Source organism: Bradyrhizobium sp. Ec3.3, from assembly GCF_000472925.1.
Taxonomy (GTDB): domain Bacteria; phylum Pseudomonadota; class Alphaproteobacteria; order Rhizobiales; family Xanthobacteraceae; genus Bradyrhizobium.
This window is the reverse complement of sequence record NZ_AXAS01000017.1, coordinates 56,769-114,439: the sequence shown is the minus strand read 5'-3', so window position 1 is coordinate 114,439 and position 57,671 is coordinate 56,769. Positions and strand designations below refer to the sequence as shown.

The following is a 57,671-nucleotide window of genomic DNA, read 5'->3' as shown; positions in this document are numbered from 1 at the left end:
CCCCGGGACAATGTCGTCAATCACCCTCGTCGCGGACCGCGCCCGTCTACACCGCGATGGCGCCGCTGGTCCTGATGAGCTCGGCGCTGGGACGAAGTGTAGCAAAATTGCTGATCACGTTCACCACCGACTGCTTGTAGTCGGCTGCATCGCCATGGCCCGGATGGCGGCAGGCGACGGCGTCGGTGACAACCTGGTAGCGATGGCTCCTGTGAAAACCGTCGACCACTGTCGCCAAAATCGTCTCGTCGAGCGAGAAACCAAGCAGTACGCAGCGGATGTTCCGGATGTTCGCGCTGTAGTCGGCAAACCGCGCGGAACTGTAGGCCGACGGCAGCGGATGCTCGAACGTGATCTCGCCCGGTCGCGGCTTCAGCTCGACAATCCAATCGGTCAGCTTGGATGCCGGATTGAACCAGGCGGCCTGCGCAATGCGCTTGAGGTGCATCACCGGCCAGAGATTGTCGCGCCACAGCGTCAACAACTCCAGGCAGCGCGAGGTCGTGGCGTCGCCGTCGAGAATGACATGGCGACGCCCGGGGGTCAGATATTCGACCTGCAGATCGGCGCAAACCAGGATCGGCGGATCGTCGTGAATGAAGTCCGGCATCTTCTTGTTCGTAGCTGCACCAATTTCAGCGGGCCATCGAGAGGTTACGCAGCGGCGATGTCACCGCCCGTCCAGCTGAGGCATCGAGCACCCCCGGCCGATCCCAATCGCCCTCGGGGCGGATGATCACGTAAGGATCACTGTCCAGCGTGATCGCGTCCGGCCCCGGCTCGATCTCGAGCACCATCTCGGTATAGGAAAAATCCGAGAAGGTGATCTTGCGATTGTGGCCGAGCGGCTTGGCGCCGAAATGGGCCCAGAAGTCGACCAGCCGGTCCTGCGCCTGCCCATAAATCTTGCGGAAGCCCTTGCGCTTCACATATTCGACGCTCGCCTGCACGAGCTTGAACGACACGCGCGAGCGCCGGTACTGGTGCCGCACCGCGAGCCGCTCGACCTTGGCGAACTCGCCGAAGAAGCGAACCCGCAGGCAGCCGGCGGGCTCATTGCCGATGAAGCCGATGAAATGCGCGGCGACCAAATCGTTGCCGTCGAACTCTTCCTCGAAAGGACAGTCCTGCTCGGCGAGATAGACCGCCGAGCGGATGGCCGTGACCAGCATGAGGTCGCTGGGATCGCGCGCGATGCGGATCGTGATGGCACGCGAGTCGGGTTTGGCTAAAGGAATTCTAGTGCCGTGCATCTGCAAAACTCCCTGCTTCGATCTTAGCCCCCGGCCTGCGCATAGGCAGTCGATTCCATGGCCGCTCGTAGCACCAGAGGTCAGGCTGGAAGCTCGCGATAGGCTCGAAACCCGTCGCTTTCATGATGTCGCGTCCGGCCGCCGTCGATGGCTGCGCGAAACAATCGGCGCTTCGTAACCGCGGCTGCCGCAGATGCGCGGCCGCCTTGCCGAGTCCAGCGATGCCGCGGCCGGTGGCTGCGATGGCCCAGATGTAGGTGGCCGAGACCTCCTCGTTGCCGGATGCGAGATGCCGGATGTCGGGCTCGGTCAGACAGATCTCGTCGAGCAGCAACGCGTCATGGCCGCGCTCATTGAGAAACAGGAAGGCCATGCCACCGACCAGCGCACCGTTACGGGTGAAGGTCAGAAGGCATTGGGAATCGAAGGTGAAATAGCGCGCGAGTTCCTGCTCGCCGATCCGCACGCCGGGGACTAACCGGTGCGCCATGTCGGCAAGCGCGGCAATTTCGGAAAATTGCGCACAATGGACATCGATGTCTGGACTGAGCGGCAGCGCGTCAAATTCATGCCTTGCGGCAAACGAGCCCCTTTCCATAGCCATCTTGCCCCTCTATCGTTTCGCCCCATCCCGTTAGGATGATGGAGCTTACCGGGTAAGGAACAGGTGTATGCAGCAACTATTGCACCGGGGTGCTGCGATGACGCAGCACCGCAGCGATGAGTCCCTCGATGCATCCTGGGACGATTTGAAGCTGTTTTTAGCTTGCGCAAAATATAAAAGTTTCCGCAACGCCGCCGAGGAGCTCGGCCTCACCTCGACGACGCTGATGCGCCGGATCGACCGGCTCGAAGAGAGCATCGGCTGCAAGCTGTTTCTGCGCGACCAGAGTGGATTGACGCTGAGCGACGAAGGCACGGCGATGATCTCCGACGTTACGTTGATGGAGCGTCACGCCTTCAATGTGTTTCGCCGCGCCTCGCGCAGTTCGAGCGATGCGACGGGCACCGTGCGCGTCGCAGTCACTGAAGGGCCCGGCAATTTCTGGATCCTGCCGCGGCTGATCGACTTCCAGAAGACCTATCGCAAGATCACCGTCGACCTGCGCTGCGCGATGGAGCAGGCCGATGTTGCGCGCCTGGAATCCGATATCGCGATCCAGCTGGAGCCGCCGACCAATCCAGATCTGATCGTGGCCAAGCTTGGCCGGCTGCACATCTATCCCTTCGTCTCGAAGGATTACGAGAACCTGCACGGCGTGCCCCGCACGCTTGCCGAGTTGCAGAACCACCGGATCATCAAGCAGAGCGCACCGCAAGTCGACGACACCGCCTATGCCCGCATCCTGGGGCTCAAGTCGCTCGAGGGCATCGTCGGGATCAAGACCAATTCATCGGTCGGCGTGCTCTATGCGGTGGAACGCGGCGCCGGCATCGGCTTTCTTCCGACGGTGTCGATCGCACTCGGCGCGCCGCTCGTCGCGGTCGATCTCGGCGTCAGTCACCACGCCGATCTCTGGCTCACCTATCACAAGGAATTCCGCGCCTCCGAGCGGCACAAGATCGTGGTCGAGTGGCTGAAGAAGATCTTCGATCCGCGTGCCTATCCCTGCTTCCGCGATGAGTTCATCCACCCGAACGCGCTGGTGCCGATGATGGCGTCGGCTCGAGAGAGCTTTGGCCTGACGGGCTATGTCGCGACGACGCCGAGGTGATCGGCAGCGGCTACCATCTGTATTCGAAGCCGACCGTGCCCTGTTGCGAGGTGAACTCGTTGCGGAACTTGCCGTCATAATTGACGTAGAGTCGCGCGGTGTTGGTCAGGCTGAGCGAGGCCGACGCGCCAGCGTCGAGGCCGTAGCGGCTCTCTCCGATGCCGGGCACCACAAGGCTCTGCCTGCCCAGGCTGACCTGGATCGATCCCAGGTCCTGATAGAAATTGTCGACGAACTTGCCGTAGGCGGACAGATCCAGAATCTTCTGGTCGAAGATGAAGTAGCGCCCAACCTCGGCGCCGAGCATCACGCGCGCGCGTGCGAGTGCGGACGAGCCGACGGTCAGGGGAAAGAGGCTGCCCGTCTCCTGGAACGAGGCGCTGGTGGCGCGAACATATTCCAGCGCACCTTTGGGGACGAAGCGGGTCTGGTCCTGGGTCCAGTAGTAGCTGATCTCGGTCAGCGCGCCGTCGATGGTGGCGCGATAGCCCGCGGTCGCCAAACCGAAGCCGCTGTCCCGGCTGGAATGGACATTGCCGAAGCCATGCACGAGCGCAAAGGCCAAGGTCCAGGGCCCCTTGTCGACCGAGCCGTTGATGCCGAGCTGGGTCAGATCCAGCGAGGCCGATTGCAGCGCCAGGGGCACATCGATGTCGGTGTGGCTCTGGTCGACGGAGAAGCCGAGATTGACCCCCGGCGCGAGCCGCGCGCCGAAACCGGCGACCCCGCCAACGGTCTTGCGCTTGTCGCCGACGAAGTCGCCCTGCGCGTCGGTCCGCATCGAAATACCATAGCCCTCGAACCAGGTCCGGTAGCGCGGCCCTTCCGCCGCCTCCGCGGCGCCGCCGCCGCCGGGGTTGGTGCGGAAGGTCCGGTCGAAGCCGTTCGAGGCCTGGTTGCCCAGCCGCTCCAGAAAACTGGAGCCGAGGTTGAGCGTGGTGTTGCCCGTCGACTGGCCGTAGTTCATCGCGGTCGGCGTTGGTGACGGTGTAGGTGTCGGGGTGGGCGTCGGGGTCGCCGTGGGGGTCGGCGTCGGTGTAGGCGACTGCGCATGCGCCGGGGCAGCCATGATCATCAGGAAGAACGCAAAGGCGACCGCCATGACGCTCGCGGCCCGCCGGACAACGCCCGGCCGGCGCGTCCGCCTTGTCCCTGAAGGCTGCGATAGGCAGCGCATAACGACACAATTCCCAAAGCAAATGGCGACACGCAAAAATGCAACACGCATCGCGGCACCTGGAACGATTTGCGCTGAACCGGCGTGAAGGGTCAATCGCTTGGGCGGCGTTGAACGGGGGGATTACCCGCGCTGTGGTACCGCTGCCACAGGTCGCAAACTGTGCCACCGCGATTCGGATCGGGACTTGAATTTTGCACGCTGCTTGCTAGCGCGCGATTTTCATGTTGCAATATCCGGCACAATCGGATTTGGCCGCTCGACTGTGCGTTTCGCGACATTGAGACTCAAGACTCGAACAGACTTCCGGAAGCCCGTTTGTGGCGTGGCACGCGCAAAGACGTGGCCGCGTCTTTTTTATGTCTAAAGGAGGAGACTGGCGATGCAAAAAGGCACCGTCAAATGGTTCAACCCGACAAAGGGCTATGGCTTCATCAAGCCGAACGGCGGCGACAAGGACGTGTTCGTCCACATCTCCGCGGTCGAGCGCGCTGGGCTGACGACCCTTAATGAAAATCAGGTGGTTGAATACGATCTCGTGGAGAACCGCGGCAAGACTTCCGCGGAGAACCTCAGAGTTCACTGACTTTCTGCCAACGATCGACATAGACAAGCATGAATCCCCCCGGCTCCGCCCGGGGGATTTCATTTGTGGCTCAAGCCTGGATGGCGCTTCAGCCCACCACCGGCGAGATCAGGAAATTCTCCGAGCCCCCGCTCCCCACGGTCTTGCAGACGTCACCGTCGATCCGGACCTTGCCGGTTGCAAGCAGGCGCAGTGCTTCGGGATAGATGCGGTGCTCGACTTCGAGGATGCGCTCGGACAGCGTATCCGGCGTGTCGTTGTCACTGACTGGAACCGCGCCCTGCATCACGATCGGGCCGGCATCGGTCGCGGGGATCACGAAGTGCACCGTCGCGCCGGACAGTTTGACGCCGGCGCGCAAGGCCTGGCCGTGCGGGTCGAGGCCGGGGAACGACGGCAGCAGCGAGGGATGGATGTTGAGCATCCGCCCGTACCAGCTTTGCGTGAACTCGGCCGTGAACAGCCGCATGAAGCCGCCCAGACAAATCAGCTCGATGCCATGCTGGTCGAGCGTAGCCTGCAGCGCCGCCTCGAAGCCGGCGCGGTCCTTGCCGAATGGCTTGCTCTCGACCAATAGCGTCTTCACGCCGCTCGCCCTCGCCTTCTCCAGGCCCAGCGCGTCGGCCTTGTTCGAGATGACGAGCGAAATCTCCGCTGGAAAATCCGGCGCGGCGGCGGCCTTGATCAGCGCCGCCATGTTGGAGCCTCGGCCGGAGATCAGGATGGCAACGCGGCGCTTCATGAGTTTTACAGCGACAGGTCGAGGTGGCCGTTATAGACGACGCGATGCTCGCCCTCGGCCGGGATCACAGTGCCGAGCTGCGCCACCGTCTCGCCGGCGTCGGTGAAGACTTGCATCACCTTGTCGGCGGCATCCGGCTCGACGATCGCGATCATGCCGATGCCGCAGTTGAAGGTGCGCAGCATTTCGAGCTCGGCGATACCGCCTTGCGCCGCCAGCCATTTGAACACCGGCAGCACCGGCAGGTTCGCGAGATCGATGCCGACGCCGAGATGCTTTGGCAGCACGCGCGGAATGTTGTCGGTAAAGCCGCCGCCGGTGATGTGGGCAAGGCCCTTCACCGCGCCGGTCTCGCGGATCGCGCGCAGGCAGGATTTGACGTAGAGCCGGGTCGGCGCGAGCAGCGCGCCCCCGAGCGTCATGACGGGCGCAAACGGCGCCTGGGCCTCGAAGCCGAAGCCGGACTGCTCGACGATCTTGCGCACCAGCGAGAAACCGTTGGAATGCACCCCGGAGGACGCCAGGCCGATCACGGCATCGCCCGCGGCGATATCCTTTCGTGGCAGCAGCGTCCCGCGCTCGGCGGCGCCGACCGCGAACCCGGCGAGATCATAGTCGCCGTCCTTGTAGAGGCCCGGCATCTCGGCGGTTTCGCCGCCGATCAATGCGCAGCCGGACTCGCGGCAGCCTTCGGCGACGCCCGCGACGATCGACGCGGCAGCCTCGGGATCGAGCTTCCCGCAGGCGAAATAATCGAGAAAGAACAGCGGCTCGGCGCCCTGCACCACGAGGTCGTTGACGCTCATGGCAACGAGGTCGATGCCGATCCCGCCATGCAGGCCGGTCTCGATGGCGATCTTGACCTTGGTGCCGACACCGTCGGTGGCGGCGACCAGGACCGGGTCCTTGAACCCGGCTGCCTTGAGGTCGAACAGGCCGCCGAAACCGCCGATCTCGGCATCGGCGCCGGCACGCGCGGTGGCGCGCACCATCGGCTTGATCAGGTCGACCAGGCGATTGCCCGCATCGATGTCGACGCCTGAATCGGCGTAGGTAAGGCCGTTTTTGCGGTCGGTCATGCGGATTTCCAGTGGATTTGCGGCTGGTTACGTCGAATTCGAGGGCCGCGCAATGGCTCGCAAGGGGCCTGAGGCTATACTATGTAGACATATCAACCGGTTCAGCCTCCAAAGGGCCGGATTCGGGGTCACACCGGGTGCCGGGAAGCGCCGCGTGAGTATTCCAAACATCATCACCCTGGGCCGCATCATGCTGGTCCCGATCATCGTCTGGGCGATTGTGTCGAGCCAGATGGAGGTGGCGTTCGCCGTCTTCCTGATCGCCGGCATCAGCGACGCTGTCGACGGCTTCCTGGCCAAGCGCTTCAACATGAGGAGCGAGCTCGGAGCCCTGCTCGATCCGCTCGCCGACAAGGCGCTGCTGGTCTCGATCTATCTGGCGCTCGGCATCTGGGGCGACATCCCGCGCTGGATCGTGATTCTGGTGGTCTCGCGCGACATCATGATCGTCGCCGCCGTGATCGTCTCCTGGCTGTTCGACAAGCCGGTCGAGATGAAGCCGTCGAAGGTGTCGAAGCTCAACACTGCAGCCCAGGTGGCCTATGCGGCGCTGGTGCTGGCCTCCCTCGCCTTCGGCTTCAAGCCCGGCCCCTATGATATAATCCTGATGGGCCTCGTCACGGTCTTCACACTCTCTTCCGTGTCGCTCTATCTCGTCGAGTGGCTGCGGCACATGAGCACGATCGAGGCCAAATGAGGGGGATGCGGTCCCGCAAAAGGCCAACTCCCGCTCGATACGTCGAATCTCTTCAAACGAAGCCGGCTCGCCCGGCATGGAGCAAAGCAAGCGTGGCAGGCCGCGTTCATCCCCGACAACTGGCGTTTTCGCTTCCGCATGCGGAAAGCCTGAGCCGGGACAATTTTCTCGAAGGCCCCGCCAACGCCGCCGGTCTCGCCCTGATCAACGGCTGGCCCGAATGGCCAAACCGGGTCATGTGGCTGGCCGGGCCCGAAGGCTCGGGCAAGAGCCACCTCGCCGCCATCTGGGCTGAAGAGGCCGGCGCCCGTTCCACCACCGCCAATGCATTGACCGCGGCCGCCGTGCCCGGAGCGCTCGCCACGGGCGCACTGGTCGTTGAGGACCTGAAATCGAAGGACCTCGACGAGCGCGCGCTCTTCCATCTGTTGAACCTCGCGCGCGAGGACGGGGCCTACGTCCTGCTCACCGGCCGCGAGGTACCGGCGGCGCTGGAGATCGAGCTGCGCGACCTCCGCTCGCGCCTGCGCGCCGTGCCGGTGGTGTCGCTCCTACCCCCCGACGACCAGCTCTTCCGCGGCCTGATCGTCAAGTTCTGCGCCGACCGCCAATTGAACGTCGATGAGAGCGTGGTCGGCTATCTGGCGACCCGCCTGGAGCGCTCCTCCGCCGCGGCGCGGCGGGCCGTGGAGCTGCTCGACAGCGAAGCCCTGCGGCTCGGCCGGCCCGTGACCCGGGCGCTTGCCGTCGAATTGCTGCGCGACGCCTGATCCTTCCAGGCTTGGTCCGCCGCAGCCGCTTGACGGCGCCGGGCGGCGGAACATCAATGTCATCGAAACGTCATCGCACTAACACATGCTCTGCGCCGGTTTTGCGCATAAGTCGCAAGATAAGGCGAAAGAAGATGGATCGACTTCTCATGGACTCCGCGCAAGCTGTTGAAATCAAAGAAAAAGAACCGGAATCGACAGGCCTGCCTGCGATCGCCACGAGCCCGGAGCGATTCATCAATCGCGAGCTTTCCTGGCTGCATTTCAACCGCCGGGTCCTGGAGGAATCGGTCAATCCCCACCATCCGGTGCTGGAGCGGGTGCGATTCCTGTCGATTTCGGCAAATAACCTTGATGAGTTCTTCATGGTCCGCGTCGCCGGCATCAAGGCGCAGGTCCGCGAGGGCATTCCCGAGCGCAGCCCCGACGGCCTGACCCCGTCCGAGCAGCTCGCGCTGATCAACCGCACCGTCTCGCAACTCGCAAGCGATCAGCAGGCGATCTGGCGCGATCTGCGCGGTACGCTCGCCGACGTCGGCATCGTGCTGGTCGACGGCAAGGACGTCACCAAGGCGGAGAAGAACTGGCTCGAGGACCACTTCCTCCACAACGTCTTTCCCTTGCTCACTCCGCTCGCAATCGATCCCGCCCACCCCTTCCCGTTCATTCCGAGCCTGGGCTTCACCATCGCGCTTCAGCTCACGCGCGCCGCTGACGGCAAGCAGATGAACGCGCTGATCCGCATGCCCGGCAAGATCGACCGCTTCGTCCGCTTGCCCGCGGATGGCGTGGTGCGATTGATCTCGCTGGAACAGATGACGGCCCTGTTCATCAACCGCCTGTTCCCCGGCTACAACGTCCACGGCCAGGGCGCCTTCCGCATCATCCGCGACTCCGAAATGGAGATCGAGGAAGAGGCCGAAGACCTCGTGCGCGTGTTCGAGACCGCGCTGAAGCGACGCCGCCGCGGATCGGTGATCCGGCTCGAGGTCGACGCCAAGACGCCTGAACAACTGCGCAGCTTCGTGCAGCACGCGCTCTCTGCGGCCGAAGACGAAGTGTTCCTGGTCGACGGCGTGCTCGCCATGAACGAGCTGTCGCAACTCACCCGCCTCGATCGCCCCGACCTCGAATTCACCCCTTACGTGCCGCGTCATCCCGAGCGCGTGCGCGAGCATGGCGGCGATATCTTCGCCGCGATCCGGCAGAAGGACCTCATCGTCCATCATCCCTACGAATCCTTCGACGTCGTCGTGCAGTTCCTCCAGCAGGCCACGCGCGACCCCGACGTCGTCGCGATCAAGCAGACGCTGTACCGCACCTCCAACAACTCGCCGATCGTGCGTGCGTTGGCCGAGGCCGCCGAGGCGGGCAAGTCCGTCACCGCGCTGATCGAGCTCAAGGCGCGCTTCGACGAGGAGGCCAATATCCGCTGGGCGCGCGACCTCGAGCGCGCCGGCGTGCAGGTCGTCTACGGCTTCCTCGAACTCAAGACGCATGCAAAACTCTCGATGGTCGTGCGCCGCGAGGGCGGCAGCCTCACCACCTATGTTCACACCGGCACAGGCAACTACCATCCGGTGACCGCGCGCATCTACACCGACCTCTCCTACTTCACGTCGGACCCGACTATCGGCCGCGACGCTGCGCGCGTGTTCAACTTCATCACCGGCTATGCCGCGCCGAGCGATCTCGACAAGATGGCGGTGTCGCCGCTGACGCTGCGCAAGCGCATCATCGAGCACATCCAGGGCGAGACCGCGCATGCGCGGCACGGCCGGACCGGCGCGGTCTGGATGAAGATGAATGCCCTGGTCGACCCCGACATCATCGACGCGCTCTACGAGGCATCTCAAGCCGGCGTCCAGGTCGAGCTCGTGGTGCGCGGCATCTGCTGCCTGCGGCCGGGTATCCCCGGCCTGTCGGAGAACATCCGCGTCAAATCGATCATCGGGCGCTTCCTCGAACACGGCCGTATCTACTGTTTCGGCATGGGCCAGGGCCTGCCGAGCGCGAAAGCGGCTGTGTATATCTCGTCAGCCGACATGATGCCGCGCAATCTCGACCGCCGTGTCGAGGTATTGTGCCCGCTGCAAAATCCGACGGTACATCAGCAGGTTCTCGAACAGATCATGGTCGCCAACCTGAAGGACAATGAGCAGAGCTGGCAATTGTTGCCCGACGGATCGTCAACGCGTATGAAGGCCGCGAAGGGCGAGGAGCCCTTCAACGTGCACAACTACTTCATGACAAATCCGAGTCTGTCTGGCCGTGGAAAGTCGCTCAAGGAATCCTCGCCGCGGCGTCTCACGCGCCGGAACGAACGTCATCAGTCCTGATCGGAGATTGTTGCCGTGACACGGCCGCGCAAACGTGGCGCAAGCGTCGCGGTGATTGATATCGGCTCCAATTCGGTGCGTCTCGTCGTCTACGAGGAACTGGCGCGGAGCCTCATTCCGATCTTCAACGAGAAGACGCTCTGCGGTCTCGGCCGCGAGGTGCAGAGCACGGGTCTGCTCGCGCCCGACGCGGTCGACAAGGCGCTGACCTCTCTGAAGCGATTTCGCGCGCTCTGTCGCGTCATGCAGGTCGGCCGCGTCTTTGCGATCGCGACCGCCGCGTGCCGCGACGCCTCGAACGGCCCCGACTTCATCGCCAAGGCCGAGCGCATCTGCGCGGTAAAGATCGAGATCCTGTCGGGCCCGCGCGAGGCGCGACTCTCGGCGCTCGGCGTCGTCTCCGGCATCCATCATCCCGACGGCATCGTCGGCGATCTCGGCGGCGGCTCGCTGGAGCTCGTCGAGGTCCACCGCAACAGCGTGCGCAGCGGCGTGACGCTGCCCCTCGGCGGGCTTGCCCTGCAGGATCTCGCGCATAAATCGCTGAAGCGCGCCGACCACATCGTGCAGGAGGAGCTCGACGCGGTGGAGCAGCTCAAGGCCGGGCGCGGACGCACCTTCTATGCCGTCGGCGGCACGTGGCGCGCACTCGCCCGCATCCACATCATCCAGAGCGGCTATCCGCTCCAGGTGATGCACGGCTATTCGATACCGGCGGCGGACGCACTGGATTTCGCGCGACGCCTGCGGCGCCTGGCTGCGTCCAACATGCTGGCCGACATCGAACTGGTCGCCGATGCGCGGCGGCCTCTCCTCGCCTATGCCGCGCTGGTGCTCGAACACATCATCCGCGTCGCACGGCCGAAGACGATCGTGTTCTCGACCTTCGGCGTGCGAGAAGGCCTGTTGCACGAGAAGCTGTCGGAAGCCGAACGCGCCAAGGACGGATTGATCTGCGCCGCGGAAGAGCTGAACCAGCTGATGTCACGCTCGGCGCGCCATGCCCGCGAGCTGATGGAATGGACCGATCGCTTCGTGCGCGTGGTGAAGCTGCGGGAGACCGAGGAGGACCGCAGGCTGCGCCACACCGCGTGTCTGCTCTCCGACATCGGCTGGCGCGTCCATCCCGACCACCGCGGCGAGCAGACGCTGAGCCTCGTGGTCAACGGCAATTTCGGCGCAGTCAGCCATGAAGGCCGCGCCTTCGTCGGCCTGTCGGTGTTCTATCGTTATGCGGGCTTGAGCGAAGAGAACCAGCCGCCGCTGACGATGCAGGAGCTGCTCACGCCTGCGCATCTCGAGCGCGCCCGGCTCTTGGGCGCCGCGTTCCGCGTCGCACATCTGATCTCGGCGGCCCGGCCCGGCGTGCTGCCGGCCACCCATTTCCGCAGCACGGGCCGTAAGCTGATGCTGGTGTTCGAGCACCGCCTCGGCGATCTCGTCGCCGACCGCGTCGGCGGCCGCTTCAAGCAGCTCGCCCGCCTCGTCGGCCGCTCGGGGTCCATCGTAAGGCGTTAAGGCCAACAGCTTCGAGAGGCGCTACTGCGCGATGAGCGCCGTCCTCGCGGAGACGTGATGGCACGCAATCTTCCAGTCGCCATCCTCGCGGACGATGACCCAGGTGATCTTGACCGAGAGCGGCGGGGCTTCCTCGCCGAGGTCGAACGAAGCGATGGCGGCCATGTTGACCACCTCAGGCGTGACGTGCGCGCAAGCTACGTCCGAAAACGAAACGCTCGGCGCTCGCCAGCGCGGCAGACCTTTGAAATACGCCGCAACGCCGTCGCGGCCGCGATAAAGCTTTGGATTAGAGCCATAGAAGAACGCGTTCCTCGAATACAGCGACGACAGCGCCGCCGCATCCAACCTTGCGAAGCCGGCGGACCATTTCGCGATGATGGCGGAAACGATGGCGTCGGGTTCTTCCTGCATGCGACAGCTCAGCCCTTGTCAGCGCTTTCTCAGCCCTTGGCGACTTCCTTGGCAAAGGTGTCGCGCAATCCGATCGTCCGCGAAAACACCGGCTTGCCCGGCGTCGAATCCTTGTCGCGCACGAAGTAGCCCTGCCGCTCGAACTGCATCGGCTCGGTCGCATTGCTCTCGGCAACCGACACCTCGATCCGCGCGTCGGGAAGGATCTCCAGCGACTGCGGATTGAGATCGGCGGCAAAATTGGCAGCGTTCGGGCTCGGGTTCGAGAACAGCTGGTTGTAGAGGCGGATCTCCGCCGGCACCGACTGCGCCGCCGGCAGCCAGTGCATCGTCGCCTTGACCTTGCGGCCGTCGGGTGCGTTGCCGCCCTTGGTCAGGGGATCATAGGTGCAGCGGAGCTCGACCACCTCGCCGGCGTCGTTCTTGATCACGCCGGTGCACTTGATGAAATAGGCGTAGCGCAGCCGCACCTCGTTGCCCGGCGACAGGCGGAAGAACTTTTTCGGCGGGTTTTCCATGAAGTCGTCGCGCTCGATATAGATCTCGCGAGAGAACGCGATCTTGCGCGTGCCGGCCGATGCATCGTCGGGATGGTTGATCGCCTCGAGCTCCTCGACCTGCCCTTCCGGATAGTTCTCGATCACGACCTTCAGCGGCCGCAACACCGCCATGCGCCGCTGCGACGTGCGGTTCAATTCCTCACGGATGCAGAATTCGAGCATGCCGACATCGACCACGCTGTTGGCTTTCGCCACACCGATGCGCTTGACGAACTCGCGAAGTGCGGCCGGCGGCACGCCACGGCGGCGCAGGCCCGCCATGGTCGGCATGCGCGGATCGTCCCAGCCCGCGACATGGCCGTCGCGCACGAGCTGGGTCAGCACGCGCTTCGACAGCACCGTGTAGGTCAGGTTCAGCCGTGCGAATTCATACTGATGCGGCTCCGAGGGCACCGGCAGATTCTCGATGAACCAGTCGTAGAGTGGACGGTGGTCCTCGAACTCCAGCGTGCAGATCGAATGCGTGATTTCCTCGATCGCATCCGACTGGCCGTGCGCGTAGTCGTAGCTCGGATAGATGCACCACTTGTCGCCGGTCCGCGGATGATGCGCATGCAGGATGCGGTACATCACCGGATCGCGCAGGTTGATGTTGGGCGAGGCCATGTCGATCTTGGCCCGCAGCACACGCGCGCCGTTCGGGAATTCGCCGGCCTTCATGCGGCGGAACAGGTCGAGGTTCTCCTCGACCGTGCGGTCGCGGAACGGCGAGTTCTTGCCCGGCTCCGTCAGCGTGCCGCGGGTAAGCCGGATCTCGTCCTGGGTCTGGTCGTCGACATAAGCGAGCCCGTCGCGGATCAGCTTCTCCGCCCATTCGTAGAGGCGGTCGAAATAGTCCGAGGCGAAGAACAGGTTCTTGCCCCAGTCGAACCCGAGCCAGTGCACGTCGGCCTGGATGGAGTCGATATACTCCTGCTCTTCCTTGACCGGATTGGTGTCGTCGAAGCGCAGGTGGCAGCGGCCGCGAAATTCCTCAGCAATGCCGAAATTGAGCGCAATCGACTTGGCATGGCCGATATGCAGATACCCGTTCGGCTCCGGCGGGAACCGGGTCACGATCTCCTTGAACTTCGCCGCATCGAGATCGGCCTGGACGATGTCACGAATGAAATCGCGCCCCGCCTCAGTCGCTACTGGTTCTGTCGTCATGCCGAAAATCCTGTAGGGAAATCAGCGGTCCTTCTGCCAGTTTCGGAAGGCTGAGCCAAGCCCTCAGCCCGGTCCGATGCGGTCCGCTGGCAGGCTTTAGTTATGCACCGTTCCTGCTATACACCACCGCCTCCAATGCATAGGCCGTTCCACTCATGACCGATTCCGTCGTCACGCGCTTCGCCCCCTCGCCGACCGGCTTCCTCCATATCGGGGGCGCCCGCACGGCGCTGTTCAACTGGCTCTATGCGAAGAAGCATGGCGGCAAGATGCTGCTCCGGATCGAGGACACCGACCGCGAGCGCTCCACCGAGGCGGCGATCGGCGCCATCCTCGACGGGCTGAAATGGCTGGAGCTTTCCTGGGATGGCGACGTCATCTACCAGTTCAGCCGCGCTGCCCGCCACCGCGAGGTGGCCGAGCAGCTGCTCGCCAACGGCAAGGCATATCACTGCTACGCCACCGCCGAGGAGCTCGCCGCGATGCGCGAGAAGGCGCGCGCCGAGGGCCGCACCCGCCTCTATGACGGGATGTGGCGCGATCGCGATCCGGCAACCGCGCCCGGCAACGTCAAGCCGACGATCCGGCTGCGCGCGCCGCAGTCCGGCGAGACCGTGATCGAGGACCAGGTGCAGGGCCGCGTGGTTTGGCAGAACGAGAACCTCGACGACCTCGTCTTGCTGCGCGGCGATGGCACGCCGACCTATATGCTCGCGGTGGTGGTCGACGACCACGACATGGGCGTCACGCATGTGATCCGCGGCGACGATCATCTGATCAACGCCGCGCGCCAGAAGCAGATCTACGATGCGATGGGATGGGCGCTGCCGAGCATGTCGCACATCCCGCTGATCCACGGCCCGGACGGCTCAAAACTCTCCAAGCGGCATGGCGCACTCGGCGTCGATGCCTACCGCGCCATGGGCTATCTGCCGGCCGCGCTACGCAATTACCTCGTCCGCCTCGGCTGGAGCCATGGCGACCAGGAGATCTTCTCGACCGAGGAGATGATCGCCGCGTTCGACCTCGCCAGCGTCGGCCGCGCTGCCGCGCGTTTCGACTTTGCCAAGCTCGAGAACCTCAACGGCCACTACATCCGTAACGCGGACGATCAATCGCTCGTGAGGATGTTCGAGGACGTGCTTGACCACGTTCCGGGACGTGCCGAACTCAAGGCCAAGCTGAACGATGCCACGCGCGCGCAGCTTCTGAAGGCCATGCCGAGCCTCAAGGAGCGCGCCAAGACGCTGATCGAGCTGATCGACGGTGCCTATTTCATCTTCGCCGACCGCCCGCTGGAGCTCGATCCCAAGGCCGCAGCCCTGCTGACGCCGGAAAACCGGGCCCTGATCGGCCGGCTTCATTCCGCGCTGGAGAATGTCGAGAGCTGGAGCGCGGCCACCGCGGAGGCCGCGCTGCGCGCCTATGCCGAGGAAAATAGTCTCAAGCTCGGCGCGGTCGCCCAGCCGCTGCGGGCAGCGCTGACCGGACGAAGCACTTCACCCGGTATATTCGAGGTTTTGGACGTCCTGGGGCGCCAGGAAAGCCTGGGCCGGCTGAAGGATCAATCTACGACCTAAGTCCTGTGCGGTGCCCATCTTGCAGCGCACACAGCAATAATATACCCATCTCACCCGTACCTTCTGGAATATCCGGCTTGCCCCGCCATCTTTTGGGGGACGATCAGGTCCGGCCCGTTTCACAATTCATCGGGGACTTACGATGGACGCAAAATCCACAAAAACAGCAACGCTGACGGTCGGAAACAAGAACTACGATCTTCCGATCCTGAGCGGCAGCGTCGGGCCTGACGTCGTCGACATCGGCAAGCTCTATGGCCAATCCGGCCTCTTCACCTACGATCCGGGCTTTACCTCGACCGCGAGCTGCCAGTCCAAGATTACCTATATCGACGGCGACGCCGGCGTGCTGGAATACCGCGGCTATCCGATCGAACAGCTCGCCGAGCACGGCGACTTCCTGGAGACCTGCTACCTCCTGCTTTACGGGAATTTGCCGACGGCGGCGCAGAAGAAGGATTTCGACTACCGCGTCACGCACCACACAATGGTGCACGAGCAGATGGCCCGCTTCTTCCAGGGCTTCCGCCGCGACGCCCATCCGATGGCGATCATGGTGGCAGCGGTCGGCGCGCTTGCCGCCTTCTATCACGACTCCACCGACATCAATGATCCGAAGCAGCGCATGATTGCCTCCATGCGCATGATCGCGAAGATCCCGACGCTCGCGGCGATGGCCTACAAGTACACCGTCGGCCAGCCCTTCGTGTATCCGAAGAACTCGCTCGGCTTCGCCGAGAACTTCCTCAACATGTGCTTCGCGGTGCCCTGCGAGGAGTACAAGGTCAGCCCGGTGCTCGCTGACGCGCTGGAGAAGATCTTCATCCTGCACGCCGACCACGAGCAGAACGCCTCGACCTCGACGGTGCGCATCGCCGGCTCGTCCGGCGCCAATCCGTTCGCCTGCATCGCGGCCGGCATCGCCTGCCTGTGGGGCCCGGCGCATGGCGGCGCCAACGAAGCCGCGCTGAACATGCTCTACCAGATCGGCACCGTCGACAAGATTCCCGAGTTCATCGCCAAGGTGAAGGACAAGAACAGCGAAGTCCGCCTGATGGGCTTCGGCCACCGCGTCTACAAGAACTACGACCCGCGCGCCAAGATCATGCAGAAGATGTGTCACGCCGTGCTCAAGGAGATGGGCCATGGCGATGATCCGATGCTGAAGGTCGCGCTGGAGCTCGAGAAGATCGCGCTCAGCGACCAGTACTTCATCGACCGCAAGCTTTACCCGAACGTCGACTTCTATTCGGGCATCACGTTGAAGGCGATGGGCTTCCCGGTCTCGATGTTCACCGTGCTGTTCGCGGTCGCGCGCACCGTCGGCTGGATCAGCCAGTGGAGCGAAATGATCGAGGATCCGCAGCAGAAGATCGGCCGCCCGCGCCAGCTCTACACCGGCGTCACCAAGCGCGACTACGTGCCGATCGACCAGCGGAAGTAAGGTCGGCTCCAAGGCCAAACGAAACGGCGCCATCGTGGATGGCGCCGTTTTTGTTTGTGATCGCCGCTAGCCCAGCTTCCCCGCCCGCCCCTTCCGCATCGTCTCCAACACGATGTCCGCCGCCAGCACGCTCGGCGACTTGTTTCCGGTCGACATGATCGTGTCGAGCTGGGCGAAGGCTTCGACTTGCTGCTTGCGCAGCGGCGAGTCCGTCAGCACCTCGGCCAGTGCCTGCGCAAGTTTCTCGGACGTGCAGTCCTCCTGTAAGAACTCGGGGATCGCCTCCCTGCCGATGACGAGGTTGGCGAGGATCACGGAGGAGACGCGGATGGCGCGGCGCAGGATGAAGGCCTCGATCGCGCCGACGCGATAGGCGGTCACCATGGGAATGCCCGACAGCGCAAGCTCCAGCGTCACTGTTCCGGACTTCGCGAGCGCCGCGCGCGCGGTCCGGAACGCGGCCCGCCGCTCGGCTTCGCCGACCACGATCTGCGGCTTGACCGGCCAGCTCGAGATGCCCTCACGCACCGTCGCTTCGAGATGCGACATGGTCGGCAGCACCAATTCGAAATGCTGGCCGCCGGCCTGCAACCGGCCGAGCGCCGCGCCGAACACGCCGAGATGATGCCTGATCTCGCTGCGCCGGCTGCCGGGCAAGACCAGCAGCAGCGGCGGCTCGCCGTCGCGGCGCTTCTGCTCCTCCGCATTCGGTCGCAGCGACGACAATTGCTCGATGAGGGGATGGCCGACATAGCTGCAGGGCGGGCCGCGGAGCTTGCGGTATTCCTCGGGCTCGAACGGCATCAGGCCGAGCACATGATCGACATACGACAGCATGGCCCGCGCCCTGCCCGGCCGCCAGGCCCAGACCGAGGGCGAGACGTAGTCGACGATCGGGATCGCCGGATTGCGCGCGCGGACGCGGCGAGCGACGCGATGGGTGAAGTCAGGACTGTCGATGATGACGAGCGCGTCGGGCGCAGCTTCCGTCACGGCATCTGCGGTCTTGCGGATCAGGCGCAGGATTTTTGGCAGCTGCTGCACGACGGCAGCAAAGCCGACGATCGACAACTCCTCGATCGGAAAGAGTGAGACCAGCCCCTCGCGCGCCATGGTGCGGCCGCCGACGCCTTCGAACTGCACGCCATCGCCGAGCCGCTGGCGCAGCACCTTCATCAGCGCAGAGCCGAGCCGGTCGCCGGATTCCTCCGTGGCGACCAGAAAGATCTTCCGCTTTGGATCGCGCATCACGATTGCAGGCCGATGACAAAGAGATAGTTGGCGTCGGCGCGCTCGATCATCGCCTGCGGCTCGGCGGCGATGGTGTTGCCCGCGATCACGGCGATGCCCGAAAGGCCAGCGCTGGCGACACCTTCAACGGTGCGCGGGCCGATCGTCGGCAGATCGAAGCGCAAATCTTGTCCGCGCTTCGGCGCCTTGACCAGTACGCCGCGCCCGCGCGCCGCGCGGATGCGGCCCTCGCTGCGCAGCCGCGCCACACGCTGGAGCAGCCCGTCGGTGCCCTCGATGTCCTCGACCGCGACCACATGGCCGTCGATCACGACCACGGCCTGGCCGATGTCAAACGGGCTCAGCGCAGCCAGCACCGCGCGGCCGCGCTCGATATCACTCCTGGCGTTGTCTGCCGGCAAGGCTCGGGTGATGCAGCCCTCGGGCATCAACAGATCAGGCGCGACGTCCTTGATCCCGACCATGCGAAAGCCGTCCTGCTCGAGCATGCGACCGACGCCGGAGAGCAGATGGTCGTCGCCCCCGCGAAACGCGCGGACGACGTGCCCGAGAAGCCGGAGTGTCTTGAGATCGAAGCGCACTTCCGACAGCGATGGCCGCATCAAGGTGCCGATGAAGATCAGGTCGCGGCAGCCCTCTTCACGAAACAGGCGCATGGCGCGGCCGAGCTGCCCCACCGAGATCCAGCGATGTCGGAATTTTTCCACCTGGACAGGATCGCAGGCGCCGCGGAGCGGAAACAGCACCGGTGCGATGCCACGTGCGGCGAGCGACTCCGCAACCGCAAACGGCATGGCGCCGCCGCCGGCGATGACGCCGACCGGTGACGAAATCTCTGGAGCCGCCGATGTCATGCTCGCGGCCATCCCCGTGCTTACTGCCCCATCGCGGGAAGACAGAGCGGGCGATGCTTGCCCTTGCCGATGAAATCGAGAATTTCGGCGATCGCGGGATCCTCGGCCGCAAGCGGCTGCACCGAAGCGAGCCGCTCGGCGAAAATCCCGGGGCCATGGAACAGCTTTTGATAGAACGCGCGCACGCTCGCGAGCCGCTGCTTGGTGAACTTGCGCCGCTTCATGCCGATGATATTGAGACCTTCGAGCACCGCATACTGGCCGTTGACGAGCCCGAAGGGGATGATGTCGTCGCGCACGCCACAAACGCCACCGACCATCACCTGCGGACCGATGCGCGTGAACTGGTGCACCGCAGACAACCCGCCGATGAAGACGAAGTCGCCGAGTTCACAGTGACCTCCGAGCGTCGCCGAGGTCGCGAAGATCGCGTCGTTGCCGACGTGGCAGTCGTGCCCGACATGGCTGCAATTCATGAAATAGCCGCGGTCGCCGACCTCTGTGATGCCGCCGCCGGCGACGGTGCCTGCATTCATGGTCACGGATTCGCGGATGGTGCAGCCTGAGCCGATCCGGAGCTTCGTCAGCTCGCCGCGATAGCTGAGCGACTGCGGCGGCGTGCCGAGCGAGGCGAACGGATAGATGGTGCAATCGTCGCCGATGGTGGTCTGCGCCGTGATGTGCACATGCCCGATCAGCTTGCAATTTCTGCCGATCACGACGTTCCGGCCGATGATGCAGTAGGGCCCGATCTCTGTGCCCTCGCCGATCACGGCGCCGTCTTCCACGCGCGCGGTGGGATCAATCTTGCTCATTAAGAAGGTCTGGCTATCCGTTGAAGTCGTTCGGTTTTCCGGTGGTTAGCGCGACTTTGCGTGATCTGTCCAGTGACGTATCATCTCGGCTTGTTTCAAGTTCGGAAGGAGCAAGCCTCCTCGGCTCGTTAACGACTTCACACGGAGCTTGAACAGACCGTGGTCAGGACCATAGCAATCCTGCTCTCGCAGTTGATGGCTGCGCCGATCGTATCTGAAACGGTCGAGATCAGAGGATGCGGCCGCGTCGATCTCGCGGCGTTCGCGTGCCGCGACATCAGCCGCAGCACCGTCCTCCAGCGCGTTTGCTACGACGTCTCGGAGAACGATCTGATCGTCGCCGTCAACGGTACCTATGATCGTTATTGCAGCGTACCAGCCGACACCGTTGCGGCTCTGATGGGCGCGCCGTCGATGGGCCAATTCTTCAACCGGACGATCCGGCGACCAGCCTCTGGCGAGCGCTATGACTGTCCGACGCAAAAGCCAGTGAAATAGCGCCGCGGGCCGGCTGGCCTCAGTCCGTCAGCATCGCGCCGACGTCGGCTTCGGCGACGACCTGACCGTTGACCTTGGCGTCGCCGTGAAACCACCACATCGCCTTGCGCCGACCGATCGAACGCATGTGGTATTCGATGGTGTCGCCGGGCAGCACGGGCTTGCGGAATTTGCACTTGTCGATGGTGAGGAAATACACCGCCCGCGGCTTCTCGGTGCCATCGACCGATGTGATGCCGATCACGCCGGCAGTCTGCGCCATCGCCTCGATCATCATCACGCCGGGATAGACCGGCCGCTCGGGGAAATGCCCCTGGAACGCCGGCTCGTTGAAGGTGACGTTCTTGATGCCGATACCGCTGTAATCGGTGCGGATGTTGATCACCCGATCGATCAGCAGCATCGGGAAGCGGTGCGGGAGCGTGCGCAGAATCGCATTGATGTCCACGAGTTCGAACCTGACCGGCGCTTCCTCCATCACTCCTGTCCCTCGTCCTTATCGGCCTTGCTGTCGCGCACCAGACGCTCCACCGCGATGATCTCCTTGAACCACTGCTTGGTCGGCTTGGCAAAAAAGCCGCCCCAGCGTCCGCCTGCCGGGATGTCGTCCTTGACGCCGCTCATCGCGGTGACCTGCGCCCCATCGCCGATCTTGAGGTGATTGTTGATGCCAACCTTCGCTCCCAGCGCCACGTTGTCGCCGATCGTCAGGCTGCCGGCGAGGCCGATCTGGGCCGCCAGCAGGCAGTTCCGGCCGATGGTCACATTGTGGCCGATCTGGACCTGGTTGTCGATTTTGGTGCCCTCCCCGATCACGGTGTCACGCAAGGACCCGCGATCGATGGTGGTGCCGGCGCCGACCTCGACGTCGTTCTGAATCAACACCCGTCCAGTCTGCGGGACCTTGAGATGGCCCTCGGGACCGAAAAAGACGAAGCCGTAGCCGTCCTGGCCGATTGAGCAGCCGGGGTGGATCAGCACGTTGTTGCCGATCAAGGCGCACTGGATGGCCGTACGGGCGCCGACGTCGCAGTCCCGGCCGATCTTGACGCCGGGGCCGATCACTGCGCCGACGCCGATCACGGTACCGCTGCCGATCTCGACATCGGGGCCGATGACGGCCAGCGGATCGACCACGACGCCGTCCTCCAGACGCGCGGTCGGATCGATGATCGCCGACGACGCGATGCCGTCATTGCCGACCGAGGATTGCGGCCTCAGCGCATCGCCGTGCCATTCCCGGGCGATCCTGACGAAGGCGCGGAACGGCTGCGCCACGCGCAGCGCGGCGACGTGGGCCGGCACCTGCGCCTCGAAGCGCGGGCTGACGAGGCACGCCCCGGCCTTGGTCGCCTTGAGCTGGTCGACATATTTGAGGTTGTCGAAGAACGTCAGATGCATCGGGCCGGCTTCGTCGAGCGAAGCCAGGCCCGTGATGATGTGGCCGGCCCGGGCCGGGTCGACCAGCTGCGCCTTCGTCAGCGTGGCGATATCAGCCAGCGCCGACGCAGGCGGCTTCTTGAAGAAGGACGGCTGCGCCATTCCACCCCGTCGAGGTCCGGCCGGAGATCAGCTTAGAACGACGTACCGCCGCCGAACCGGAACTGCTGCACGCGGTCATACGCGCCCTTGGTGAGCGGCACTGCGTAGTCGAAGCGCAGCGGTCCGAACGGAGACTGCCAGATCAGACCGACACCCACCGAAGAGCGGACGACGTTACCATTGTCATACACCAATCCGGTACAAGTTCCAGGCGTGGCCGGGTTGACGGTCGACGGCGTACAGTTCGAGTTCTTCGTCGTCGTCGTTTCGCCGGTGAGCGCCCAGGTCGTCGGGCCCTGGTAGTCGTAGAGACCGCCGGCGTCGGCATAGACCGCGCCCTTCAGGCCCACTTCCTTGGGCAGGAACCAGAACGGCATCTGCAATTCGAGCGAAGCGCCCCAGTACTTCGTGCCGCCAAGCGCGTCCTGAGTGCCGTAGGGATTGAGGTCGCGCGGACCGATGCCGTTCGGCGCAAAGCCGCGGACGAGGTTCGGGCCCATTTGGAAGTGATCGAGCATGCGGATGTCGTTGTTGCCGATCTTGTTCAGGATGCCGCCCTGCAAGTGGACCAGGCCGACGAGGTCGGAGACCAGCGACTGGTAGTACTTCGCATCAACAGCCGACTTCAGATAGGTGACGTCGCCGCCGACGCCGGCGAAGTCCTGCTTGAAGTCGACCAGGAGGCCGTCGGTCGGGTTCTTGTTGTTGTCGAGCGTGTTGTAGCTCAGCGAGTAGCCGAGCGCCGAGGTCAGCGTCTTGCCACCAGCGAGCTCCTTGCGCACCGGCAGCGAGGCTTCGCCGTTGGCGTAACAACCCAGGCTGTTGGTGGTGCTTGCCAGACTGATGCCATTCGCATTTGCAAACGCCGGGCTCATGAAGTTCGGGTCGCCCAGCGTGTTGTTACAGTCCGTCAGGTAGGACGGCAGCGTGATCTCCTGGCGGTAGATCGAGTAGCGCAGCTGCAAGGCCAGATCTTCGCGCAGGCTGAAGCCGAGCCGCGGGCTGAAGCCCAGCGTCTTGGTGCCGTAGGAGATGAAGCTGTTGGACAGTTGCGTACGCTGATAGAGGTCGAGGCCGAGCGCGACGCGGTAGTCGAGCAGGTACGGTTCGACGAACGACAGCGAATAGCCGCGCGCATACTGGCCGTAGGTGACGGAGGCCTTGGCGAACAGCCCGCGGCCGAGCAGGTTGCGCTCGGAGATCGAGACTTCGGCCAGCGCGCCGTCGGTCGTGGAGTAGCCGCCCGACACTGAGAAGTCGCCGGTGGACTTTTCCTCGAGATCGACGATCAGGACCACGCGGTCGCTGGACGAGCCCGGCTCGGTAGTGATCTTGACGGTCTTGAAGAAGTCGAGGTTCTTCAGGCGGCGCTCGGCGCGATCGACCAGCGCGCGGTTATAGGCGTCGCCCTCGGAGAGGTCGAACTCGCGCCGGATCACGTAGTCGCGCGTGCGGCTGTTGCCGCGAATGTTGATGCGCTCGATATAGGTGCGCGGACCTTCGTCGATGTTGAACACGACCGACACGGTATGCGCATCGAAATTGCGGTCGCCACCGGGCCGAACCACGGCGAAGGCAAAGCCGCGGCGCGAGGCCTCGATCTGCATTTCCTCGACCGACTTCTCGACCGACTCGACGTTGTAGAGCGAGCCGACATTGACGCGCGAATAGGTGCGCAGCACGTTGGGATCGAAGTTGGCGATGCTCGTGCGGAAGTCGACCGAGCCGACGCGGTACTGCTGGCCTTCCTCGATCTTGAAGGTGACGAGGAATCCCTTCCTCTCCGGATCGTATTCGGTGATCGCGGCGACCACCTGCACGTCGGCGAAGCCGTGCTTGAGGTAGAAGCGGCGAATCAGGTCGCGGTCGGCCTCGACCCGGTCCGGATCGTAGACGTCGGCACTGCCGAGGAAGCTCAGGAGATTCGTCTCACGAGTCTTGATGACGTCCCTCAGGCGATAGCTCGAATAGGCCACGTTGCCGACGAAGTCGATCGACTTGACGCCCGTCTTGGCGCCCTCCTCGATCGTGAAGATCAGATCGACGCGGTTGTTCGGCTGCTCGATGATCTCGGGCGTGACGTGCACGTCATAGCGGCCGGAGCGGCGATAGATTTCGGCGATGCGCAGCGTGTCCGACTGCACCACGGCGCGAGAGAACGTGCCGCGCGGCTTGGACTGGACTTCGGCGGTGAGCTGCTCGTCCTTGATCTTCTTGTTGCCCTCGAAGGCGACACGGCCGATCACGGCGTTTTCAACCACCGAAACCACGATCCGGCCGCCGACGCGGTTGATCTTCACGTCCTGGAACAGGCCGGTCTCGATCAGCGCCTTGAGGCCGTCGTCGATGGCCGCCTGGTCAAGGCGCCCACCCGGGCCCGGCTTGAAATAGGAACGGATGGTCTCGACCTCGACACGGCGGTTCCCCTCTACCGCAATCGAATCCACGGTCTGGGCCGCAGCAGGCGAAGACACAAGAGCGGCCCCGACCGGGGCAAGCACCGGCACGCCGAACATGATCAGGGTGGCGAGCAGGCCCCCCCGGACCTTCATACCAAAAATCATGCGCAACGACGCCCTTATCATTCCAGTGCCAGACCCAACCCCAACGCCGGTCTGGGAGATTCCCCAAGTTTCATGCCGCTTGTAGCTAATTTCACCGACGCCGCAAACGGCCGAGCGCGCCGTAATTTCAATTTCAGTCCAGGACGTTGCCTAAGAGCAACGTCACAAAAAAGCCCGCTTCACGATGCCGCCAGATGGAGGATGTCGTTGTAGGTCGCAAACACCATCAACATCAGTACCAAGCCGAGCCCGATTCGGAACCCCATCTCCTGCGCGCGCTCCGACAAAGGCCGGCCCCGTACCGCCTCCACCGCATAGAACAAAAGGTGCCCGCCATCGAGCAGCGGAACGGGAAACAGGTTCAACAGCCCGATCGAGATCGACAGCACTGCGGCCAGATGCACCAGCGCCGCGAGCCCGATCGTCGCGACCTGCCCGGAGATCTGGGCGATTCGCAGGGGACCGCCGACCTGATCGGCGGCCTCGCGGCCCGCAAAGACCCCGCCGATATAGGCCAGCGTCCGGTCGATCACGAACCAGGTTTCCTTCACGCCCAGCCACAGCGCGGTGGCCGGATCGACCCGCTCGGTGACGGTGTCACCAGCGGCTGTCTGCCGGGTGATTCCGAGCACGCCGAGCCGGTGTACGTTGCCGAACGGATCCTTCACCTCGCGCAGTTCCGGCGTCCCGGCCAGATCGACCTGGGAATCGCCCCGCTTCACGGTGAAGGTCAGCTTGTCGCCGGCATGCGTGCCGACGATTCGCTGCATGTCGGAGAAGCTTCCGATCTTGGTTCCGTCGATGGCGGTCACGACGTCGCCGACCTGGAAGCCGGCCGTAGCCGCCGCACTGCCGGCCTCGATCTTGTCGACTCGCGCCGTGGTCGATGGCTTGCCGAAAAAGGTGAAAAGGCAGGTGAAGATCACGATCGCGAGCAGAAAGTTCGCGATCGGTCCGGCCGCGACGATCGCTGCCCTGGGACCGACCTTCTTGTGATGGAAGCTGCCGGCGCGCTCCTCCGCCGACATCGCAGCCAGCGTCTCGGCCGACGGCGTCGAAGCCTCGGTGTCGTCGCCGAAAAATTTGACATAGCCGCCGAGCGGGATCGCCGAGATTTTCCAGCGCGTGCCATAGCGGTCGTTGAATCCGACGAGTTCGGGGCCGAAGCCGAGCGAGAAGGTCAACACTTTCACGCCGGCCCAGCGCGCGACCAGGAAATGGCCGAGCTCATGGAAGAAAACGACGATGGTCAGGACGAATAAAAAGGGGATCGCGTAACCGATGAGCCCATGGCTCAACGTATTGAAGCTATGGAGGAAAAACTCAGTCATTGATTCCTCTTAACCCGGGGCCTCGCGGCCCCGGTTCCGAACCTACTAGGATGCCTTTAAGGCAATTTGAGGCAATAGGGTGGCTGCTTTATTTCGCGCACTATGGTCAACGGCGATGGCATCATCCGCCGAGGACAAGGGCGCCAGATTGCCACCCTTGATCCAGTCTTCGAGCGTTGCTTCGACCAGCCGCGCAATGGCGCCGAATCTGATCTTGCCGGCGGTGAAGGCCGCCACCGCGACCTCGTTCGCAGCATTATATACCGTAGTCGCGCCGCGTCCGGTCCTTAACGAATCGTAAGCAAGCCGCAGTCCCGGGAAGCGTTCGAAGTCCGGCGCCTCGAACGTCAACTGCCCGATCTTGGCGAGGTCGAGCTTGGCGGCCGGTCCCTTGATGCGGTCGGGCCAGCCGAGGCAGTGCGCGATCGGGGTGCGCATGTCGGGCGCGCCGAGCTGGGCAACGACCGAGCAGTCGGAGAATTCGACCATGCCGTGGATGATCGACTGCGGATGCACCAGCACGTCGATCTCGTCCGGCTTCAAGGCGAACAGATAGGACGCCTCGATCACCTCGAGGCCCTTGTTCATCATCGAGGCTGAATCGATCGTGATCTTCTGGCCCATGCTCCAGTTCGGATGCTTGAGCGCCTGGGCCAGCGTCGCCTGCTCGATGTCCGTGCTCTTCCAGGTGCGGAACGGGCCGCCCGAGGCGGTAATGATGACGCGCACGAGTTCGTCACGATTGCCCGAGCTCAGCGCCTGGAACAGCGCGTTGTGCTCGGAATCGGCGGGCAGAATGCACGCACCCGCCTTGGCGGCGCGCTGCATGAAGAAATCGCCGGCGCAGACGAGGCATTCCTTGTTGGCGAGCGCAACATGGGCGCCGCGATCGACCGCGGCGAGCGCGGGCTTCAGTCCGGCCGCACCGCTCACCGCCGCCATCACCCAGTCGGCCGGCCGCGCGCCAGCCTCGATGACCGCGCTCTCGCCGGCGCCGCATTCGGTCTTGGTGCCGGCGAGCGCGTCCTTGAGCTCGGCAAGCTTTGAGGTGTCCGCGATGGCGACGAAGCGCGCGGAAAACTCTTTCGCAAGCTTTGCAAGCGCGCCGACATTGCCATTGGCGGTCAGCGCCTCGACGCGATAGCGCTCGGGCGAAGCGCGAAGCAAATCCATCGTGCTGTCGCCAATCGAGCCGGTGGCACCGAGGACGGTGACGCTGCGCACCGCGGAGGCCGCGGGCTTGTTGTTACGCAAAGGGACTGGGCTCATTGTTTCACCAAACCATAAGACCGCTTCCCGCGCTATGCACACCATGGCGCAGGTAGCCGAAAATCCAGGCCACCAGAATGGCCGCGATGAAGCCGTCCAGGCGGTCCATCAGCCCCCCATGGCCGGGGATTAAGTGACTGGAATCCTTGACGCCGAACCGGCGTTTGACCGCGGATTCGAAGAGATCGCCGGCTTGCGAGACCACCGACAAGATCGCGCCGAGGGCCAGCAGCGGAACCGCCTTGCCGAACCCGGAGGCGGCAAAACCGCCTGCGATCGCCAGGCTCGCGACGAAGCCGCCGAGCGCGCCGGCCCAGGTCTTTTTGGGGCTCACGCGCGGCCACAATTTTGGACCGCCGATGCTCCGGCCCGCAAAATAGCCACCGATGTCGGTCGCCCACACCACCAGCAGCACGAACATCAGAGCGACGAATCCGTTGACCGGATCCTGCCGCACCAGGATCGAGGCGAGCAGCGCAGCCACCGCATAGGCGAAGCCGGTCCCCGCCCAGATGAACTTGTCTTTCGCCAGCAACATGATCACGACGCCGCCGACGACGCCAATCACGACCGCAGCCTTGAGCGCCCCGAAGGCGACACAGAACCCCATGATGGCGAGAACGATCGTCCCGCACGCCGTCAGGACAACCCGCCCTGCCCCGACCACCGTCAGCCATTCCACGAACAACCCGATCGAGGTGAGCGTAACCAGGAACGCCCAGATCCAGCCGCCGGCATAGGCGAGCGCGATCGCCAGCGGCGCCAGCACGAGGGCCGCGAGGACACGCATCATCAGGTTGCTTGAAGCCGGCGTTGAGCCCGCCGGCGCGGCGTCGTTTTCGGTCACGAGGCGGTTTTCGCGACCAGGCCGCCGAAACGGCGCTCGCGCCTGGCAAATTCGGCAATCGCGCCTTCCAGCGCGGCCTTGTCGAAATCCGGCCAATGGATCGGCACGAACACCAGCTCGCTATAGGCGGCCTGCCACATCAGGAAATTGGACAGGCGCTGCTCGCCAGAGGTGCGAATGATGAGATCGGGATCGGGAATCTCGGGTGCGTCGAGATATTGCCCGAGCGTTTCGGCATCGATCGAGGCCGGATCGCGCCTGCCCTCGGCAGCTTCGCGCGCGAGCTTTTGCGCGGCTTTCGCGATCTCCTGCCGTGAGCCGTAGTTGAAGGCGACGACGAGCGTGAGACGCGTGTTGTTGCGCGTCAGCTCCTCGGCCTCGTTCAAAAGGGCGCAGATGTCACCTTCAAGCCCCTCGCGCTCGCCGATGATGCGCACCTTGACGCCATCGCGGTGCAGGCTCGCGAGGTCGTTGCGGATGAAGCGGCGCAACAGGCCAAAGAGATCGCCGATCTCGCTCGCCGGGCGCGACCAGTTCTCGGAGCTGAAGGAGAAGATGGTGAGGTAGCGGATGCCGAGTTCATGCGAGGCGCGGACGACGCGGCGCAACGCTTCGACGCCGCGGCGGTGGCCCTCGGCGCGCGGCAGGCCACGGGCAGCCGCCCAGCGCCCGTTGCCATCCATGATGATGGCGACATGCGCGGGCGCCTCGGACCTTTCCGGTCCTTCCGTGACGGGCGCGGCGGCGTTGGACATGAAGGCTTCTCTAGACCGTCAGAATCTCTTTTTCCTTGGCCGCCAGCAGCTGGTCGATCTCGGTGATCGTGCCATCGGTCGCTTTCTGCACCTCGTCGGCGTGACGCTTCTGGTCGTCCTCCGACATCTCGTGATTCTTCTCGAGCTTCTTGAGCACGTCGAGACCGTCGCGACGGACATGGCGCGCGGCGACTTTGGCCGCTTCGGCGTATTTGTGCGCGACCTTGACCAGCTCCTTGCGGCGCTCCTCGTTGAGCTCGGGGATGCGCAGGCGCAGCACCTGGCCCTCGGTGGCGGGCGACAGGCCGAGGTTGGAATCGACGATCGCCTTCTCTACCGCCTTGACCATGCTCTTGTCCCAGACCTGCACCGAGATCAGGCGCGGCTCCGGCACGCTTACAGTGGCGAGCTGGTTGAGGGGCATGTGACTGCCATAGGCATCGACCTGGACCGGATCGAGCATCGAGGCGGAGGCGCGCCCGGTGCGCAGGCCCCCGAGCTCGTGCTTGAGCGACTGGACGGCGCCCTGCATACGGCGCTTCAATTCGTTGAGGTCGAAATTACCCGTGGTCATCACGCTTCTCCTTCAAAAACCTGGCGCCGCGCCCCGCATCCTCACCGAGGACGCCCGCTAGGCCGTCAGCCAGCGACGATCGTCCCGCGGCCGACGCCACGCAGAATCGCGCCGATTGAACCGGGCTCCGCGATCGAGAATACGATGATAGGCAGCGACGTCTCGCGGGCAAGCGCGAAGGCGGTCGCATCCATCACCTTATAGTCGCCCTCGATCGCCTGCTTGTGCGTCAGCCGGTCGAAGCGCTTGGCGGCCGGATCCTTCTTGGGATCGGCCGAATAGACGCCGTCGACATTGGTCGCCTTGAGGACGGCCTCGGCGCCGATCTCGGCGGCGCGCAGCACCGCCGTGGTGTCGGTCGTGAAGAACGGATTGCCGGTTCCGCCGCCGAGCAGCACGATTCGGCCCTCGGCGAGGTATTTGTGCGCCGCAGCGCGGGTGAACAGCTCGGAAATCTCGGGCATAACGAAAGCCGACAGAGTGCGCGCCGGCGCGCCCTTGCGTTCGATCGCCGCTTCCACCGCGAGGCAGTTCATCACGGTGGCGAGCATGCCCATGGTGTCGCCCGTCGGGCGCGACACGCCGCGGGAGGACACCTCGACGCCGCGAACGATATTGCCGCCGCCGATCACCACCGCGACCTCGGCACCGAGATGGCGGGCGGCGATCAGATCGTCGGCAACCCGGTCAACCGTCGGCTGGTCGATCCCAAATCCCTGCGGTCCCGCGAGATATTCGCCGGACAGCTTGATCACCACGCGACGGTAGACCGGATCAGTCATGAGCACTTTCCTTCTCCGGGCGCCGCTTCCGGCGGCACGCCGGAAGGAAACGTCCCGGCGCTTACTTCTTGCCGCTGGCGGCCGCGACTTCCGCCGCGAAGTCGCTTTCCTGCTTCTCGATTCCCTCACCGAGAGCATAGCGCACAAAGCCGGCGATCTTCACGGGGCCCCCGACCTTGCCCTCAGCTTCCTTCACCGCCTGCGCCACCGACTTGCCGGTGTCGTGGATGAAGGCCTGCTCGAGCAGGCAGACTTCCTTGTAGTAGGTCTTCAGGCCGGACTCGACGATCTTCTCGATCACGTTCTCCGGCTTGCCCTGCTGGCGGTACTTGTCGGCGAGCACGTCCTTCTCGCGCTTCACGATCGCCGGATCGAGACCGGCCGGTTCGAGCGCGAGCGGATTGGCGGCCGCGACATGCATGGCGAGCTGGCGGCCGAGCACAGCGAGTTCGTCGGCCTTGCCGGACGATTCGAGGGCGACGAGAACACCCATCTTGCCGGCCCCATCGATGACGGCGCCATGGACGTAGCTCGACACCACGCCCTGCTTCACTTCGAGGGCAGCGGCGCGGCGCAGCGTCATGTTCTCGCCGATGGTGGCGATCGCATCATTGATCGCAGCCTCGACCGTGACGTCGCCGACCTTGGTGGCCTTGATCTTCTCGACATCGGCGCCGGCGTCGAATGCGACCTGGGCGATCATCTTGACAAGGCCCTGGAACTGGCCGTTGCGCGCGACAAAGTCGGTCTCGGAGTTGACCTCGACCACGACACCCTTGGTGCCCTTGGTGAGCGCGCCGATCAGGCCCTCGGCCGCGACGCGGCCAGACTTCTTCGCGGCCTTCGACAGGCCCTTCTTGCGGAGCCAATCCTGCGCCGCTTCCATGTTGCCGTCGTTTTCGGTGAGCGCGACCTTGCAGTCCATCATGCCTGCGCCGGTCGACTCGCGCAGATCCTTGACCATCGCAGCTGTGATCGTAGCCATCGTTGAAAATCCTTCTTGCCTGCCGGTTGACCCGCGGCGCGGCGCTGTCTCGCCTCACCGCGGTCCATCACAGGACGTCGCGTCAACTGAAATGGCGGCCGGAGCGATCCGGCCACCTCTCGACTGTTATTCCGCTTCCGCGGTGAGCGCCTTGGCCTTGGCCACCCAGGCATCCGCACGGCTGGGCAGGCCGACCTCTTCGCCGATCTTGTGCGCGGTGGCGTGATCGAGTTCGGCGAGCTGCCAGTAATGGAAGATGCCGAGGTCGTTGAACTTCTTCTCGATCGCACCCGACACGCCCGGGAGCTTTTTGAGGTCGTCGGCGGTGCCGCGCGGACCGGCAAGGCCCTGGAAACCGCTGGTCGACGGAAGCTCTTCAGCAGCCGGCTTCACCGAAGCGCCGATATCGATGCCCGCATCGCCCTGGGCGCGCGAGATGCCATCGATCGCCGCACGCGCGATCAGGTCGCAATACAGCGAGATCGCACGGCCCGCGTCGTCATTGCCCGGCACCACATAGGTGATGCCCTTGGGGTCCGAATTGGTGTCGACGATCGCCGCGACCGGGATGTTGAGCCGCTGGGCTTCCTGGATCGCGATGTCTTCCTTGTTGGTGTCGATCACGAAGATCATGTCGGGCAGGCCGCCCATGTCCTTGATGCCACCGAGCGAGCGGTCGAGCTTGTCGCGCTCGCGCTGGAGCGTCAGGCGCTCTTTCTTGGTGTAGGAGTTGGCCTCGCCACCGGACAGCACCTCGTCGAGATGACGCAGGCGCTTGATCGACGCCGAGATCGTCTTCCAGTTGGTAAGCGTGCCGCCGAGCCAGCGCGAATTGACGAAGTACTGCGCGCAGCGCTTGGCAGCATCGGCAACGCCGTCCTGCGCCTGACGCTTGGTGCCGACGAACAGGATGCGGCCGCCCTTCGCAACGGTGTCGCTGACGGCCTGGAGGGCCTGGTGCAGCATCGGCACGGTCTGCGCGAGGTCGACGATGTGGATGTTGTTGCGGGTCCCGAAAATGAACGGCGCCATTTTCGGATTCCAGCGGTGGGACTGGTGACCAAAGTGCACGCCAGCTTCGAGCAGCTGACGCATGGTGAAGTCGGGTAGCGCCATAGTGATAATTCTCCGGTTGGTTCCTCCGGAAACGTGTGAGCAAAACGGAGCGTTCTCGCCCCGGTTGCCACCGGACGGCCTTTTGAGCCATGTTTCCGTGTGAGATGGCGCGCTATATAGCGCGATTTCCGCCAGAAGCAAGGAAATAAGGGCCATGGAGGGGCGTTTTGGCGCCCTGCCCCAAGCCCTTTTTCAAGCCCTTTTTCAGGCCCTTTTTCCGTCGTTTCACGCCCCTCCCTAGCACCTTGGCTGGTTCGGGGGGCATTTCTTCGCGGCGGCCGGTGCCGGGCGCGGTGGCGGCGGTGCGGCTGGACGTGGGGGCGGCGCGACCGCCACTCGCGGTGGCGGGGGTGGGGCCGGCCTCGCGGCTGGCGGCGGCGGTGCCGGCCGGGCCGCAGCAACGGGCGGAGGCGCGGCGTGCGGCGGCGGCGAGGCCACCCGCGGCGGCGGTGCCGAGGGCACCGGTTTCGCAATGGCTTGCGGGCGCGGCGGCGGAGCGGCCGGCTTGGCCGCCTGCGGCAGCGGGGCGATCTGATTCTGAGGCTTCAACGGCTCACGGCCCGTGGGCTGCACCGCAGTGATGGCAGGCTTGCCGCCTGTCCCCGCCCCGGCTGGCGGCGTGGTGCCCTGCTCGCGGATGGCCGACTTCGCGCGGCTATCCGGAGCCGTCCCTGCCGGCGTTCCGGCGATCGGCGGCTTTTGGCCCGGCGCCGTGGCCGCATTTCCGGCAGGCGTGGTGGTGAGCGGAGCCGTTGCAGTCGCGGCATTTGGATGGCCTGCTTGCGTGCCATTGGCCGGCGCCGTCGCAGTTGGCGCGAGCCTGCCATTCGGGGTCTGGGCAGCCGAGGGTGCCGGCGGCGTCCCATGGGTGCCGGGGACGGGCAGCGTATTGGCCTCGGGCAGCCTGCTCGGCGGCGCGGCGGCAGTCGGCGCCACATTCGCGGGCGTCGCGGCCGGTATCCCCGGCCTCGCCGTCGGCGTGATGGTGGCGCTCTGCGGCATCGGCAGCTTGCCCTGCTGGATCAAGGCGGCGCGCTGCGCAACGGCCTGCGGCACGGCAGGTGCCGCCGGCGTGGCGCGGCCGGCGACGGCCGGCGCGAGGCTGCCGGGCGCAAGGCCCGCCGCGGCCGCGGACGGCCGGTTGATGACGGTGTTGATCACCGTGGTGTTGTGGATGTTCTGGTAGATGATGTTGTTCGGCGGCGGCGCGACATAGATCGGCGGCCTGACGAACACCGGGATCGGCACGAACACCGGCTGCGGCAGCACGAACAGTCCGACCACGGGCAGCGGCGGCGGCAGCACGATGAAATCCGGCGGCGGTGGCGGGCAGAAATAGATCGGCGGCGGCGGCGGCGGCACGAAGCCGAACACGGGATCACTGAACAGCAGGACCGGCCGGTCGACATAGACGATCTCTTCCGGCGGCGGCGGCGGCACGTCGTAATCCATCATGGCAAAGCTCGGCGGCGGCTCGAGCGGCGCGGTCAGGATCGCAAGCCTGCGCCGTGCGTCGCCAGCATGCGGCCCGCGCGGATAGCGGCGCAGATAGGACCAGTATGCGTCCGGCGTGTCGGCGCGATAGGTCCGCCGCCAGGTGATCGCCTCGCGGCGCGCCGCGACGATCGCCATTACGCGCTTGGACATAGGATCGCCGGGATAGGCGGCGAGGAATTCCTCATAGGCCGGCAGCGTGTCGCGCTCGAGCGCGGCCGCATAGGCGTCCTGCACGCCGAGATCGCGGATCGGCTTGTTGCGGATCGCAGCGACCTGGTCGGGCGCGGCCTGCGGCGGCGGCGCGTCGGGTCCACGCTCGAAGAACGAGAACTGCGCGCTGATCTTCTGGTCGTCCCAGGGCACTTGCGCGCCCTTGCTGGCGTCGTTGACGCGCAGGCGCACGCGGTCGAAGACCTCCGGCAGCGACAGGCCCCCGGTGCGGATCATCTCGGCGAGCGACTGGGCGTAGATGCCGTAGGGCCCCGGCTCCTCCGGCGCCACGGTGCCGGGCGCGGCGTTGTAGGCGATCAGCATGTTCGCGTCGGGCTCGACCAGCGCGAGCCCGCTTGCGATCGGCTGGCCGCCCTCGATAAAGGGCTGCGCCCGGGCGGCATCGAGCACGACGATGTTCGCCTTCAGCGGCAGCGCCGCGAGCTGGCGGGCGTAGTCGCTGATGCGCAGCGCCTCGGTCGGAACGTCGGTATCGCGCGTGATGTTGGAATCGACCGGGATGAAGTAGTTCTCCCCGGCGAGCTGCACGCCATAGCCGGCGAGATAGATCATCGCGACGGTGCCGGGTCCCGATGTCTGGGCCTTCTGAAGAAAATCGCGAAAGCTCTTGCGCAGCGTGTCGCCGTCGAGGTCGCGGGCGCCGACGACGTCGAAGCCGGCGGCCTGGAGCGTCTGCGCGATCAGGCCGGCATCATTGGCCGTCGTTGCCAGCGGCGACTTCGCATAGGCTCCGTCGCCGACGACGAGCGCGATGCGCTTCTCCTGCTGCTGGGCACAGGCAGGGAATGTCCCGGCCGCGACGAGCAACAGGATCGGCAGCAGGAATGAGATGAACGTTCTTGGTGTCCCACGCATGGCTTGCTAGCCCCGCTGTTGTTGTTGAGCGCGCTTGCGCGCAATTGGGCGCGCGGCTGGCTGAACGGCGCTTGAACGAAAGCGCTTGGATTGAGGCGACGGAATGGCACCAGCGGTCAGGCTCACGTAAGGTACGCGGACGCGCAGGACGAAAGCTCGAGAGGGGCCTCCGGCCGGCCTAGCTGCGATCACCGTCGAGACGCCCCTTCAGATCGCCGATAGCCCCGAAAAACGTGCTCTGATCCTTCAAGGGAACCGCGCGCAACATCGGCGGCATCAGCCAGTGCACGGTTCTCTGCCGTCCGGAATCGGAGAAAGCCTCGGACTGTTGCAATGCCTGGAGCGCAATTCCGACTACCACCACGGCGGTCATGGCCGCACCTTTGAGCCACAGCCGGGTTCGACCGATCTCGCGCAGATGGAAGAAGCAGATGGCTGCAAAGATCAGCCAGATGACCGCATATTCGTAGTTGACGCCGCTCGACGAGGTCCAGGCGAACGCGAGGTACTGGACTAACTCGTGGTAAAGCGTGAAGACGGCGGTGCCGATGAGCGCGATCAGCAGGTTGCGCAGAAAGTGCGATCGCCCCGCAAAGATCCGGCACAGCAGCGCCCATATCCCGACCCAGACAAGAAGACTCGTAATCAGCATCAGCAGCGGCGAGAGATAGGTCGACGCGCGCGGCTCGCCGGTCTGGGTCAGCCAGATCTTGAGCGCATCGATCGCCGGAAGCGACAGGCCGAGAACGACGGCGAGGACGATCGGCAGGACGTGCCGCTCCGGCGATGCCAGCCGCTCGCGCTCGACCGCGTGATTGACGTCGCGAATCCGCAGGTACGTCTGCCCGATGCGGATCGGCTGCTTGCCGTCCACGATGAAGCCCGACAGCCTGGTCCTGTTGCCGTCGATGAACGTACCATTGGCGCTGCCAACGTCCTCGGCGACCAGATGGCCATCGTCATGCCGAAACACCCGCAGATGCTGCGCTGCGACGTAGGGATCATCGACCACGACATCATTGTCATAGCCCCGCCCGATGCGCACCTCCGCAGCGGTGATCCGGAAGCGTGCGGCGACCTCGCGCTGCCGCGACAATATCTCGATCCAGATCATTTGCCGACCTGCACAGCTTCGAGGAAACGCTTGCCGAGCGCGACGGCATCGTCATAACCGACGGCCTGCATGTTCAGCCGCGACACCAGCGCTTCGAGCGCCTGGTCCTGCGTCACCACGATCAGCGACACGTCGTAAAGCCCTTCGAACTGCCTGTAGGCCTGCGCGCACCACACGACCCGCAGCGGCGGATGCTGCGGCTGCGGCGGGACCTGGAGAAAGTCCTCATGGCAGCGTTGCGGCGTGTACCACTTCTTGAACGGACCGCCGACGCTGAGCCGCGGCTGGCTCAGTTGCGTGAGATAGGTCGCAAACTGGAATTGATTGAGATCGATTGTCCTGGCGAAGGAATGATTGATGTTGATCGCGCCGATATTGAGATCCGACGCGACGAATACGCTGGTGTCGCTGCCGCATTCGGTCGAATTGACGCTGGCGCGCGGCTTCGGCGTGGCGCCGGCATTTGTACTGGCCCAGCAGTTGAACCAGAGCACCTGGGTCGCGGGCGCACGATATGGACCGAGCGCATCCGACCTGAAACCCGCCGCACTCAGCGATTTGTAGAGTTCCGAGCGCCAGGCAACCAGTTGCCGCCCGACATCGCCCTTGATGTCCGCAGGCTTCTCGTCGCCGCCGGCCTGCAAAAGGGCCGCCGCAAACCGCGCCGGCACCAGGAAGCTCACGAGCTGACCTCCCCTGCGGGTTGCGACGTTGATGCCGATGACGTCGCCGTCCGCTGTGACCGCCGGACCGCCGCTCATGCCGGGATTGAGCGCGCCCGAGAAATGGATGCGTTCGGTGTAGCTGTGATCGGCAAGCCCGTTATAGGTGCCTTCGATGATGGTGAAGCCGAGGTCGAGCGGATTGCCCATCGAATAGAGCCGTTCGCCCTTGGCCAGCCTGCCCTCGATCGCGGCCCGGTCGAACCTGAAGAACGGCGCGTCCTTCTTGTCGACGCGGACCAGCGCGAGGTCATTCGGCAGATCGACCCGCAACAAGGTGACGTCGCCCTGGCTGCCGTCGGCGGCGGTGTACTCGAGCCGATAGGTCGCAGGCTCCAGTGCCGCCTGCGAGACCACGTGATAGTTGGTGATCGCCAATCCGTCGGCGGAGACCAGAAAGCCCGATCCGTTGGAGGTCTGGCGCCCGGCATCGGCGACCAATGTGCGGATCTGCAAGAGCCGCGGCGGCGCGGAAGCATAGATGCGCTCGGCCACCGCCGACTCGCCCTGTGCCGCCCACACCGTGCCCGATGCGGACGCGGCGATCGCGAGTGATAATCCGATCGCGCGCGACAGCGCGCCGACAAAATAGCTACGCAAGTCCCCCAGCCCCCGACATTCGTCGGCACCTCGTGGCGGCCTCAAGCGCCGCACATGCCCTGATGCTGCATAGCGAAAGCACGGAGGGGTTGCAACATCGTCCGGCTGCTTCCGGCCTCCACCTGAAAGCTCCAGACGCGACGCAGGCGATCAGCTCTGCCCGACCAAATCGACGGTGCCCGTGGTCAGCCGGTAGATGCCGCCGACGACCTTGAGCTTGCCCTGCTCGGTCGCCGCATTAAGGATCGGCGCCGCAGACTTCAGCTTGGCGACGTTGTCGATCACGTTTTGCCGGATCGCCTTGTCGAGGACGTCACTGCCCTCTTGCATCGCCGCCTTGGCGGCCGGTGCGATCGCCTCGACCAGCGAGGGAATGTGTCCCGGCGGCGGCTTGTTGTCCTTGAGCGCTTTCAGTGTCGCATCGACGGCGCCGCAACTGTCGTGGCCCAGTACCAGGATCAGCGGCGTGTTGAGCACGGCGACCGCATATTCCATGCTCGCAATCGTCTCGTTGCCGGCGAAATTGCCGGCAACGCGGCAGACGAAGAGATCGCCGCGGCCGGTGTCGAAGGCGTATTCCGGCGCGATGCGCGAGTCCGCGCAGCTCAGGATCGCCGCATATGGATTCTGTCCCGCAGCAAGAGCTCCTCGCTCGTGCTTGAAGTCATGGCGCCGCGTCACACCGTCGACATAGCGCGCATTGCCGTCCATCAGCCGCTTCAGCGCAGCATCGGGAGACACCACGTTCTGCGGCTTGGGCGGCGTTTTCGTCTCTTTGGCGAAGGCTGTGCCGGTGAAGGCTAGCCCCAGCGTGGAGGCGGCAAAAATCATCGCGGATCGCCGTGACGGCACGACGTGATCGAAGCGATTGTTGGAGCACTGGTCGCACATGGTTCGTTCCCTGCCTCAGCCAGTCTGGCGGATCAGCGCAGACGCGCTATTTTACACGCCGGCTGCGACAGCGTCACGAAACATGAAGCCGTGGCGCGCCCTACTCAGCCAGCTTCAGCTCCGCGATCGTCGTCCTCGCAGCGGTCTCATCCAGAGGCAGGAAATCCACCGGCCCCTGGTTCTTGTAGCCGGCAGTCATCGCGAGGGTGAGGCCATAGCCGAGCAGTCCCGTGCTCGCGTTGGCGATCACCGCATTCTTGCGCTCGCTCACGCGCGCGACAAAAAACAGGGTCTGGCCCGATTGCGCGGCGAAATCGACGTGCGTGACGCCGGGGAAGCCCGCCTCCTCCGCGACGAACTGATGCGGGCCGGCCGGACGATCGGCATAGACATAGGTCCCGGTCTTCAGCCCTGTGAGTGGCTTGCCATCAAGGGTGAATCCCCAGCCTGCATCGGCGAGGCCGCCATAGCCTTTTTCGCGCAGAACGACGATGCGCGCCTGGCCGGCCTTTGGCGGCCCGACCTTCCGCAACGTCTCCGAATAATCCACCCCGCTCCTCGCGGCCGTCTCGCAGCCGCACAGCAACGCCGCGGCCACGAGCAGCACCAGCCCACGCAGTAACATTACGCCCCCAAAATCATCCCCGGGGCATGCTTGCCAGAAACACCGCATGGTTGCAACTGGACGGGCACAACACCTGTGCAGAGCCATGCGGAGCACCGCAGACGCGGGCGACCGTGACTACAATTGCTGCACGTCGACGACACCCGCGACCGCCTTGATCGCGCCTGCGATCTGCGGCGAGACCTTGAAGCGGCCGGGCAGCTTCATCTCCACCTCGGTCTCGAGATCGAGCATCATTACCAGCGAGACCTCGCCGTCGCCGTTGGAGCGCGGCGCGATGCCGGGGCTGCCGACCTTCGGCGCGCCACCGTTCGAGGGCGCCGCATCCGGACCTGCAAGCCGCCTCGCGATCGATTCCAGAGGCTTGGTGTCGCGCAGGAAGATGCGCAGGCCCTTCTGCGTCTTGGCGGCGGCGTCATCGAGCGGCTCGGCGTGCAGCACGCGCGCGCGGACGTCCTCGCCCTGCAATTCCGCACCTAACTGCAGCAGCACCGCAGCGCCGGGCTCCAGCACGTCGCGATATTGCGCAAGCCCCTCGGAGAACAGCACCGCCTCGAAGTGGCCCGTGGGATCAGAGAGCCCCATGATGCCCATCTTGTTGCCGGTCTTGGTGCGCCGCTCCATGCGCGAGACCACGGTGGCCGCAACCTTGCCGGCGGTGGCGCCGGTTTTCACCGCGCGCGAGAACTCCGCCCAGCTCTGCACCCGCAGGCGCTTCAGCACAGTGGCGTAATCGTCGAGCGGATGGCCCGACAGGAAAAAGCCGATCGCATCGTATTCGCGGCGCAGGCGCTCGGCCGGCAGCCATGGCTCGATCTGCGGCAGCATGATGGTCGGCGCGTCGGCTGCGCCTCCGAACATGTCGTTCTGCCCGACGGTCGCGGCCTCATGCGCGCGCTGGCAGGCGGCGAGGATCGCATCCGCACCGGCAAAGACGCGCGCGCGGTTCGGCTCCAGCGTGTCGAAGGCGCCGGCGGCGGCGAGACTTTCGATGATGCGCTTGTTGATCGCACGCGGCGACACGCGCGCGGCAAAATCGGCAAGCGAAGTGAACAGCCCGTTCTTCGTGCGCTCCTCGATGATCTGCTCGACGGCCTGAAGGCCGACGCCCTTCAGCGCAGCGAGCGCGTAATAGATCGTCTTCTCGCCGACCTCGAAGGTCGCGCCGGAGCGGTTGACGTTCGGCGGCTCGACCTTGATGCCGATGCGCTGCGCCTCGGAGCGGAATTCGGAGAGCTTGTCGGTGTTGTTGAGATCGAGCGTCATCGACGCCGCGATGAACTCCACCGGATAATGCGCCTTCATGTAGGCGGTGTGGTAGGACACCAGCGCATAGGCCGCCGCGTGGCTCTTGTTGAAGCCGTAGTCGGCGAATTTGGCGAGCAACTCGAAGATGGTCTCGGCCTGCGCCTTCGGCACGCCGTTCTTCACCGCGCCCGCGACGAAGATGTCGCGCTGCTTGTCCATCTCGGCGCGGATCTTCTTGCCCATCGCGCGGCGCAGGAGGTCGGCGTCGCCGAGCGAATAGCCCGACATCACCTGCGCGATCTGCATCACCTGTTCCTGGTAGATGATGACGCCGAACGTCTCTTTCAGGATCGGCTCCAGGACGGGGTGGAGATATTCCGGCTCCTCGTCGCCGTGCTTGCGCGAACAATAGGTCGGGATGTTCGCCATCGGGCCCGGGCGATAGAGCGCGACCAGCGCGATGATGTCCTCGAAACGGTCGGGGCGCATGTCGATCAGCGCGCGCCGCATGCCCTGACTTTCAACCTGGAACACGCCGACCACGTCGCCGCGCGCCAGCATCTGGTAGCTCTCGGCATCGTCGATCGGCAGCGTCGCGAGATCGACATGGATGTCGCGCGGCTTGAGCAGCTTCACCGCGACATCGAGCACGGTCAGCGTCTTCAGGCCGAGGAAGTCGAACTTCACGAGGCCCGCGGGCTCGACCCATTTCATGTTGAACTGGGTCACCGGCATGTCGGACTTGGGATCGCGGTAGAGCGGCACGAGCTCGCTCAAGGGGCGATCGCCGATCACGATGCCGGCCGCGTGCGTCGAAGCATGCCGCGTCAGGCCTTCGAGGCGCTGGGCGATGTCGAAGGCGCGCGCCACCACCGGGTCTTCATCGCGGAACGCCTGGAGTTTTGGTTCGCTCTCGATCGCGGCGGCCAGCGTCACCGGCGCGGCCGGGTTCTGCGGCACCAGCTTGGTCAGCTTGTCGACCTGGCCATAGGGCATTTGCAGCACGCGCCCGACGTCGCGCAGCACGCCGCGCGCCTGCAGCGTACCGAAGGTGATGATCTGCGCGACCTGGTCGCGCCCATAGCGCTGCTGGACGTATTGGATCACCTCGCCGCGGCGGTCCTGGCAGAAGTCGATGTCGAAGTCCGGCATCGAGACGCGTTCCGGATTGAGGAAGCGCTCGAACAGGAGGCCAAACTTGATCGGATCGAGATCGGTGATGGTCAGCGCCCAAGCAACCAGCGAGCCCGCGCCGGAGCCGCGGCCCGGCCCGACCGGAATGCCCTGCAACTTCGCCCATTTGATGAAGTCGGACACGATCAGGAAGTAGCCCGCATATTTCATGCGGGTGATGACGTCGAGCTCGAAGGCGAGCCGCTTGTTGTAGTCCTCTTCCGTAGTGCCCTGCGACAGGCCGTGCACGCGCAGGCGGTTGGCGAGCCCCTCCTCCGCCTGCCGCTTCAATTCGCCCGCCTCGACCGCGGCCGCATCGGAGCTGCCTGCGGCGCCGACGGTGAAGAACGGCAGGATCGGCTTGCGCGTCATCGGTCGGAACGAGCAGCGCTCGGCGATCTCGATCGTCGAGGCCAGCGCTTCCGGAATGTCGGCGAACAGCACGGCCATCTCGGCGCGCGTCTTGAAGCGGTGATCGGGCGTGAGCTGCTCGCGCTCGGTCTCGGCAATCAGCCGGCCGCCGGCGATGCAGAGCAGCGCGTCGTGGGCCTCGTAGTCGCCGGTCGAGGCGAAGTACGGCTCGTTGGTCGCGACCAGCGGCAGGCCTTTTGTGTAGGCGATGTCGATCAGCCCGCTCTCGATGCGGCGTTCCTTGTCGATGCCATGGCGCTGCAACTCGATGTACAGGCGGTCGCCGAACAGGGTCGAGAGCCGCTCGCAGCGCGTAGCTGCGAGCTCGGCATGGCCGGCCCCAAGCGCAAGCGAGATCGGCCCGTCCGGACCGCCCGTGAGCGCGATCAGGCCGTCGGTCTCGCCGTCGAGCCAATCGAACTTGATGAACGGCGCGTGGCTGTCGGGCGTCTCGAGGAAGGCGCGCGAGTTCAGCCGCATCAGGCTGCGATAGCCGCGCTCCTGCGCCGCCAGCAGTACGACCCGCGACGGCAGAATCGCATTGCGCGCATTCGGATCCTGGTCGCCGAAATCGATCGCGAGCTCGCAGCCGACGATCGGCTGGATGCCGGAGCCCGCCATCTTGTCGGAGAACTCCAGCGCACCGAACATGTTGTCGGTGTCGGTCAGCGCCAGCGCCGGCTGATGGTCCTTTTTCGCAAGCTCGGCGAGCTTGGCGATCTTGATCGAGCCCTTGAGCAGCGAATAGGCCGAGTGAACGTGAAGATGGACAAATCCGGCGCTCGGCATGGTCGCTTAGGGCCTCTCAGCACCGTGGGAACACCAGCCGGACCAGGGCGCAGCATGCTGCACTTCGCTGCCCCGACTCGCCCGACAATGGTGGTGCCTCGGCCCCCAAGAGTCTACGGAGAGTCCACGGCAGGAGCGCACATTCCTCGCGCCGTCCCGCTTTTCAACAGAGGGGCCACCGATCCCCCGCTCAGAGCTGGGGAATCAGAGCTGGGGGATGACTTGCGCCCAGATCGCGATCATCCCGACGAACAGCGTGATCGACGCCAGTGCAGCGGCTTCTTCCACGAAGATCTTCAACATGGCCTTGCTCCCTCGCTAGAACATAGAGAGAACATTGTTCTATTTCTGTTCTAAGAGTCAAGCGGCGCAATGGCAGTCGCGGCGCGGCTTCGCACCCAATGGTTAACTCAATGAATTCAGAAAGAAAAAAGCCCCGGCACGAGGCCGGGGCTTTCGCAACCGCTCCGAGGGAGCGATCGATATCAGTACTTGGCTCAGTACTTGGCGATGATCGGGCCGCCGAACTTGTAGTTCAGGCGGACGAGACCCATGTCGACGTCCTGACGGATGCGGTCGGTACCCACGAGACCAACGAAGGTGACGTCCTTGTCCTGCAGGAAGATGTGGTTGTACTCGACGCCAACCGACCAGTTCGGCGCGAAGCCGACTTCGAGGCCGGCACCGATCGTGCCACCCCAACGGGTCTGGCTGGTCGAGGCGAGCAGCGCGCCGGTGGCGGTGCTGTACACATCGAACTTGTCGCCGACCACGGCCGCGCCGCCCTTCACATAGGCGAGCACGTTGTTCCAGGCGTAGCCGACCTGGCCGGTGATCAAACCGAACGAGTTGATGCGGGTGCGGTTGCGATCCGCGAACAGTGCGCTGATGTTGTCGCCGGAGAAGTCGGCCCAGTTGCCCTGGCCTTCGACGCCGAACACCCACTGGCCGGTCTGCCAGCGATAGCCGATCTGACCACCGACGGTGCCGCCGGTCGCGTTGTGCGAACCTTCAGTGCCCGTACCGACGAAGTCCCAGGTCGTGTGAGCCGAACCGCCACCGCCGTTGATACCGATGTAGAAGCCGCTCCAGTCGTAGATCGCGGCGACCATCGCGGGCGGAGCCTTCGTGTAAGGCCGTGCTGCGAGGTCAGCAGCCACCGCCGGCGCAGCCGCGCTGAGCGCAACAAGGCTAGCAGTGACAAGCAACAAACTCTTCTTCATTTGATTCCCGTTCCAGTTTCTTCGTAAAGGCCCCCGGGCCGTGGGCACCTCTTAACAGCGATCGACGGAATTGCTGTAGCCATGACGCAACAGTCCTATCGAAAGGACCTGGTACGTTAATGGATGTTTCTCGCGCGCAACCGGAGCTCGTTTGATACCTGTTTTTGCAGTGGTTCCAGCGTTCATCGCATGATCCTCTGTTCACAGAAAACGCGTTCACATCTTGGTGTGAACGCGAGTGTGGCGCGCAAACTTTTTGTCTCCGCATTGCCGCCACAATCGCGCCAGCGCGGTTCCACAATGCAGCCCGTTCACAACGGCGTGTGGATCACAAGTTTCTAAGTGGAAGCGTCACTAGAGGCGTGGTCAGTGCCCCATGCCCGGCATCACCTGACCGTTGAAGATTTCGGGGTTCGGGGGACCCTCGACGCTCAGGATGCCCGACAGCCCACGCTCCAATCGCGAAAGCGCATGATCGACCAGCGTGTAGTTGCCCGGGACCTCCAGCTTGAAGTCAACGATAGCCGCGCCGCCCGGCGCCACGGTGATGGTCTGGATTCCCTCATGCGGCGGGCTTTGAAGTCCGCCGAACGTGTAGACCTTGTCGAGTATCTCCCCGATGACGTGGAACGAGGATGTGTAGTTCGGCCCGCCGACGCCGAAGAAAATGCGCACGGTTTCGCCGACCTTGGCGTGCAGCGGGTGGAGCTTGGACAGCGCTCCGACGGAGCCGTTGAAGACGAAGTATTCCGGGCGTTCGTTCAGAAGCTTCTCCACGCTAAACTCCGCGCTTCCACGCTGGCCGAAGGGCATGTCGGAATAGATTTCGCCCTGCATGACATAGAACTCGTGATCCACCGGCGGCAGGCCTCCTTCAGGCTCCACGAGGATCATGCCGTACATGCCGTTTGCAATGTGCTCGGCGACCATTGGGGTGGCGCAGTGATAGACATAGAGTCCCGGCACCAGCGCCTTCCACGTCATTGATTTCTCCTGGCCGGGATCGACCTGAAGAGCGGCCGCGCCGCCACCCGGGCCGGTTGCGGCATGGAAGTCGACCGAGTGGATCATCGAGCTGTCGGCGGAATTCTTCAGATGAATATCGATGGTGTCGCCGACACGCACCCGGATCATCGGGCCCGGCACCTTGCCGTTGAAGGTCCAGTAGCCGAACGTCGTTCCTTCCGCGAGCCTGCCTTCAAGCTCGACGCTCAAGAGGTCGACACGCACGGTTTGCGGATCGCGTTTGCCGATCGGCGGCGGCACGTCAGTGGGCTCACGCGAAATATCGGCTTCCACCACCGCCTGAGGCGGCGGGCGCGGGGTAACCAGGAATTGACCTTCCATCCCGGCTTGCCGATGGCCGGGCACGCTGCAGAAATAAACGAAGTCTCCGGACTTATCGGCGCGGAATGCGATCGTCGTGCTCGCGCCCTTTCCGGTAACGCGTGGCGAGGTGGTGTTCTGGTCGGGAAAGGCGATATCGTGCTGTGCCCCTTCGCCATTGATCAGGGTGAGTTGAACCACCTGTCCCTCAACGGCGGTCAGGACCGGATTGACCTTGCCGTCGATCTCGCCGCCCTCGCCGATATAGACCATCCGCCCTTCCGCGATCCCCGAACGCAAGGTGTATCGCGCGTCGGGAATGTAGGTGACGGAGGGACCGGGTGCGGCTTGCGCCACCTGTGTCTGGGCCGGCTGTGGCGTCGGCGACGCCGCAGCCTGCGAAGGCTGCTGCGCGGCGGTGGCCGCGGGCTGCGTGCCACCTGCGAGATACGCGATCACGTCGGCGCGGTCATGATCGGTCTTGAGGCCGGGAAAGGGCATCTTGTTGCCCGGCACGACCTTCGCCGGGTCGGTCAGGTATTGGTCGAGCGTCTGCGCACTCCACACGATGTCAGCCGATTTCATAGCGGGCGAATAGTTGTAACCAGCCTCCGAGCCGGCCTTGCGGCCGATGGCGCCGGCGAGCGACGGGCCGAGCATGTTCTTGCCGGGCTCGGTAGAATGGCAGGCCTGGCACTTCCTGAAGACCAGACGACCTGCCGTGGCATCGCCGATTCCCCGCACGGCGTTCGAGGCGGCCGTTGCAGCATTGGACGCGGGCGCCGCAGGTGACTGTCCGGTCGTTGCGCTCGCCTGCGGCCTGTTGCCCTGTGCCATATGGTCAGGAGCGGGTGGTGACGGGCTGGCGGGCAGTGGTGGCGCTGCGCCTGGGGACAGGGTGTCCGCCGCCATGTGGTCATGAGCGGACGGCGAGGCAGCAACGGCCGGAGATGACGCGGCTGCGTTCGCGGTTGGCTTTGCGGTCGGCGCGGGATTGTTCTGATCGGCCGGCGACTGAGCAGGCGCCTTGCCTGATTGAGCGAGCTGCTGAGCAGGTTGCTTCGCGCTGCCGCCTTGTGGCGACGGCGTCTCGGTCGAGGCGACGGCCGGCTGGCCCCGATTGCGACCTTGATCCGATGAGGCGGCTTGATCCGAGGTTGGGGCTGCGGCAGGCGGCGGGTTCGTCGATGAAGACAGGCGTCCGACCAGATAGATCCCGCCGAAAATCACGGCCAGCCCGACAATGAAAACGGACGATGCCCGCCAGACGGCGCGAATTTGTTCCCACATCCTGAAAACCCGCTGCTTTGTCCGGCGCTCGTCGGTAAGTATCGCTGCAACGCATCGGCCTCGTTTGATCTAAATCAACGGCGTAGGGTCGCTCCGACTGATCGCAACATTCCGCTCGGCCTTCACGCTTAGCGCTTGCCCTTACGCCCTAGACCGGCGTGTAGATGACAAGTTTCAACGCGGGATCGTCATTGGCCTGAAAGCTCGTGTGCTCGAAATGCAGCACGCCGAGCGTCGGATGAGACATGGTCTTGAGGCCCGAGGCGGTGCTGCGGATCTCGTGCGCTTCCCACCATTTGACGAATTCCGGACTGCCCTGCCGCAGCCGCGTCAGCAATTCCGCAAACGCCGGATCGCCCGCCCAGACGTCGTGGGTCGCGCGAAACATCGCGACCATGCGCTTGGCCACGTCCGCCCAGCCCGCACCGTAAGCCTTTCGCGTCTGCTTGTTGGTCATCATGAGAAGCATCGTGTTGCGATCTTCTTCGGGTAACCGACCGAACGCGAAGACTTCCTCGGCGGCGTCGTTCCAGGCCAGCACGTCCCAGCGCCGCCCGGTGATGTAGGCCGGTTGGTTCAGGCTCTCGATCAGGCGCTGGATCGGCGGCGGCACGATCTCGCGCGTGAACGCGCCCCTCGCGCCGTCGCGCGCCAACGCCTTCAGATGCGCGTGCTCGGTCCTGGAAAGGCGCAGCGCACGGGCCAGCGCATCGATCGTGGTGACCGACGGGCTGACGGTGCGCCCCTGCTCGAGGCGGATGTACCAGTCGACGCCGATGCCGGCGAGCTGTGCCACCTCCTCGCGCCGCAGCCCCGCGGTGCGCCGCCTTTGGCCTACCGGGAGGCCGACGGATTTCGGCGTCAGCTTTTCGCGGCGCGAACGCAGGAAATCGCCGAATTCGACACGTCGGGGATCGGCCATGATCTCTCTCTCCGCCTGTTATGCAGGGCCTTCATAATACTAGGATAATACCAGGCCTTTATGCACCTTCAAGGCAGGCGCATATTCCGTTCGGCTCGAATATGAGGTGAACATCATGAAAGCCGCTATCCTCAAATCCCTGGGAACACCGCTCGTCATCGAGGATGTCCCCGCCCCCACGCTCGGCACCGGCGAGGTCATCGTCGACGTCGTCGCCACCCGCGTGCTGCCTTATCTGAACGAGGTCTTCAGTGGCGCACGCAACTACGCGCTCGATCTGCCCGTGATCCCCGGTCCCGGCGGCATCGGCCGTATCAGCGCCATCGGGCCGGATGCGACCAGGCTCGCCGTCGGCGATTGGGTGTTTTGCGATCCGACCGTGCGTTCACGCGACGACGCGATCTCGCCCGACATCACGCTACAAGCCCTGAGTGCACGCGACGAAGGCGGCATGAAGCTGCAAAAGCATTTTCGTCACGGCTCGTTCGCCGAGCGGATGAGGGTGCCGACGGAGAATGTGAAGCGGCTCGGCGAGATCACACCGGCCGAGGCTTCGCGGTGGTGCGCACTCGGTACCATGCTCGTGCCCTATGGCGGCTTCCTCGCGGCCGACCTCAAGCCCGGCGAGACCGTGCTGGTCAGCGGCGCCACCGGCAATTTCGGCAGCGCTGCCGTGGCGGTGGCGCTCGCCATGGGCGCGGCCTGCGTCGTGGCGCCAGGGCGCAACGAGAAGATCCTCGCCGATCTCGTGCGGCGTTTCGGCGCGCGCGTGAGGCCCGTGAAGCTCTCCGGCAACGAGAGCGACGACCGCGAGCAGATGAAGTGCGCCGCACCCGGCCCGATCGATTGCGTGTTCGACATCATGCCGCCCTCGGTCAGTCCCACGGTGGTGCGCGCTGCGATCATGACGGTGCGCGCCCACGGCCGTGTCGTACTGATGGGCGGCGTCGGCATGGCCGGCGGCGTGGGGCTTGAGCTCCCCTACCCCTGGATCATGCGCAATTGCGTCACCATCCACGGCGTCTGGATGTATCCGCCCGATGCGGCGGTCCGCCTGGTCGCGCTCGTGCGCGCCGGGCTGCTGCGGCTCGACCATTACGAGACGACAGAATTCGATCTCGACCATGCCAACGAGGCCGTCGCGCACGCCGCGGCCCATGCGGCTCCGTTCAAGATGACGGTGATCCGGCCGTAGCCGACACAGCTCTGCGCGGCATGAAACCAGCCGGCCGCGGCCGTTCAACGACGCAGCTCTCGTCGAGACGAGGGGAGGCAACGCCAGCCCTCGTTGATTGGATGCGCATTGTCGCGCACCGGCGTCACTGCCCGACGCATTGCTGGACGAACTTGATGCGGTCCACCATGCCGAGCCCCTGCGCCTCGGCCTGCTTGCGGCAGCCTTCGCGCTTGTCGATCCGCAACTGGATCTTCTCGACCAGGCTCACACCGACCGTGCCCACCTGCGGTTCGGCCGAAGCCGTCTTTCCATCGTCGGTCGACGGGCCATCGCCGGCCGCACGCGCGGCTTCCTGCAGCCGCTTGATGTCGTCCGGGCTCAGCTTTGGCCGATCGATGTCCAGCGTGATCCTGTTGATCTTGCCGGTGAAGGCGAATGGCGTCTGATAGTCGTTGTCATCGACCGGCGTGCCGGTGTCGGAACCAATGTCGAACGCCTCGTCCCACTGCAGGATGAAGGGAAGCGAGTGCTCCATCTTCTCCGTGGCCACCACGTTGCCATCGACCTTCAGCGTTCCGGTGCCGCCCTGTCCGATGCCGCTATAGTTTCCGAACACCATGGTGGCAGCGCCGAGGCCGTCATATTTGAAGTCGAACTCGATCACGTGCTTGCCGGGCGTCAGCTCAGGCCCTTCCCAGCGCACGCGCTTGAGATCGACGAGATTCCACGTAAACACGGGCTTGTTCTTCAGGAGATAGAGGCCATACCCGGCGAATCGGCCGCCCTGGGTCACCAGAATGCCTTCGGCGCCGCCCTGCGGGATGTCCACGTCGGCCTTGAAGTTGTAGGACGAGTTGAGCAGGCTGGGCGCATCGCCATTTGGCGTGCCGGTTATCGGCTGGGTCCACGCGAAGTTCGTGCGTCCCGCGCTGAGACTCGGACGCGGCGTGATGATCCGGGTCGCCACCGACGAGTCGAGCGGCAGCACCTGATATTTTTCCGCTTCCTTCCAGAACTGCGCCTGCAATTCCTTCAGCTTGTCCGGATACTTGGCGGCAACGTCCTCGGCCTGCGTCCAGTCGTTGCGGAGATCATAGAGTTCCCAGGGGTAATCCTGCGGGGCCGGTGTCTTCGCAATCGTCACCCACGGCGGCCGCTGAACTTTTGTGCTCGCAATCCAGCCGTCGTTGTAGATGGCGCGATCCGCAAACATCTCAAAATATTGCGTCGTGTGAGTGGAGGGCGCGTTCGCGTTCTTGGCATCGAACGTATACGTCATGCTGACGCCCTCGATCGGGCTTTGCTTGATGCCGTCGACGAATTCCGGCTGCTTGATTTGAGCTGCCTCGAGAATGGTCGGAACGACGTCGATGACATGATGGAACTGGGTCCGGATGCCGCCCTTGTCCTTGATCGCCGCCGGCCAGGAGATCGCCATGCCCTGGCGCGTGCCGCCGAAATGGGAGGCGATCTGCTTGGTCCAGGAGAACGGTGTGTCGAACGCCCAGGCCCAGCCGATCGACATGTGGTTGTAGGTGCGATCGGTGCCCCACACATCATAGAAATATTTGAGCTGCTCCTCGACCGACGGGTTGATCTGGTTGAACATGGCCACTTCGTTCGGTGTGCCGTTCGGCTGGCCTTCCGCGCTCGTCCCGTTGTCGCCCTCGATATAGATGATCAGCGTATTGTCGAGCTTGCCTATGTCCTGAATGGACTGGATCACACGGCCGATTTCATCGTCGGCGTAGGCCGCAAAAGCGGCAAAGACTTCGGCCTGACGGATGAACAGCTTCTTCTCGTCGGCTGAGAGTTGATCCCACTCCTTGATCAGATCCTTCGGCCACGGCGTCAGCTTCGCGTTCTGGGGAATGACGCCGAGCCGCTTCTGGTTCTCGAAGATCGTATCGCGGAGCTTGTTCCAGCCCTGGTCGAACAAATGCATGTCGCTGATCTTCTTGACCCACTCCGGCGTCGGGTGGTGCGGCGCGTGGGTTGCGCCGGGGGCGAATTTCACGAAGAACGGTGTGTCCGGCGATAGCGCGTTCATGCGATTCACATAATCGATCGCCTCGTCCGCCATCGCGGTCACCAGATTCCAGCCGGGCTTTCCCTGGAAGGGATAGATCGGTGTGGTGTTACGGACGAGATTGCCGGGCTCCCATTGGTTGGTGTCGCCACCCATGAAGCCGTAGAAATATTCGAAACCCATGCCGGTCGGCCATTGATCGAACGGACCGGCCTGGCTCGCCTGGTATTCCGGCGTGTTGTGGTTCTTGCCGAACCAGGCGGTGTGATAGCCGTTGTCGGTCAGGATGCGGCCGATCGTTGCCTTGTCCTTGGTGATGACGCTGTCGTAACCGGGATAGCCGGTCGCCTGTTCGGCGACGACGCCATAGCCGGCGGAATGATGATTGCGCCCGGTGATCAAAGCTGCGCGCGTCGGGGAGCACAATGCGGTCGAGTGGAAGTTGGTATAACGCAAGCCGTTTTGTGCGATGCGATCAAGCGCGGGCGTCGGGATGACACCTCCGAATGTACTGGCAACGCCATAGCCGGCATCGTCGGTGATGATCAGCAGCACATTCGGTGCGCCCTTGGGGGGCACCACGCGTGCTGGCCAGTACGGCTTTGAATCTCTGGCATCGCGCTCGATCTTGCCACCGAACTTCTGCGGTGGCGGCGGAAGTTGATCGCCGGGGATGGTGATCGTCGCCGCGGGAGATCCGGGCGGTGGCGCACCTTGTTGTGGTTGTGCTTGCTGTGCGATTGCCGGCGTACACAAGGCTGATGTCAGGATCAGCGCGGCAAAGGTCTTGCGAATATTCATTGCAAAATCCTCCGTGATACACGGACGCACACAGTCTGAAGAGCCCTTTCGTGCCGCACGCGTTGACACAGATCAACCATTCCAACGGAGTTACTCCGGAATGCTGATAGGTTCGACGAGATCGACACGCCGCGCTATCGGATTGCGCAGCACGCAGGGTGAGTCCGCAGCCGAGCACCGGAATTCGCTGCCGAAAACCGGCCCGAAGAGAGCGGGCGGCCGTTTCGCTGTTCGTCCAAAACGTCCGAATCATTTGCGATAGATCAAGCAAGCACGGCCGCCCCCTCTTTAAAGAGACAGGAACGCATTCGTATGCGCTGCTTCAGAGGAGGCGGGCCATGACGCAACGATGTGAGATTGTTCAGGATCTCTGCGAGACACCTGGTCTTGAATCCCAATCTGCTTTCGACCGGCTATTGAGACAATACTTCGCAATCCTGCCTGTGCGCGACTTTCGAGCAAAAGGTGGCGAAAGCGAAGAGCCCGGCGCAATCCTTCCTCACACGCTGCCTGACCATAACTTCGGGGAGCAAGCGTTGGCATAGTGCACCCGCGCAGCCTGCCCAATTGCAGGAAGTACAGGCGCACTCCGTCGATGTGACCGGTGAGATAATAAGGAGCTTCAGATGAAGACCGCCCTGTTGTCGCTTGCGCTGCTCGCGAGCACCGCGCCCATACCAATCTCCGATCGTGTTCCCGAATTGAAGGTCGAGGCGCTCTGCAAGGCGACGTCCGAAACGGACAAGGCCATGGGGTTGGCGCTGGCGCAGAGTGTTGCCGACTGCATGCGCGACGAAACCGCAGCGCAGCAGCAGCTCGGCACAGTATGGTCGACGACGAGAGCCACTGTCCGCGATGCTTGCGAGGGCGAGGCCAGTTCGGGTGGAATGCAAAGCTATGTCGATCTGCTCACTTGCATTCAGATGACGGACTCGGCAAGTGCGTTGTCACCCGCACCGCCGCTCAGAGGCGCCAGCAAGAATCGAAACAAGCAGTAGCACAGGCCGCCGTTGTGCCGGTCCCGCCGCCCGTGCGCCGATGAGCCATCAGGCGCTCGCCCTTATCAATGTGATCGGCGTTGAACAGCGACCGCGATGATGGATTTATCGCGCTGATTGCCCGACGCGTCAACCGATTTCGCAAAATCAGCAAGGCGCCGGCGGTCACCGGCTACTTTGCATGGGGTTGTTTTCGAGGTTTTTAGTCGAGCTCGACCACCTGGCCGTTGGAAAGCGACACCCGCCGGTCCATGCGGCCGGCGAGCTCCATGTTGTGGGTCGCGATCAACATCGAGACATGGGTCGCCTTGACGAGCTGCATCAGGGCCTGGAACACGTGCTCGGCGGTGCCGGGATCGAGGTTGCCGGTCGGCTCGTCCGCAAACAGAACACGCGGCGCGTTGGCGACCGCACGGGCGATCGCGACGCGCTGCTGCTCGCCGCCCGACAGCTCGGCCGGGCGATGGGTGATGCGGTCGCCGAGGCCGAGATAGCCCAGAATCTCCTTGGCGCGCTTCACGCTCTCGGACCGCTTCAGGCCGCGGATCATCTGCGGCAGCATGACGTTCTCCAGTGCCGAGAACTCCGGCAGCAGCCGGTGCGACTGGTAGACGAAGCCGATCTCGGTGCGGCGGAGCTGCGTGCGCTCGATGTCGGGCAGTTGCGAGGTCGGGGAGCCCCCGACATAGACCTCGCCGGAATCGGGCGCCTCGAGGAGGCCAGCGATATGCAGCAGCGTCGACTTGCCCGAACCTGATGGCGCCACCAGCGCCACCGACTGTCCGGCCCACAGCGCGAGCTTGGCGCCGTCCAGGATGGTCAGCACGTTCTCGCCCTGCACGTACTGCCGCTTTATCTCGTGGAGATAAATGACCGGTACATCTTCCGCCCCCTGCTCCATCAGCCCCTCACTCGTACCGGAGCGCTTCGACGGGATCGAGACGCGCGGCGCGCCAGGACGGGTAGAGCGTCGCAAGGAACGACAGCGTCAGCGCCATGATGACCACCGCCGTGGTCTCGCCGACATCGATCTCGGCAGGCAGGCGGGACAGGAAATAGAGCTCCGGCGAGAACAGTTCCGTGCTGGTGAGCCAGGACAGGAACTGCCGGATCGATTCGATATTGAGGCAGATGACGAGCCCGACGAAGAAGCCGACGAGCGTGCCGACCACGCCGATCGAGGCGCCCGTGATCAGGAAGATCCGCATGATCGAGCCTTGCGAGGCGCCCATGGTGCGCAGGATCGCGATGTCGCTGCCCTTGTCCTTCACCAGCATGATCAGGCCGGACACGATGTTGAGCGCGGCCACCAGCACGATCATGGTGAGGATCAGGAACATCACGTTGCGCTCGACCTGAAGCGCGTTGAAGAAGGTCGAGTTGCGCTGCCGCCAGTCGACCAGGAACACCGGACGGCCGGCAGCTTCAGTCACCGACTTGCGAAATGCGTCGATGCGATCGGGATTGGTGGTGAACACCTCGATCGCGGTGACGTCGTTGTTGCGGTTGAAATAGGCCTGCGCCTCGGGCAGCGGCATGAAGACGAAGCCGGCGTCATATTCGGACATGCCGATCTCGAACACCGCCACGATCTTGTACGGCTTGATCCGCGGTGTCGTGCCCATCGGCGTGACTGCGCCTTTCGGCGCGACCAGCGTGACGCTGTCCCCGGCATGCAGCGACAACTGGTCGGCGAGCCGACGGCCGATCGCCACACCCTGCCCTTCGTCGAAATTCTCGATCGAGCCCTGCTTGATGTTCTTGGCGATCGAGGTGAGGTTGTTCAGGTCATCGGCACGGATGCCGCGCACCAGCACGCCGGAGGCATTGAACGGCGATGAGGCCAGCGCCTGGCCGTCGACCACGGGTGCCGCAAGCCGCACGCCGTCGACCTGGCTGATGCGCTCGGCGACGTCCTTCCAGTCGGTCAGCGGCGATTCCAGCGGCTGCACCAGGATGTGGCCGTTGAGGCCGAGGATCTTGTCGAGCAGTTCCTTGCGGAAGCCGTTCATGACGGCCATGACGATGATCAGCGTAGCCACGCCGAGCATGATGCCGAGGAAGGAGAATCCGGCGATGACCGAGATGAATCCTTCCTTGCGGCGCGCCCGCAGGTAGCGCGCCGACAACATCCATTCGAACGGCGCGAAGGGCGCGGTTTGCACAGGCTCGGTCATGGTCTCATCCATCGCTCGATAATCCCATGATTCGGGGTCAATTGTGGCCGGATTGCCTGCCCCGCAAATGGCGCGGTGGATAATATTCAGCCGGTCAGGCGTGCGACCGCGTCGGCCGGCGACATGGTCTCGCGCGAGCCGTCGGCGCGCCGCTTGATCTCGACCTTGCCGTCGGCGAGGCCCTTGGGCCCGATCATGATCTGCCAGGGGATGCCGATCAGGTCGGCGGCAGCGAATTTGGCGCCGGCGCGCTGGTCGGTGTCGTCATAGAGCACGTCGACGCCCTTGGCCTGGAGCTCGGCATAGAGCTTTTCGCAGGCCGCATCGACGGCGGCATCGCCCTGCTTGAGATTGAGCACGACGGCGCGGAACGGCGCCACCGCCTCGGGCCATTTGATGCCGGCCTCGTCATGGCAGGCCTCGATGATGGCGCCGACGAGGCGCGAGACGCCGACGCCGTAGGAGCCGCCGTGGATCGGCACGTCGACGCCATCGGGACCCGCCACCGTCGCCTTCATCGGCTCGGAATATTTGGTGCCGAAATAGAAGATCTGGCCGACCTCGATGCCGCGGGTGTTGAGCCGCTTGGCTTCGGGCACCTCCTGCTCGAAGCGCGCGGCGTCGTGCACGTCTTCGGTCGCGGCATAGACCGAGGTCCACTGCTTGATGATCGACGTGAGATCACTCTCGTAGTCGACGTCCTCGCCCGGCACTGGCAGATCGAGCACGTCGCGATTGATGAAGACGCCGGACTCGCCGGTCTCGGCGAGCACGATGAACTCGTGGCTGAGATCGCCGCCGATCGGGCCGGTCTCGGCACGCATCGGGATCGCCTTCAGCCCCATCCGCGCGAAGGTGCGCAAATAGGCGACGAACATCTTGTTGTAGGCGACGCGCGCGGCCGCCTCGTTGAGGTCGAAGGAGTAGGCATCCTTCATCAGGAATTCACGGCCGCGCATCACGCCGAAGCGCGGACGCTGCTCGTCGCGGAATTTCCATTGAATATGATAGAGATTGAGCGGCAAGTTCTTGTAGGACTTGACGTAGGCGCGGAAGATCTCGGTGATCATTTCCTCGTTGGTCGGCCCGTACAGGAGCTCGCGCTTGTGGCGGTCGGCGATGCGCAGCATCTCCGGACCATAGGCATCGTAGCGGCCGCTCTCGCGCCAGAGATCGGCGAGCTGCAAGGTCGGCATCAGCACCTCGATCGCTCCGGAGCGATCCTGCTCCTCGCGCACGATCTGCTCGATCTTCTTCAGCACACGGAAGCCGAGCGGCAGCCAGGCATAGATGCCGGCAGCCTCCTGCCGGATCATGCCTGCGCGCAGCATCAGGCGATGCGAGACGATCTCCGCCTCTTTCGGATTTTCTTTCAGGATGGGCAGAAAGAACCGGGACAACCGCATGGATACACTCGAAGAATCAGTGAGGGGTTGCAGTGAAACCGGATTGGGAGCGAAAACACAAGACCGGGTTCGAAGAAAACCCGCTAACGCGGCGAAATTCCTGTCATTTTTCTGTTTTCTTGAAGTGCCGCTTGAACACGCAGGGGGCCGCTTTCGGAACCCGGAGGCGAGGTCTTCAGCGCGGCGCGACGTCGAGGTCGTCCTCGAGTGTGACCTTCTCGAAATCGGTCACCAGCGCGTCGATACGCAGATGCCAGCGGCCGGGGTACGGCAGCTCGACGTTGCGCACGTGCCAGTAGCCGTCAGTGCCGATCTCGGCGTCATATTCGATCGGCTCGATGCCGCGCTCAGGCAGGCTCAGGGTCAGCGTCGCCTCCTTGGCGGAAAGCGGCGCCGCCTCGCCTGTCATGAGCTGGAGGACGAAGTCGTCGGTGCCGGCCTTGCCGGGCGACACCAGGACCTGGAACATCGCCTTCTCACCGTGGATATGGACCGCAAGCGGCGTCTCCGGGACGATGGTGCGCGGCGGCGGCGTGAAGCGCCAACCGGCGACGACGGCGAAGACGGCAAGCGCAAGCACGCATTCAGCAAGGATCGAGCGCCTGAGAGCGGAGGCTGCCTTGAGGTTCTTGGCAAGCGCCGGCGTGAGGCGAAAGCGGTTCAGTGCGGCGAGCGCCAGCAACGCGGCGACGAGCGCGAGCTTGATCGATAGGATGATGCCGTATCCGGTCTCGACCAGCGCAGCAAAGCTCTCGAGCTGAATGATCGCCAGTGTCAGTCCCGTCAGCGCCAGGATGGCGACGACCGGCAGCGCAATGCGGGAGAACCGGTTCAGGATCGGCAGTGTGGCGGAGGTAGGCCTCGACACCAAAACGGCCAGCGGCGCCAGCGCGCCGGTCCAGAATGCGATGCCGAGGCCGTGGAGGAAGACCGCCGGCCGCGTCAGCGCCTCCGGCGGCGCAGTCGCGGCGTGGCCGGTACCGGCGAGCGACAGGCCGACGCCGGCGAGTGCGATGGCCGAGAGAATGCGCGCGCCCTGCCCTCCGCGCAGCGCGATGCCGGCGACCAGCATGGCGGCGATCGCGACCAGAAGCGCAAGACCGGCACTCGTCGTGAATGCAATCGTCCAGGGCGCTGATGTCAGAAGTGCGGTAAGCGACAGACCGAGGAGATCGAGCCCCAACAGGGGAAGCGAGGCAATCGCACTCAGCATGCCCACGACAAGCGCCGTGCGCGGCAAAACCATTCCATTCGTCGATCGCGCGATCCAGATCGCAAAGAACACGCCGCCGACGCCCGCGAAGAGCCCGAGATAGAGCCCTATCCGGGTCAGCCAGATCAGCGCGTTCACACCGCTATCCACACCCGCGGGAACTTGCGTCGCGGACGGCGCGCCGATCGAGAAGATGACCGATCCCGCCACGGGATGGCCATCCTGCGAGATCACGCGATAGCTGACGACTACCGTGCCCTGCGGCAGGTCCTGTGGCATTCCGATCGAAATGGTCTCGCCGGATGGGCTGACACGCGCCTCCTCGCGCACCTTTCCGGTCCCGTCGATCAGCCGGATTGCGCCGGGCGTCACCGCCTCATTGAAGCGCAGCTCGACACGCTTCGGCGCGCTCGCAACTATGCTGCCGTTGGCCGGCTCGACCGAGACCAGCGCCGCATGCGCCCACGCACCGGTCGCAAAGCCGATGCAGAGCAGCAGCGTCGCAAGCGCGGCGAGGACACGCATCAGGACTTTGGCAGCAGCTTCACGCCGGGCGCGGGCGATTTGCCCTCATGCGAAGGGGCCGCCCCCTCAGGGATCTCGATCCAGCGGCTGACGCCCTTCTCGCATTCCTGCACGACCGGGAAATACAGCGTGGTGTTCGGCTTCAGGCTGTCGGTGAGAAACGTGCTGATCACGAACTCATCATAGTTGTGATCCGGCAGCTTGCCGCCCGACCACACCACT

The 57,671-nt window shown here is 64.4% G+C and carries 49 protein-coding genes (2 of these 49 cut by a window edge); 11 read left to right on the top strand and 38 right to left on the bottom strand.

What is annotated here, in order from left to right; translation table 11 throughout:
* The 4 genes in view from YUU_RS58745 to YUU_RS0119270 are tightly spaced (at most 26 nt apart) and all read right to left on the bottom strand, a layout consistent with a single transcriptional unit that may run on beyond the window.
* Positions 1 to 20, bottom strand: partial view of a hypothetical protein gene (locus YUU_RS58745; protein WP_156944386.1) — the beginning only. Its footprint begins 163 nt before the window's first position; only the first 20 of its 183 coding nucleotides appear in the window; its start codon is at positions 18 to 20; its stop codon lies off the left edge, out of view.
* A gap of 26 nt (positions 21 to 46) precedes the next feature.
* Positions 47 to 610 (bottom strand): cysteine hydrolase family protein, encoded by a 564-nt coding sequence (locus tag YUU_RS0119280; RefSeq protein WP_027523882.1) that lies wholly within the window; start codon positions 608 to 610, stop codon positions 47 to 49.
* A gap of 25 nt (positions 611 to 635) precedes the next feature.
* Positions 636 to 1,253, bottom strand: a complete 618-nt coding sequence (locus tag YUU_RS0119275; RefSeq protein ID WP_027523881.1) for a GNAT family N-acetyltransferase — start codon at positions 1,251 to 1,253, stop codon at positions 636 to 638.
* Positions 1,240 to 1,857, bottom strand: coding sequence for a hypothetical protein (locus YUU_RS0119270; RefSeq protein WP_027523880.1), 618 nt, complete (start codon positions 1,855 to 1,857; stop codon positions 1,240 to 1,242). The genes YUU_RS0119275 and YUU_RS0119270 overlap by 14 nt, the downstream gene beginning before the upstream one ends.
* 67 nt (positions 1,858 to 1,924) lie before the next feature.
* On the opposite strand from YUU_RS0119270, the gene YUU_RS0119265 reads away from it, so the two are divergent.
* Entirely contained in the window at positions 1,925 to 2,968 is a 1,044-nt protein-coding gene (locus tag YUU_RS0119265; RefSeq protein ID WP_027523879.1) for a LysR family transcriptional regulator, read from the top strand.
* Between the two features lie 10 nt (positions 2,969 to 2,978).
* On the opposite strand, the gene YUU_RS0119260 is transcribed toward YUU_RS0119265, so the two are convergent.
* A complete protein-coding gene (locus YUU_RS0119260; RefSeq protein WP_027523878.1) occupies positions 2,979 to 4,145 on the bottom strand; it encodes an autotransporter outer membrane beta-barrel domain-containing protein in 1,167 nt (388 codons plus the stop codon).
* 382 nt (positions 4,146 to 4,527) lie between these two features.
* On the opposite strand from YUU_RS0119260, the gene YUU_RS0119255 reads away from it, so the two are divergent.
* A complete protein-coding gene (locus tag YUU_RS0119255; protein WP_027523877.1) occupies positions 4,528 to 4,731 on the top strand; it encodes a cold-shock protein in 204 nt (67 codons plus the stop codon).
* Between the two features lie 88 nt (positions 4,732 to 4,819).
* Here the strand turns inward: YUU_RS0119255 and purN are convergent, their stop codons facing one another.
* Together purN and purM are read right to left on the bottom strand one after the other, a co-directional pair.
* Positions 4,820 to 5,473 (bottom strand): phosphoribosylglycinamide formyltransferase, encoded by a 654-nt coding sequence (gene purN, locus YUU_RS0119250; protein WP_027523876.1) that lies wholly within the window; start codon positions 5,471 to 5,473, stop codon positions 4,820 to 4,822.
* Positions 5,474 to 5,478: 5 nt separating this feature from the next.
* Positions 5,479 to 6,552, bottom strand: a complete 1,074-nt coding sequence (gene purM, locus YUU_RS0119245) for a phosphoribosylformylglycinamidine cyclo-ligase (RefSeq protein ID WP_027523875.1) — start codon at positions 6,550 to 6,552, stop codon at positions 5,479 to 5,481.
* A gap of 154 nt (positions 6,553 to 6,706) precedes the next feature.
* On the opposite strand from purM, the gene YUU_RS0119240 reads away from it, so the two are divergent.
* The 4 genes from YUU_RS0119240 to ppx all read left to right on the top strand — a co-directional run bounded on the left by YUU_RS0119240 (position 6,707) and on the right by ppx (position 11,876).
* Positions 6,707 to 7,249, top strand: a complete 543-nt coding sequence (locus YUU_RS0119240; protein ID WP_027523874.1) for a CDP-alcohol phosphatidyltransferase family protein — start codon at positions 6,707 to 6,709, stop codon at positions 7,247 to 7,249.
* A 92-nt stretch (positions 7,250 to 7,341) separates the two neighbouring features.
* On the top strand, positions 7,342 to 8,019 hold the full coding sequence (locus YUU_RS0119235) for a DnaA ATPase domain-containing protein (RefSeq protein ID WP_027523873.1): 678 nt from the start codon (positions 7,342 to 7,344) through the stop codon (positions 8,017 to 8,019).
* Between the two features lie 149 nt (positions 8,020 to 8,168).
* On the top strand, positions 8,169 to 10,358 hold the full coding sequence (locus YUU_RS0119230) for an RNA degradosome polyphosphate kinase (protein WP_027523872.1): 2,190 nt from the start codon (positions 8,169 to 8,171) through the stop codon (positions 10,356 to 10,358).
* A gap of 15 nt (positions 10,359 to 10,373) precedes the next feature.
* The gene (ppx, locus tag YUU_RS0119225) at positions 10,374 to 11,876 is read left to right on the top strand and encodes an exopolyphosphatase (RefSeq protein WP_027523871.1); all 1,503 of its coding nucleotides are present in this window, start codon (positions 10,374 to 10,376) and stop codon (positions 11,874 to 11,876) included.
* A gap of 21 nt (positions 11,877 to 11,897) precedes the next feature.
* Here the strand turns inward: ppx and YUU_RS0119220 are convergent, their stop codons facing one another.
* Together YUU_RS0119220 and YUU_RS0119215 are read right to left on the bottom strand one after the other, a co-directional pair.
* Positions 11,898 to 12,290, bottom strand: a complete 393-nt coding sequence (locus YUU_RS0119220) for a nuclear transport factor 2 family protein (protein ID WP_027523870.1) — start codon at positions 12,288 to 12,290, stop codon at positions 11,898 to 11,900.
* Between the two features lie 29 nt (positions 12,291 to 12,319).
* Positions 12,320 to 13,999, bottom strand: coding sequence for a glutamine--tRNA ligase/YqeY domain fusion protein (locus YUU_RS0119215; protein WP_027523869.1), 1,680 nt, complete (start codon positions 13,997 to 13,999; stop codon positions 12,320 to 12,322).
* Between the two features lie 155 nt (positions 14,000 to 14,154).
* On the opposite strand from YUU_RS0119215, the gene gltX reads away from it, so the two are divergent.
* A complete protein-coding gene (gene gltX / locus YUU_RS0119210; protein WP_027523868.1) occupies positions 14,155 to 15,579 on the top strand; it encodes a glutamate--tRNA ligase in 1,425 nt (474 codons plus the stop codon).
* A 142-nt stretch (positions 15,580 to 15,721) separates the two neighbouring features.
* Positions 15,722 to 17,023 carry a citrate synthase gene (gene gltA / locus YUU_RS0119205; protein WP_027523867.1) on the top strand — a complete coding sequence of 434 codons (1,302 nt, stop codon included), beginning with the start codon at positions 15,722 to 15,724 and terminating at the stop codon, positions 17,021 to 17,023.
* A gap of 66 nt (positions 17,024 to 17,089) precedes the next feature.
* On the opposite strand, the gene lpxB is transcribed toward gltA, so the two are convergent.
* From lpxB to lpxA, 3 genes are read right to left on the bottom strand one after another with little or no spacing between them, the layout of a single operon-like run.
* Positions 17,090 to 18,271: a lipid-A-disaccharide synthase gene (gene lpxB, locus YUU_RS0119200; RefSeq protein WP_035662749.1), complete on the bottom strand. Its 1,182-nt coding sequence runs from the start codon at positions 18,269 to 18,271 to the stop codon at positions 17,090 to 17,092.
* Positions 18,271 to 19,128 carry an LpxI family protein gene (locus tag YUU_RS0119195; RefSeq protein ID WP_035662772.1) on the bottom strand — a complete coding sequence of 286 codons (858 nt, stop codon included), beginning with the start codon at positions 19,126 to 19,128 and terminating at the stop codon, positions 18,271 to 18,273. The genes lpxB and YUU_RS0119195 overlap by 1 nt, the downstream gene beginning before the upstream one ends.
* A gap of 20 nt (positions 19,129 to 19,148) precedes the next feature.
* Positions 19,149 to 19,943, bottom strand: coding sequence for an acyl-ACP--UDP-N-acetylglucosamine O-acyltransferase (gene lpxA / locus YUU_RS0119190; protein ID WP_027523864.1), 795 nt, complete (start codon positions 19,941 to 19,943; stop codon positions 19,149 to 19,151).
* Positions 19,944 to 20,102: 159 nt separating this feature from the next.
* Here lpxA and YUU_RS0119185 point away from each other — a divergent pair, with 159 nt between their 5' ends.
* Positions 20,103 to 20,441, top strand: coding sequence for a KTSC domain-containing protein (locus YUU_RS0119185; protein ID WP_027523863.1), 339 nt, complete (start codon positions 20,103 to 20,105; stop codon positions 20,439 to 20,441).
* Between the two features lie 19 nt (positions 20,442 to 20,460).
* Here YUU_RS0119185 and fabZ read toward each other — a convergent pair whose 3' ends face one another.
* The 20 genes from fabZ to YUU_RS0119080 all read right to left on the bottom strand — a co-directional run bounded on the left by fabZ (position 20,461) and on the right by YUU_RS0119080 (position 47,123).
* Positions 20,461 to 20,919 carry a 3-hydroxyacyl-ACP dehydratase FabZ gene (gene fabZ, locus YUU_RS0119180; RefSeq protein WP_027523862.1) on the bottom strand — a complete coding sequence of 153 codons (459 nt, stop codon included), beginning with the start codon at positions 20,917 to 20,919 and terminating at the stop codon, positions 20,461 to 20,463.
* Positions 20,919 to 21,983, bottom strand: coding sequence for a UDP-3-O-(3-hydroxymyristoyl)glucosamine N-acyltransferase (gene lpxD / locus YUU_RS0119175; protein WP_027523861.1), 1,065 nt, complete (start codon positions 21,981 to 21,983; stop codon positions 20,919 to 20,921). Before lpxD ends, fabZ begins: the two co-directional genes overlap by 1 nt.
* Positions 21,984 to 22,015: 32 nt before the next feature.
* Entirely contained in the window at positions 22,016 to 24,547 is a 2,532-nt protein-coding gene (gene bamA, locus YUU_RS0119170; protein ID WP_027523860.1) for an outer membrane protein assembly factor BamA, read from the bottom strand.
* Between the two features lie 179 nt (positions 24,548 to 24,726).
* Positions 24,727 to 25,878, bottom strand: a complete 1,152-nt coding sequence (locus YUU_RS0119165; protein ID WP_027523859.1) for an RIP metalloprotease — start codon at positions 25,876 to 25,878, stop codon at positions 24,727 to 24,729.
* 45 nt (positions 25,879 to 25,923) lie between these two features.
* The gene (dxr, locus tag YUU_RS0119160; RefSeq protein ID WP_027523858.1) at positions 25,924 to 27,147 is read right to left on the bottom strand and encodes a 1-deoxy-D-xylulose-5-phosphate reductoisomerase; all 1,224 of its coding nucleotides are present in this window, start codon (positions 27,145 to 27,147) and stop codon (positions 25,924 to 25,926) included.
* A 4-nt stretch (positions 27,148 to 27,151) separates the two neighbouring features.
* Positions 27,152 to 27,994 (bottom strand): phosphatidate cytidylyltransferase, encoded by an 843-nt coding sequence (locus YUU_RS0119155; RefSeq protein WP_027523857.1) that lies wholly within the window; start codon positions 27,992 to 27,994, stop codon positions 27,152 to 27,154.
* Positions 27,991 to 28,749, bottom strand: coding sequence for an isoprenyl transferase (locus YUU_RS0119150; protein ID WP_027523856.1), 759 nt, complete (start codon positions 28,747 to 28,749; stop codon positions 27,991 to 27,993). The genes YUU_RS0119155 and YUU_RS0119150 overlap by 4 nt, the downstream gene beginning before the upstream one ends.
* Before the next feature lie 10 nt (positions 28,750 to 28,759).
* Entirely contained in the window at positions 28,760 to 29,323 is a 564-nt protein-coding gene (gene frr / locus YUU_RS0119145; protein ID WP_027523855.1) for a ribosome recycling factor, read from the bottom strand.
* A gap of 65 nt (positions 29,324 to 29,388) precedes the next feature.
* The gene (pyrH, locus tag YUU_RS0119140) at positions 29,389 to 30,105 is read right to left on the bottom strand and encodes a UMP kinase (RefSeq protein ID WP_027523854.1); all 717 of its coding nucleotides are present in this window, start codon (positions 30,103 to 30,105) and stop codon (positions 29,389 to 29,391) included.
* A gap of 61 nt (positions 30,106 to 30,166) precedes the next feature.
* On the bottom strand, positions 30,167 to 31,090 hold the full coding sequence (gene tsf / locus YUU_RS0119135; RefSeq protein ID WP_027523853.1) for a translation elongation factor Ts: 924 nt from the start codon (positions 31,088 to 31,090) through the stop codon (positions 30,167 to 30,169).
* Between the two features lie 126 nt (positions 31,091 to 31,216).
* Positions 31,217 to 32,206 (bottom strand): 30S ribosomal protein S2, encoded by a 990-nt coding sequence (locus YUU_RS0119130; protein WP_027523852.1) that lies wholly within the window; start codon positions 32,204 to 32,206, stop codon positions 31,217 to 31,219.
* Positions 32,207 to 32,443: 237 nt separating this feature from the next.
* Complete coding sequence (locus YUU_RS0119125; RefSeq protein ID WP_027523851.1) at positions 32,444 to 34,789, bottom strand: caspase family protein; 2,346 nt, start codon at positions 34,787 to 34,789, stop codon at positions 32,444 to 32,446.
* Positions 34,790 to 34,967: 178 nt separating this feature from the next.
* Positions 34,968 to 35,903 carry an FHA domain-containing protein gene (locus YUU_RS0119120; RefSeq protein ID WP_027523850.1) on the bottom strand — a complete coding sequence of 312 codons (936 nt, stop codon included), beginning with the start codon at positions 35,901 to 35,903 and terminating at the stop codon, positions 34,968 to 34,970.
* Positions 35,900 to 37,225, bottom strand: coding sequence for a serine protease (locus tag YUU_RS0119115; RefSeq protein WP_027523849.1), 1,326 nt, complete (start codon positions 37,223 to 37,225; stop codon positions 35,900 to 35,902). The genes YUU_RS0119120 and YUU_RS0119115 overlap by 4 nt, the downstream gene beginning before the upstream one ends.
* Positions 37,226 to 37,375: 150 nt before the next feature.
* Positions 37,376 to 38,116 carry a carbonic anhydrase gene (locus YUU_RS0119110; protein WP_027523848.1) on the bottom strand — a complete coding sequence of 247 codons (741 nt, stop codon included), beginning with the start codon at positions 38,114 to 38,116 and terminating at the stop codon, positions 37,376 to 37,378.
* Between the two features lie 100 nt (positions 38,117 to 38,216).
* A complete protein-coding gene (locus YUU_RS0119105; protein ID WP_027523847.1) occupies positions 38,217 to 38,741 on the bottom strand; it encodes a hypothetical protein in 525 nt (174 codons plus the stop codon).
* A gap of 117 nt (positions 38,742 to 38,858) precedes the next feature.
* A complete protein-coding gene (gene dnaE / locus YUU_RS0119100) occupies positions 38,859 to 42,362 on the bottom strand; it encodes a DNA polymerase III subunit alpha (protein ID WP_027523846.1) in 3,504 nt (1,167 codons plus the stop codon).
* A 497-nt stretch (positions 42,363 to 42,859) separates the two neighbouring features.
* Entirely contained in the window at positions 42,860 to 43,585 is a 726-nt protein-coding gene (locus YUU_RS0119090) for an outer membrane protein (protein WP_027523845.1), read from the bottom strand.
* A gap of 366 nt (positions 43,586 to 43,951) precedes the next feature.
* On the bottom strand, positions 43,952 to 45,823 hold the full coding sequence (gene nirK / locus YUU_RS51130) for a copper-containing nitrite reductase (protein WP_245288040.1): 1,872 nt from the start codon (positions 45,821 to 45,823) through the stop codon (positions 43,952 to 43,954).
* A gap of 526 nt (positions 45,824 to 46,349) precedes the next feature.
* Positions 46,350 to 47,123: a helix-turn-helix transcriptional regulator gene (locus tag YUU_RS0119080; protein WP_027523844.1), complete on the bottom strand. Its 774-nt coding sequence runs from the start codon at positions 47,121 to 47,123 to the stop codon at positions 46,350 to 46,352.
* A gap of 115 nt (positions 47,124 to 47,238) precedes the next feature.
* On the opposite strand from YUU_RS0119080, the gene YUU_RS0119075 reads away from it, so the two are divergent.
* Entirely contained in the window at positions 47,239 to 48,318 is a 1,080-nt protein-coding gene (locus YUU_RS0119075) for a zinc-binding alcohol dehydrogenase family protein (RefSeq protein WP_027523843.1), read from the top strand.
* Between the two features lie 124 nt (positions 48,319 to 48,442).
* Here the strand turns inward: YUU_RS0119075 and YUU_RS0119070 are convergent, their stop codons facing one another.
* Positions 48,443 to 51,130 (bottom strand): arylsulfatase, encoded by a 2,688-nt coding sequence (locus YUU_RS0119070; RefSeq protein WP_035662745.1) that lies wholly within the window; start codon positions 51,128 to 51,130, stop codon positions 48,443 to 48,445.
* 626 nt (positions 51,131 to 51,756) lie between these two features.
* Here YUU_RS0119070 and YUU_RS0119065 point away from each other — a divergent pair.
* Positions 51,757 to 52,128, top strand: a complete 372-nt coding sequence (locus YUU_RS0119065) for a hypothetical protein (protein WP_027523841.1) — start codon at positions 51,757 to 51,759, stop codon at positions 52,126 to 52,128.
* 202 nt (positions 52,129 to 52,330) lie between these two features.
* Here YUU_RS0119065 and YUU_RS0119060 read toward each other — a convergent pair whose 3' ends face one another.
* From YUU_RS0119060 to YUU_RS0119040, 5 genes are all read right to left on the bottom strand, one after another.
* Complete coding sequence (locus YUU_RS0119060) at positions 52,331 to 53,032, bottom strand: ABC transporter ATP-binding protein (protein WP_027523840.1); 702 nt, start codon at positions 53,030 to 53,032, stop codon at positions 52,331 to 52,333.
* 4 nt (positions 53,033 to 53,036) lie between these two features.
* Positions 53,037 to 54,317: a lipoprotein-releasing ABC transporter permease subunit gene (locus YUU_RS0119055; RefSeq protein ID WP_027523839.1), complete on the bottom strand. Its 1,281-nt coding sequence runs from the start codon at positions 54,315 to 54,317 to the stop codon at positions 53,037 to 53,039.
* A 74-nt stretch (positions 54,318 to 54,391) separates the two neighbouring features.
* The gene (gene proS / locus YUU_RS0119050; RefSeq protein ID WP_027523838.1) at positions 54,392 to 55,711 is read right to left on the bottom strand and encodes a proline--tRNA ligase; all 1,320 of its coding nucleotides are present in this window, start codon (positions 55,709 to 55,711) and stop codon (positions 54,392 to 54,394) included.
* A gap of 175 nt (positions 55,712 to 55,886) precedes the next feature.
* On the bottom strand, positions 55,887 to 57,449 hold the full coding sequence (locus tag YUU_RS0119045) for a CopD family protein (protein ID WP_027523837.1): 1,563 nt from the start codon (positions 57,447 to 57,449) through the stop codon (positions 55,887 to 55,889).
* On the bottom strand, positions 57,449 to 57,671 hold the 3' end of the coding sequence (locus YUU_RS0119040; protein WP_027523836.1) for a YcnI family protein. 293 nt of this gene lie beyond the right edge of the window; 223 of the gene's 516 nt are visible here — the last part of the coding sequence; the start codon falls outside the window, past its right edge — the gene reads right to left on this strand; its stop codon occupies positions 57,449 to 57,451. Before YUU_RS0119040 ends, YUU_RS0119045 begins: the two co-directional genes overlap by 1 nt.

Excerpts from the sequence above, each read along its gene's own strand:
- YUU_RS0119280 (WP_027523882.1), bottom strand. The coding sequence starts at position 610 with ATGCCGGACTTCATTCACGACGATCCGCCGATCCTGGTTTGCGCCGAT.
- YUU_RS0119275 (WP_027523881.1), bottom strand. The coding sequence starts at position 1,253 with ATGCACGGCACTAGAATTCCTTTAGCCAAACCCGACTCGCGTGCCATC.
- YUU_RS0119270 (WP_027523880.1), bottom strand. The coding sequence starts at position 1,857 with ATGGCTATGGAAAGGGGCTCGTTTGCCGCAAGGCATGAATTTGACGCG.
- YUU_RS0119265 (WP_027523879.1), top strand. The coding sequence starts at position 1,925 with ATGCAGCAACTATTGCACCGGGGTGCTGCGATGACGCAGCACCGCAGC.
- YUU_RS0119260 (WP_027523878.1), bottom strand. The coding sequence starts at position 4,145 with ATGCGCTGCCTATCGCAGCCTTCAGGGACAAGGCGGACGCGCCGGCCG.
- YUU_RS0119255 (WP_027523877.1), top strand. The coding sequence starts at position 4,528 with ATGCAAAAAGGCACCGTCAAATGGTTCAACCCGACAAAGGGCTATGGC.
- purN (WP_027523876.1), bottom strand. The coding sequence starts at position 5,473 with ATGAAGCGCCGCGTTGCCATCCTGATCTCCGGCCGAGGCTCCAACATG.
- purM (WP_027523875.1), bottom strand. The coding sequence starts at position 6,552 with ATGACCGACCGCAAAAACGGCCTTACCTACGCCGATTCAGGCGTCGAC.
- YUU_RS0119230 (WP_027523872.1), top strand. The coding sequence starts at position 8,169 with ATGGACTCCGCGCAAGCTGTTGAAATCAAAGAAAAAGAACCGGAATCG.
- YUU_RS0119220 (WP_027523870.1), bottom strand. The coding sequence starts at position 12,290 with ATGCAGGAAGAACCCGACGCCATCGTTTCCGCCATCATCGCGAAATGG.
- YUU_RS0119215 (WP_027523869.1), bottom strand. The coding sequence starts at position 13,999 with ATGACGACAGAACCAGTAGCGACTGAGGCGGGGCGCGATTTCATTCGT.
- gltX (WP_027523868.1), top strand. The coding sequence starts at position 14,155 with ATGACCGATTCCGTCGTCACGCGCTTCGCCCCCTCGCCGACCGGCTTC.
- gltA (WP_027523867.1), top strand. The coding sequence starts at position 15,722 with ATGGACGCAAAATCCACAAAAACAGCAACGCTGACGGTCGGAAACAAG.
- lpxB (WP_035662749.1), bottom strand. The coding sequence starts at position 18,271 with ATGCGCGATCCAAAGCGGAAGATCTTTCTGGTCGCCACGGAGGAATCC.
- YUU_RS0119195 (WP_035662772.1), bottom strand. The coding sequence starts at position 19,128 with ATGACATCGGCGGCTCCAGAGATTTCGTCACCGGTCGGCGTCATCGCC.
- lpxA (WP_027523864.1), bottom strand. The coding sequence starts at position 19,943 with ATGAGCAAGATTGATCCCACCGCGCGCGTGGAAGACGGCGCCGTGATC.
- fabZ (WP_027523862.1), bottom strand. The coding sequence starts at position 20,919 with ATGGAGGAAGCGCCGGTCAGGTTCGAACTCGTGGACATCAATGCGATT.
- lpxD (WP_027523861.1), bottom strand. The coding sequence starts at position 21,983 with ATGGCGCAGCCGTCCTTCTTCAAGAAGCCGCCTGCGTCGGCGCTGGCT.
- bamA (WP_027523860.1), bottom strand. The coding sequence starts at position 24,547 with ATGATTTTTGGTATGAAGGTCCGGGGGGGCCTGCTCGCCACCCTGATC.
- YUU_RS0119165 (WP_027523859.1), bottom strand. The coding sequence starts at position 25,878 with ATGACTGAGTTTTTCCTCCATAGCTTCAATACGTTGAGCCATGGGCTC.
- dxr (WP_027523858.1), bottom strand. The coding sequence starts at position 27,147 with ATGAGCCCAGTCCCTTTGCGTAACAACAAGCCCGCGGCCTCCGCGGTG.
- YUU_RS0119150 (WP_027523856.1), bottom strand. The coding sequence starts at position 28,749 with ATGTCCAACGCCGCCGCGCCCGTCACGGAAGGACCGGAAAGGTCCGAG.
- frr (WP_027523855.1), bottom strand. The coding sequence starts at position 29,323 with ATGACCACGGGTAATTTCGACCTCAACGAATTGAAGCGCCGTATGCAG.
- pyrH (WP_027523854.1), bottom strand. The coding sequence starts at position 30,105 with ATGACTGATCCGGTCTACCGTCGCGTGGTGATCAAGCTGTCCGGCGAA.
- tsf (WP_027523853.1), bottom strand. The coding sequence starts at position 31,090 with ATGGCTACGATCACAGCTGCGATGGTCAAGGATCTGCGCGAGTCGACC.
- YUU_RS0119130 (WP_027523852.1), bottom strand. The coding sequence starts at position 32,206 with ATGGCGCTACCCGACTTCACCATGCGTCAGCTGCTCGAAGCTGGCGTG.
- YUU_RS0119125 (WP_027523851.1), bottom strand. The coding sequence starts at position 34,789 with ATGCGTGGGACACCAAGAACGTTCATCTCATTCCTGCTGCCGATCCTG.
- YUU_RS0119120 (WP_027523850.1), bottom strand. The coding sequence starts at position 35,903 with ATGATCTGGATCGAGATATTGTCGCGGCAGCGCGAGGTCGCCGCACGC.
- YUU_RS0119110 (WP_027523848.1), bottom strand. The coding sequence starts at position 38,116 with ATGTGCGACCAGTGCTCCAACAATCGCTTCGATCACGTCGTGCCGTCA.
- YUU_RS0119105 (WP_027523847.1), bottom strand. The coding sequence starts at position 38,741 with ATGTTACTGCGTGGGCTGGTGCTGCTCGTGGCCGCGGCGTTGCTGTGC.
- dnaE (WP_027523846.1), bottom strand. The coding sequence starts at position 42,362 with ATGCCGAGCGCCGGATTTGTCCATCTTCACGTTCACTCGGCCTATTCG.
- YUU_RS0119090 (WP_027523845.1), bottom strand. The coding sequence starts at position 43,585 with ATGAAGAAGAGTTTGTTGCTTGTCACTGCTAGCCTTGTTGCGCTCAGC.
- nirK (WP_245288040.1), bottom strand. The coding sequence starts at position 45,823 with ATGGCGGCGGACACCCTGTCCCCAGGCGCAGCGCCACCACTGCCCGCC.
- YUU_RS0119080 (WP_027523844.1), bottom strand. The coding sequence starts at position 47,123 with ATGGCCGATCCCCGACGTGTCGAATTCGGCGATTTCCTGCGTTCGCGC.
- YUU_RS0119075 (WP_027523843.1), top strand. The coding sequence starts at position 47,239 with ATGAAAGCCGCTATCCTCAAATCCCTGGGAACACCGCTCGTCATCGAG.
- YUU_RS0119070 (WP_035662745.1), bottom strand. The coding sequence starts at position 51,130 with ATGAATATTCGCAAGACCTTTGCCGCGCTGATCCTGACATCAGCCTTG.
- YUU_RS0119065 (WP_027523841.1), top strand. The coding sequence starts at position 51,757 with ATGAAGACCGCCCTGTTGTCGCTTGCGCTGCTCGCGAGCACCGCGCCC.
- YUU_RS0119055 (WP_027523839.1), bottom strand. The coding sequence starts at position 54,317 with ATGGATGAGACCATGACCGAGCCTGTGCAAACCGCGCCCTTCGCGCCG.
- proS (WP_027523838.1), bottom strand. The coding sequence starts at position 55,711 with ATGCGGTTGTCCCGGTTCTTTCTGCCCATCCTGAAAGAAAATCCGAAA.
- YUU_RS0119045 (WP_027523837.1), bottom strand. The coding sequence starts at position 57,449 with ATGCGTGTCCTCGCCGCGCTTGCGACGCTGCTGCTCTGCATCGGCTTT.